Genomic DNA, 50,570 nt, shown 5'->3' on the forward strand with positions numbered 1-50,570 from the left:
CCCGCAGAGGCTCAAAGTCAAGTGACAAGTTGCACGCGCTAGCTTCAAACAAAGTGCTAAAACTTAGAGAGCTATAAACAAGTTTATGTTCCTTTAAAAAATTGTTCAGTTTAGTGTTGACATACCAATTGCAGGTATTGAATGGTCATCTGCAAATAATTTGGATATCCTTAACATGAGTTTTTCGGGTGGAACAAGCTCTCGTACTTTAGAGAGAGCTTTGGATAACGCGTATAATTCAGGAGTCCTACTTGTAGGCGCCGCAGGAAATACAGGATATGATAGAAAGGGAACAATTGGTTATCCAGCTAAATATGATTCCGTAATAGCGGTTGGTGCTGTAAATCAATTTAATGAACGAGCAGCTTTTTCTAGTGTTGGCCGAGAATTAGAAATCATGGCACCAGGAGTGGGCATCCAAAGTACAGTACCAGGCGGATATGCTATGAACAACGGAACATCAATGGCGTCTCCGCATGTAACAGGAGTAGCTTCATTAGTTTTAGAAGCACAACCAGAGTTAAACAATATTCAAATCAGAAGTGCTCTAAATGACACAGCTACCAATTTAGGAGATTCATTTAATTATGGGAATGGGTTAGTGAATGCTCAGTCAGCAGTAAACTTTAATGAAAGTATAGTTACCCAAGGCAAAGGCGGGAACGGAAAAAAGAAATAACATATTCAATCTAATCTTTTGATTAGAAACTAAATACACGCACCCAATTTTAGGTGCGTGTTTTTAATATCGTCACTACTGCTTCACTTGCATTATTTTAGCACTTCCGATTTATCTAATGTCTCTTGTGTTCCACAAGCAGTAAAAACAAATATAAACGTAAATAGTAATACGGGTATTCTTATCATAATTTTTCTCCTTTCTAGTTGCTGATTGATTGGTTCTTGAAGTATTTAAAATAAATTTCATTTGCAATCAGGCTTACCTTAAATACATATGTGAAATTTATAAAATATCTGGTTAGTCTTTTTCTTTAAATGAAATGTGCTCCAATTTAAGTTATTCAAAGTTTACTTCATTAAAAAGCCAAATAACTCGTATTTATGTTCAGTAAAGTGGCAGAATAGAAATGGGTATAGCATATATAAATTCCTTGTTAGACAATCTTTTAAGAGGATGTTCAAAAAGTCACCAAATGATAAGCTACGCATCTCTTTGTTGGCTCGTTCTTCCGGTCCTCATGTAGGGAAAGCCTACACTGCGGTCCTCAGAAGCATCGCCGCCTCGACCTGCTTGCTTCTAATTTGCCGACTTTTTGAACACGCACTTTAAGGAATTAAAAATGATAATAAAAGGAGCTCGTATTATGAATTTAGACCCTATTATCCCTTTTGAACCTATTACTTCCGAAGAAATACCACAGGGTTCGGAATGGATTTCACAAATAAAATGGGATGGGGTTAGAATTCTAACTTACTTTAATGGACAAGATATTAAGCTTTACAATAGAAAACTTAACGAGCGTACAAATACTTATCCAGAATTAAAAAATATTAATTCGCTAACTTCTGCTAAGTCGTTTATCTTTGATGGTGAAGTAATCGCACTTGATCATAAAGGTAAACCATCTTTTCATGAAGTAATGAGACGTGACGGAATACGTCGTATGGAACGAGTAAATGATATTGCTAAAGAAGTTCCAGTTTACTATATGATTTTTGATATTATTTTTTTAAATGATGAATGGATTAACGAATATTCACTAAAGGATAGACTTGATTTACTTTTAAATAGTATAGAACCCAATAAACATGTACAAATTGTACCCTCTAATAGCGATGGCCACAGTTTGTTTGAGGTTGCCAAAAAACACGACCTAGAAGGAATTATCAGTAAAAACCTCAATAGTCGATACATTATAAAAGGTAAAAATTTAGATTGGAGAAAAATAAAGAATTACAAGGATCTTATTGCTGTAATTGGAGGAGTTACTTATCGGGGCGGCATTGTAAATTCAATGTTACTTGGACTTTATGATAACAATAATCAGTTCTTGTACATTGGGCATGTCGGAACAGGTAAGCTTACAAGGACTGAATGGGAAAATTTAACTAAATTAATGGAACCATTAAGAACAAATCATAAACCGTTTGCAAACCATCCTGAAAGAGTAAATAAAGTACAATGGCTTCAACCACTTTTAACAGTAAAAGTACAATATATTGAATGGCCAAAAGATCATTCACTAAGACAACCTAGTATTCAAGCGTTTGTAGACCATGATCCAAAAAATTGCAGACTGAGTGAATCATGAGGATGGATATGTATGCAGGAGGATAAAAATTTAAACAAATTATTCCCTAAAAACAAGAAAAAATACAGAGGTTTGTTCTTTATCTTAGGGTTGGAAACGCAAAACGAGCGTTTTTTGCTAGGTGTTATCAGAAAAAATACGATTGTTCAAATGGGTACTTTTTCTAAAGGACTTAATAAGAGCGAGAAAAAATCCCTAATGGAGGCTATTAGAAAACATGATAATAATACTAGTAACAAAACGATACGAACAGAACCCGGAATCTGTGTAGAAATTTACTTTAAAACAATAGAAGAAAACCAACTAATTGATCCAACATTTCATTCATTTCATTTGAAATTAAATTGGAAGGAATGTACTTGGGATAGATTAATACTAGACAATACCCAAGTTCAAATTACTCATCCAGATAAAATGATATGGGATCATCACAATATTAATAAAGAGAACTTTATTTCATACTTAATTCATATTTCACCTTTTATTTTGCCATTCTTAGAGAATAGAGCCTTAACAACAATACGTTATCCAAATGGAATCTACAATGAATCCTTTTATCAAAAAAACTGCCCAGATTATGCTCCGAATTTCATTAGAACAGCAGAGAAAGACGATATAAATTATATTATTTGTAATGACTTATCAACTTTGCTGTGGTTAGGAAACCAACTAGCAATTGAATATCATGTTCCTTTTCAAACAATCAATCGCGAAAACCCTTTAGAAATAGTTTTTGACTTAGATCCACCTGATAGAGATGCGTTTCATTTAGCGATCAAAGCAGCAACGGAAATGAAAAAAATATTTGATACATTTGAAATAGAAAGTTATCCGAAACTTTCAGGTAATAAAGGTATTCAAATACATATACCTATTAAAGATTCATCATTAACATATGACAAAACGAGAATATTTACGGAGTTCATTGCAAGATATCTAGTAGAAAGACACCCTCAGTATTTCACAATAGAACGACTAAAGAAAAACAGAGGAAATAAACTTTATATTGATTATGTTCAACACGCACAAGGAAAAACAATAATATGTCCATACTCTACTAGAGGCCGAGATAGACCAACTGTAGCTACCCCACTATATTGGGATGAAGTTAACAAAAACTTAAAAGTTGAAAAATATGATATACCCTTTGTTCTTAAACGCCTTACAACTCACGAATGCCCATTTCATGATTTCTTCGAGCAGGATAACTCTAATTTAATTGATATTATTGGTTCTTTAGAAGAAAAAAGCACTAGTTGAGCATGTCATGGCAAAATTTGAACATAGCAGCTTCCAAAATGGGTGCGAGAGCTGAAATATAGCAAAAAGCCAAAACGCACGAAAAATGATTTGGCTTTTTGCTATTCGTTATTGAAACGACATTGCCCAGTTTCCTTGCCGGAAAATCGGCTCTGTTCGTCCATCCTTCGTAATACCATCTATATCTAGGTCTGCCGAACCGACCATAAAGTCTTCGTGAACGAAGCTGTCATTGACACCGTGCTGGTTCATTTCCTCTTCACTCATAGTTGGTCCATTTTTTATATTAGTTGGATACGCTTTTCCAAGTGCTAAGTGACAGGAAGCATTTTCGTCAAATAGTGTATTATAGAAAATAATATTAGACTGAGAAATTGGTGACTCGTGTGGTACTAATGCTACTTCTCCGAGTCTGCGAGCGCCTTCATCAGTGTCTAGCAAGTGCTTGAGTGTTTCCTCTCCCTTTTCAGCTTTGAAGTCAACTACTTTTCCTTCTTTAAAAGTTAAAGTGAAATTTTCAATTAAATTACCGCCATAGTTCAGTGGCTTTGTACTAACCACTGTCCCGTTCACACCATATTTATGAGGCATCGTGAACACTTCTTCGGTTGGCAAATTTGGGTTGAACTCCACTCCTGATTCAGACACCGCTGATCCCCCATGCCAAATGTGGTGATCGGGAAGCTCGATCGTTAAATCTGTTCCAGGCCCTTTATAAACTAGCTTTTTGTATTGTTTTTCGTTTAAATACTCTCTAGCAACACGAAGCGTTTCGTTATGTCTGGCCCATGCTGATACAGGGTCTTCTTGATCCACTCTGGTCGTACTATAAATCTTTTCCCACAGCTTTTGTTTTGCGTCATCTTTATCAAGATCTGGAAAAACTTTTTGAGCCCATGAAGTCTCTGGATAACCGATCACTGACCAGCAAACTTTATCGTTCATCACATAGTTCCGATAGTCACTTAATGCTTGCCCACTAGCTTTGTTGGATGCAGCAACACGCTCTGCAGCAATATCTTTTAACAAGTCAGGGTTCGGTCCATAAATGGAGAGAAGCGCATAACCATCCTTTACCATTTCAACCAATCCATCTGCCTTCCATTTCGGAAAGTTCTTTAAAACATCTAACGGTGCATGCTTCATTTTTAAATAGGTTAATCCCTCATCATTCCACTCTATATGTACATTTTTCGCACCTAACGCATAAGCTTCCTCGGCAATCATTCGAACAAAATCAACCGCTTCGACTGGAGCGTTTATGATTAGTCCTTGATCTTTTTGCAAATTCACACCCATTTGGACAGCTAATTTCGAATATTTTACTAATTGTTCTTTTTGGTTCGTCATTCTACCTTCCCCTTTTCCTTTTCTATATGATTATTTCATAAAAAGACCCGTAAAGTGCGTGTTCACTTGGTTTTCGATCCCGTATGCGTTCTCATCGCCTTGATGCACAGCTTATCATTTGTTTTGTTAAACATCCTCTTAAAGACAGAGAAACAAAACCTATGTTTGGACAGTTATGTTCGGCACTAGCTCGAGCTCAACATTTCCTTGTATTGCACGTGAAATCATACAATTCTTCTCAGCCTTATCAACCAGTAATTTCAATTTTCTCTTGTCTGCATCTGTTGCTCCCTTTTTCAAGGTGATTGTTGGTCGATGAATCAGTTTATTGTATGTAAATACGCCTCTTGTAACATCAACGACCCCTTCTGAATTGAGGTTCATTTCGAGTAAAGGCAAATCTGCTCGTTCGATCATTGCCGCCAACGTGATGATATAGCAGGTAGCAGCAGCTCCAAGCAACATTTCATCTGGGTTTGTACCTTCTCCTGGTCCATCCATTTCTCGCGGAATCGAAATAGTCGTTTGTAAATTGTCAGCATGTATCGTACCTACATTGTTTCTTCCTCCTGGCCATTCCGCTTTTAAATGAAAATGATGTTCGGCCATCTTTTAACCTCCTCGATACGTTCATTATTTCGTAGAAGAGCTTTTATTTCAAACAACTCTTTTTTGGATGACATCTGCTAATCTCTCTTTCGATTAAATTGTACTTGTACGTGATTGTCAACTTTCATTATAAGTGATTATAACGAACAGTACCAATAGTCGCGCTTATTTCCAAGTGCAGAATAATGAAAACCATATCTCACAAATTCCCTAGTTCAAACAAATTAGTAAATCAATTTTCTTAAAGATGCTATAATACAAGACAAATCAGAAAGGGAGGTTGTTCCCATGCCGCACAATGATCAGCAAGCAAGCTGTCAAATTGATTTTGATAAAAAAGATCAGGTAAAAAAGCCCGAGGAAATCAGTAAGGACGGATCCTTTAATCGTCAAAGAAACAGATTCACCACACCGTTTGGAAATAAACCAGAAGAGCTGCCAGTAGAATCGGGACGGTATCGCCTCCTGTGGTCAGCAGCATGTCCATGGGCCCATCGCTCGGTAATTGTGAGAAAAGTGCTTGGATTAGAAGAGGCGATTAGTTTAGGAACAGCTAGTCCGATGCGCCCACGGTTGGAGCACGTTGACTGGGAATTCTCGTTAGATGAGCATGGCGTAGATCCAATATTAGGAAATCGCTATATGAGTGAAATTTACAAAAATGCAGACCCTGAATATACTGGTCGACCAACCGTTCCAGTAATGGTTGACACGGTGAACAAACAAGCGGTAAATAATGACTACTTCAAATTAACAAATTATTTTGAAACGGTTTGGTCACCTTTTCATAAAGAAAATGCTCCAGATTTATACCCAGAGCATTTACGCGATGAGATTGACGCTTTAAGCGAAGTCATTTTTCATGATGTGAACAATGGGGTTTATAAATGTGGGTTTGCACATTCTCAAGAAGCATATGAACAGGCATATGACATATTATTTGCAAGACTAGATGCGTTAGAAGAACGTCTTTCAACGCAACGCTTCTTGTTTGGTGATTATATTACAGACTCCGATGTTCGTTTATATACTACCTTGGCACGCTTTGATGCTGCTTATTACTCAGCGTTTAAAACGAACCGAAATCTAATTCGTCAATTTCCTCATTTGTGGGGCTATGCCCGTGATTTATATCAAACACCAGGGTTTGGCGATACAACTAATTTTGATGCGATCAAAAGACACTATCATTTATCCATAACGATTAATCCTGACAAAGATGAGGTCAAAATCTTGCCTAAAGGACCTGATGTGTCAGACTGGGAAACAGCCCATAATCGACAACATTTAAGCAATAAAGAAGACAAATTTTTGATCCAGGGGTAGATTCAGAATGAACATACGTGATGCAAAGAAAAATGAATTAGACTTCATTCGAGAACAGAGAGTAAACGCTTATAGCGAGTACGCTCAAGTGATAAATACAGAGCATTGGCAAGCATTGAGACAAGCAATTTATTCAGAAGCGGATATTCATCCAGGCGTAGAACGAATGGTTGCTGAGATCGATGGGAAAATCGTAGGTAGTGTTGCTTTGTTTCCTTCTAATTCGGATGCTTATGAAGGGTATGTCGAAGAACTCGATTATCCTGAAATAAGAATGTTGGCTGTAACACCAGAGGCCCGAGGGCAAGGGGTAGCATCTGCCTTAATTGATGAATGTATTCGACGTGCGAAATCAAATGGCTACCATTCTATTGGTTTACACACCGCAGATTTTATGAAAAGCGCGATCAAACTATATGGGCGAATGGGTTTTGAGCGTTTACCACAATATGATTTTGAGCCTGCAAATGATGGTATTATTGTGAAAGCATTTAAACTTTCTTTTTAGATGATGTTAAAAAAGTCACCAAATGATAAGCTGCGCATCTCTTCGTTGAATGATAAAAAGGGTAGAATGACGGAATTCTACCCTTTTTGTTATTGGACTGTTTTCAGTTAGGATCAAGAACTCGATATTAGACACTTTTGTTTATTTTTTGGGTCATGTCTTCTTTTAATTGTTGGAGCAAACTGTTGCTTTCGTCCATGGAACCGCTTGAAACACCAAAGTAACACTTGATCTTTGGTTCTGTACCAGAAGGACGTAAGCAGACCCAGCTATTATTTGTAAGTAAAAATTTCACGACGTTTTCAGTTGGTAATTCTATTTTTTCTTTTGACCCTGTAGCCATTGCTGTTCGCTCGCTTGTTGCGTAATCTTCCACATACACCACAGGCAGGCCACCAATTTGCGTCACTTCATTTTCCCGGATATCTGCCATCATTTTTGCTATTTTTTCGGCGCCATCTTTCCCTTTTAATGTCAGAGATGTCATATCTTCAAGATAATATCCATGCCTCTCATACAATGTGTGAAGTGCTTCGATTAATGTTTTCCCTTTTGCTTTCCAAAAACTCGTCATTTCACATGCAACCATTGCCGCTTGTACTGCATCCTTGTCTCGCACAAAGTCACCGATTAAATAGCCATAGCTTTCCTCATAACCAAATAAGAATTGTTCCTTTGTTGTTTCAAATTCTTTTATTTTTTCTCCAATAAATTTAAAACCTGTCAGAGTATCAATGGTACCAACACCATAATGGGAGGCCACAGCTCGACCCATTTCTGTTGTGACAATTGTCTTAATTAACCTACCATTATCGAGTAGCTCTTGGCTTGATTGTGATAACAAATAATCAAGCATAAGCGTTCCCAATTGGTTACCTGATAGCACTGTATATGCATTTTTTCCATCCTTTACCGCTACACCTAATCGATCTGAATCAGGATCTGTCGCAATCAGTATATCGGCATCCACCCTTTTTCCTTGCTCGATTGCCATTTTAAATGCCTGGTGCTCTTCCGGGTTTGGGGAAGACACCGTAGAAAATTCTGGATCAGGGTTCGCTTGATCCTCCACAACGTGTACATGGTTAAAGCCCAGTTGTGTAAGGCCGTCCATTACTGGGTGAAATGAAGTTCCATGTAATGGTGTGAACACAATCGTTATTGGTTCAAAGCGATTACTACCATGTTGATAACGCGAAATGCTCTTTAACGATTTAAGGTAGGCTTGATCGACCTCTTCCCCGATCCAATTGAGTAAACCATTCTGTTCTACCTTAACCTGCTCGTTTACAGGAACACACAATTCATCTTTGATCGCTTGTACACTCTTAATAATTTGCGCTGCTTCACTTGGTGTAATTTGTCCACCATCCTCATTATATACTTTAAATCCATTGTATTCTGGTGGATTATGACTAGCAGTAATCATCACGCCTGCCACTGCACCTAAATGTCTAACGGCAAAGGATAATATTGGTGTTGGTCTTAATGATTCGAATACATAGGATGTAATACCGAATGCACCTAATACTTTTGCAGTTTCAATCGCAAACTCCTTTGACATATATCTTGAATCGTAGGCTACTGCTATTCCTCGAGTTTCCACATCTTCACTATTTGCCTTCAAATAATTCACAAGTCCATTCACTGCTTTTCGAACAGTGTAAATGTTCATGCGGTTTGTTCCTGGACCAAGTGTACCGCGCATTCCACCGGTTCCAAATGTTAACTCTTTATAGAATGCATCTTCCAACTCGATTTTTGAGGAGCCCATTTCTTCCAACTGTTTTTTTAAAGTTGGATCCATCCCTTGATACGAATCCCATTTCTCATATGTAGTTCTCCACGTCATACTTTATCCTCCTATGTGCCAATTACGCTTCTAGACAGATTCTACCATATTTCTACACGAACTTCTATTTCTACATTTGAAATACACTAAAAATATTGATGGGTTGTACCAGAATGAAGTTTTAGAAGATACTTTGATGGGCATAATGTAAAATAGATTCTAAATACTAGTAGGAAAATCTAGGATAAAATACTATACTAGAAGTAATAGAAAATCATTCAATGTCGGAGGTTGTTTGTTTTGTTTGAAAAACGCTGGTTCCAAACGCTTGTAGCTTTTATATTAGTCTTTTTACTTATTCTATTAATTTCCTATGCAGACTTTGTGTTTGAACCGATCCGTGATTATCTTATTGCTGTTGCAGTTCCGTTTGTTGGAGCAGGGGTTCTTTATTATTTAACGAAGCCTGTTGTTTCACTACTAGAAAAATTTAAATTCCCAAAAATTTTGGCCATTATTTCCGTATTCCTATTAATCTTGTTTGTCCTATATCTTTTCACAGTCTTTATTGTTCCAGTGGCACAATCACAGATTGAAAAGTTAATTGATAATACACCGAAAATGGTAGATACAGTCCAAGATATCATTATTTATTGGCAAAGCGATCAAAATATTCTTCCGGCACAGGTTGAATCTACAATTGAAAATCTAACAAATAATTTACAAACTTATATCGAAGGTTTGACAACTTTTATATTTGACTTTGTCGGCCAATTGTTTGGCTTCCTTTTCGCTGTTGTACTTGTTCCGTTCTTTTTATTTTTTATGCTAAAGGACGGAGAGAAATTTGTTCCTTTTATCACGCAATTTATGAGCCATAACAAATCGGAAAGTTTTCGTAGGTTAATGGGGAATATCAATCATACGCTAACCGCTTATATTCAAGGGCAACTTATTGTTAGCTTCTGTGTAGGGGTTCTACTGTATATAGGTTACCAAATCATTGGGTTAGATTATGTGCTGACCCTATCGTTATTTGCAATGCTTACCAATATTATTCCTTTTATCGGTCCTTTTTTGGCTGTCATTCCTGCCGTTCTTGTCGCTTTCTTCCAGGATCCATTTATGGTTGTTTACGTACTAATCGTTATGGTAGCAGCCCAACAGTTAGAAGGCAACTTGATTTCTCCTAACATTATGGGAAAGGCATTAGAACTTCATCCTTTAACGATTATTACACTCGTACTATCTGCTGGTAGTATTGCAGGCTTTCTCGGTCTATTGTTCGTTATTCCTGCATATGCCGTTATAAAGACAATCATTTCCCACTTCTACCACGAGTGGAAAAAGAAACAACCTGCTGATGAACAGGATCTTATACATTGAGCTACGCCTCACTTCCAGATTTCACAAATAAACGGACAAATCACCATTGTGATTTGTCCGTTTATTTTAAAATGGTTTTAGGGTTTTAGACCCCCACCTCTAAGCGAAGCGTAGGTGGGAACTTCCAATCAGGTGGAGTCGAGACTCCATCTGATTCCCCGATGTTTCAGCTTGCTGAAACGAGTTCGCTTACTCAGTTGCTGCTTTAATTTCTTCTTCTAGTTTGTCTAAAATTTCCCCGTTCACTGTGGAAACTTCTTCTCGATAAAAGTCACGAACAGGAAGCGCTTTTTCTTTAAATGCTTGACGCTGTTCTTCTGTTAATTCAATAACCTCAGTTGGATTTTCTGTATCCTCTTTAATTATTTGTAGATATTTATCGTTTTGTTTTTTCTGTTCTTTAAATACCCAATCCTGCATTTCTGTTACCGTTTCATCGATCATGGACTTCACTTCATCTGATAGCCCGTTGTACCAATCGTTATTAACAGTTGTCATTGCGACATAATTATTATGATTGGAAATGGTCATGTAATCTTGCACCTCATTAAATGACGCATCTCCGATAAAGAAGATTGGATTTTCTTGGCCTTCTACTGTTCCGCGATCTAGTGCAGTATACAGTTCACTCCAGCTCATTGCAGTTGGTTCAGCCCCATATGCTTCATAGGACTTTTTCTGTAGCGGAGAAGTTTGTGTTCTCATTAAGAAATCCTCAAAGTCCGCAGGTGTTTTTAACGGCTTGTTACTCGTCCATTGTGTACCGCCTTCTGTCCAGAATGCAAGCGGCTTAATGCTTTTTTCTTCATACTTTGCAGCTAAATCTTTATTTAGTGCTTCACTTGTATTTAAGATTTCTTGTGTCTTTTTAACACTGTCTGGAAATAGAAACTGTAATGAGAAAATTTGTCCTTCCATTACCATGTTTCCTGTAAAGCCTGGTGACATAACAGCCATTTCCACTCCACCATTTTGCAGCAATTCTACTTGGTCAGATTCGCTTCCTAGACCACCGTATTCATATGGTTCTATGGTAATTTTTCCACCGGATTTTTCATCCATTCGTTTCGCAAACTCTGCGGCGTATTCGTACTGTACTTGTCCCTGAACTTCCTCTGTTACAAAGCGCCAAGTTTGTGCTTCAATACTAGATTCACCTTCTGCGGTTCCTTCTCCACCAGTATCGCCTTCCGTTTCTTCAGGCTCTTCGCCTCCTCCACCACATGCAGCTAGTAGAAAGCTTAATGCGAGTATTGAAATGAAACCAAATAAATGTTTTTTCTTAAAAATAATCATTACCCCCTAGAATTGTTTTTATCAATCTACTCGTTATGGCGTAAAGAACCGATAAGCGAGTGAGATGTCTTCAAATGCAATTAACAATATTGCAATTCCAACTAAAATAATAATGTATGGCGGTGTGCCTCGAATAACGTCCATATAGGACTTCTCAAATACAGCACTCGCCGTAAAGATGTCGACACCAAATGGTGGTGTTGCGGATCCTAGTGCAGCCTGGAACGTGATAATGATTCCAAGGTGGATTGGATCAATTCCTGCGTTGATTGCTACAGGATAAAATATCGGAGTCAATACTAATATGACAACAATTGGATCAACAAACATACATCCAATAAAGAAGAAGATGGTTACCATAATAAGGACAAAAGTAGCACTTGGGTCAGGGCCTAGTACTGCCTCTGTAACAATTTGCGGAATTCTTGCAAAGGAAATGAGCCATGTAAATGCCTGACCGCCAGCAACTAAAACAAATACTGCAGAGGTAACCAGTCCGGTAGACAATGCTATTCTTTGCAAATCTTTTACTTTAATAGAACGGTATATGATCACTTCTAAAATAAATGCATATAGTACAGATATGCCTGCAGCCTCTGTTGGACTGAAAACCCCAGCATAAATACCTCCAATGATAATTACTGGAAAGCCAAGAGGTAAAAGCGCTCGCCCTGTCATCTTAAATCTTTCATTCCATGGAACTCGATCAGCCAAAGGGATTTTCTTCACCCGTGCGTAGATATAACTATATAATGCCAAACTAAAAAAGACGAGCAATCCAGGAATGACACCTGCCATAAACAAATCACCCACGGATGTACCAGATACTAATGCATAGATAATCATACCGATACTTGGCGGAACAAGTAATGCAATATCACTTGCATTGATAATTAAAGCGATCGCACTAGAATCTTTATATCCTACCTTTAAAAGGCGTTCTCTCATCGGTTTTCCGATTGCTACAACTGTTGCTTGTGTAGATCCGGAAATAGCGCCAAATAAAGTACAGGCTGCAGCAGTTGTCACTGCATACCCACCTCGAATATGGCCTACAAATGCACCGATGAAGTCAAGTAAACGATTCGATGTTTTTCCTGTTGACATGATATCTGCAGCGAATATAAATAATGGCACTGCTAGTAGTACATAAGATTCAATCCCTGTTGCTAGTTGCTGCATCATCAACATAGGATCCAAATTGGGGAAGTAAATCAACATAACAATAAATGGTGCCACAATTAATGGTATCATCATCGGAAAGTTCAGCAGTAGTAAGACGACCATAATCGTCATTAACATCGTTACCATATTTTTTTCCTTTCTACTATGTATTTATATTCGTAGTAGTAATAGCACACTTTGTTACACGTGGATTTGTTCTTCAGGATTTTTTTCATCATTGTAATCCTTTAGGTCCGTTCCTAAATAAACTACTTCTTTTTCTTTAATGTTAACCCAGGCATTTCTAATATACTGGATTCCCCCCATGAAAAGTCCAATTGGAATAAAAATGGTCATATAAAAGGCCGGAACTTGTAGAGCAGACGTTACTTTACCACTCTCATAGACCGAATTAACGTACAGTGAAGAGTAATAAGCAAGTGTAAATAAAACAACTGCAGTTACTACAGGAATGAAAATGGCTAATGCTTTTCTTAACTTAAAAGGTGCTAGGTCAAAAAAAGCCGACATACTTATATGCCTCCCCTTTCGTGCAGCATAACTGATACCCATAAAGGTTGCAATGGTCACAGCAAACCTACTCACTTCAGCTGAAAAAGTCCAGCTTGATCCCGTTAATGCACGACTGACTACATTTCCTACTACCATCAATGCAATTAATAAAATGGAGTAGCTTAAAATAAACTCCTCTAGTTTAAGTATAAATTTGTCAACTGCTCCTAAAATTTTCAACCTAACTTCCTCCTCATAGGTCGACCAACAACTATAACTCAGACTACTTTTCATATTACAGATTATTGGCATTATGTTCAAATTCTTTTTAGCGGTATTTTTCATAATAATTTACCAAATAGCTTGCCTCAGCTACTATGATTCAATCATCTTTATTTATATGTCCAAATACTCTAATTTATTAGTCAATACTCCAAATATTCTTATAATATTGCTTGAAACTGAATCTAAAGGCCTATAACTCTTTATTTCCACGTAGGAACGATTCCCTTCCTTGATCCTTTTTTTGTTGTTACAATATGATCTAACACTACTAGTTAGGAGCGATAGGATGACAAAGACAGAAATAGAAGACCGAATTAAGGAATTAAAAATGGACTATATACGGATTCAAAATGACTTAGACAAGCTTGAATCCGTTGGAGGGAATGTAACCAACGCTGAAAAACAACTCAAACAGCTAGAAACCGAGCTATCTGAATTAAATAAGGCATTAGCAAAAACATCAAAATGAATGCTGCATGAGTTCCATTTTTATGGAAAGCAACCGTTTCTTGACCTAATGCATAGGTTTCCGCAACCTATGCATTAATTTCTTATTCTTGTTCATTTCTATTTTTGGACGCATCCTCAGAATCCGTGTCATTATTCCTTTGTTTGACAAGCTTTTCTCTGATCTGTCCGATTTCTTTTCCTGGTGGACTTAGACTCACAATAACATCACCGTTTTCAACACTCCTTTCTCCTTCATCAGTGAAAAATGTTATTTCATCGGACGGCTTTAGAGCGAATAATTGCACCGTATCTGCCTCACGTTTTTGAGTATACTGTTCATAATCATATTTCTCTGTTATATTTGTTTTACGAAACACATAACCGTTGTCAATTTTATCTATTACATCTTCTAATGAATTGTTTTTGGAGAACAGGACTCTTCCACCAATCGTATTCGCAAGATCCTTCACATGATCTACTTCCTCTTCCTCAATACTAATTCGAAACACGTTGTTACGACCGAATTCTGGTACAAATGTCGTACAGACTAATGCATTGTAAGCGTCGAATTCGGTTGCGGCTATTAAGTAGCTGTAAGGTGTAATGTCTAAAAGGTACTCTGTTTGCTCAGATAGTAATTCTCCATGGTGGAATGGAAGACCTGCCCGACGAGGCTTTCTTAATCGATTCCATGACGAATCCGTAATCATTACAGGCACATTTAGGTCTTTTAAAAATGCTGCAAGTGCAAATGTAAAGCGATTACTACCAGCTATTAGTACTCCTGGTCGACTTTCAACTGCCAGATTAAGCCTTTTTGCAAGTGGGCCGATGGAGAAACCGTGTGCAACTACCGTGAAAAAGACTAATGCAAACGTTAATGAAATGACTATTGCTGCATCTTCAAACCCCTCTTCAAGTAAAACAGATGCAAAGTAACTGGAAACAGTAAGTGCCACAATTCCTCTAGGCGCAATCCACCCGACCAGTAATTTTTCGGCTTTTGTTAATTCTGTGTTTATCGTTGACAAAAAGATCGACAATGGTCGAACAATAAATAGCATGAGAATGACGAAACCGATTATTTCAGGTCTAAATATTTGGAATAGTGTAGAGCGATCTAAGGAAGCCGTAAGCATAACAAAAATAGCAGACAGTAAGAGTAACGAAATATTCTCTTTAAAATGCCGCATATCTTCTATTGAGGCAATTTTACTATTAGCCAACGTCATTCCCATTGCGGTCACGGATAAAAGCCCTGTTTCGCGGGCAAGTTCATCTGCTACGGTAAAACAGATTATGACAACCGTAAAGACTACTGGGGATTTTAAAAATTCAGGAACATTACCGTTTTCAAACATCCACCCGATCCCTTTGCCTAATAACAATCCTAAAACTATAGCAAATACGGCTCCCAAAAAGAAAGATAGCAATGCCGAATTATCGAAAGCATCATTTGTGAAAAAAAGGATAAATTCAAATGCAAATACGGCGAGTAACGCTCCAATCGGATCAGCGATAATTCCTTCCCATTTCAAAATCTTTGCTGGACGAGGTTTTAGTTTAGACTGCCTTAATAGAGGAAGTATCACCGTCGGGCCAGTCACGATAAATAACCCGCCAATAACAAATGAAACGACCCATGATAAGCCTGCTACATAGTGGGCAGCTAAGGAGCCTAATAACCAGCTTAAAAAAGCACCAATCGTTACGATACGTAGCACAGGACGACCGAGCCCCCGGATTTCTTTTAAATCTAGGTTCAGACTTCCTTCAAACAAAATGATTGCCACTGCTATTGATATAATGGGTTCATATAATTCGCCAAAATCTTGCTCTGGCTGTATTACCTGTCCTATAGGTCCAGCTAGTAATCCCGCTACTGCCATAACGACAATAGCAGGCATTCGATATCGCCAAGATAGCCACTGAGAACCTATCCCTAATAAACCGATCAACATGATTTCTGACAGTATCGAATCGACCACAATGCTCTCTCCTTTGGCTCACATTTTGTATTAGTGTGGACTAGTTGATTGTTTTTTATGAAGAAGCTGTTTTTTCACAGAGGCGGTCAAAAATCAGCAAACCTATTTTCCCCATTTCATTTTTCCATAAACATGGTACCATTGTAATTAGAACATAAATGTTAGGAGTAATAGCAGGCCATGACCATAAATAAAGCAAAACAATTACTTCAAGAATATTTTGGGTTTGATCAATTTCGACCAGGTCAAGAACAAGTGATTCAGTCCATTTTACAATCGAACCAAACGTTGGCGATTATGCCTACTGGTGGTGGTAAATCCCTTTGTTATCAAATTCCAGGATTAACCTTGGATGGCACTGCTGTCGTCATCTCTCCACTTATTTCCTTGATGAAGGATCAGGTCGATTCCCTTCAATCTTTAGGAATACCTGCAACTTATATAAATAGTTCGTTATCGAATGAAGAGCAACGCGAACGATTAGTTCAACTTAAAAACAACCGCTACAAGTTCATATATGTTGCACCCGAACGATTTGAGTCTCCTCTTTTTTTAGAGGCATTACAGTCGATTAACCTGTCCTTAATCGCCTTTGATGAAGCACATTGCATTTCACAGTGGGGACATGATTTTAGACCGAGTTACCGATCCATTGTCCCGTCATTGTCAAAACTAAAAAATCTACCCGTAATCGTCGCTTTAACTGCCACAGCAACGAAGGACGTCACCCAGGATATCAAAAGGCTTCTTCAAATCAAAGATGATCACGTTGTTAACACTGGATTTGCTCGCGAAAACTTATCCTTTCATGTTGTAAAAGGACAAGATAAGAAAGACTTTGCTTTTGAATATATACGAAAGAGACGCAAGGAGGCCGGAATCATTTACGCGTCAACACGTAAGCAAGTTGACATGCTGCATCATGCAATGGAGCAAAAGGGCTATCCTGTTGCGAAATATCACGCTGGTTTAACAGAGGAAACACGGAAAAATGCACAAAATGCGTTTATTCAGGATGAAAAAACGATTATGATTGCTACAAATGCTTTTGGCATGGGTATTGATAAATCAAACGTTCGATTTGTGATTCATTATGCGATGCCCATGAACATTGAATCGTATTACCAAGAAGCAGGACGTGCTGGGCGAGACGGAGAACCGAGTGATTGCATCTTGCTCTTTTCTGGTCAGGACATCCAACTGCAAAAGTTTTTGATCGAACAATCCAATTTGGATGAACAAAATAAAACAAATGAATACCAGAAACTTCAAGCGATGATTAACTATTGTCACACACACAGTTGCTTACAATCCTTTATTTTGGATTATTTCCATGACGACAGATTAGACAGGGATTGCAATAAATGTAGTAATTGCATGGAAAATGGTGAAAGAGAGGATCGAACAAGAGAAGCACAAATGGTTCTTTCTTGTGTAAAAAGAATGGGGCAGCGCTTTGGTGCTGGATTAACAGCAAAAGTACTGAAAGGTTCAAAAGATAAAAAAGTACGAGAATTTCGTTTTGATCAATTATCGACATATGGCTTAATGTCCTCACATACGGAAAAGGATATTACGAATTTCATTCACTTTTTGGTAGCGGAAAACATTTTATCAACCGGTGAGGATCGCTTTCCAATACTGAAACTAACAGCACGAGCTGGTAAAGTTCTAAAAGGGACAGAGCAAGTATGGATGCAAGTGGGCTCGATCAAACCAGCACAATCAAACGATGAAAACCTAGAATTGTTTGAAGAATTACGATCCCTTCGTAAAAGAATTGCCGACGAGGAGAGTGTTCCACCATACGTCTTATTTTCCGATGCCACTTTAAAAGAAATGTGTCGACTACTTCCGACAACAAAAGAATCCATACTCCAGGTTAAAGGTGTCGGTATGAAAAAATACGAGCAATACGGGGAGGCCTTTCTTAATGTGATTCGAGAATGGAAGCGAGCGAACGATACGGAACCAGTGACATCTGTTCCTATATCAGGCTTCGATTCATCCACTAATGAATCAAGTCATACGATTAGCTATCAGATGTTTCAAGAGGGAAAAACAATAACGGATATAGCGAATACTAGAAGCTTAAACGAGAGAACGATTGAAAACCATTTGTTTAAAGCTTTTCAAGAAGGCCATACAATAAACTGGGATATTTTCTTCAACTCCGAAATAGAAAAACTCGTCCTTCAAGAGAAGGAAAAGATTTCAGAAGAAAAACTCAGACCATTAAAGGAAGCACTCCCAGAGGACATTAGCTACACAACGATAAAGGCCGTTCTTGTTAAAAACGGGCTGCGATCGGTATAGCAATTTGCTCAATAAACGTTGGGGACTATGAGTTAAATGACTGTGCCTTACCAGATCATCCTCTCATTTTAGAGGGTGTTCAAAGGACTTTTTAAACACGCACTTTTAGGGTGAAAAAACAAAACATCCCAGCATCAATCAGTGGGATGTTTTGTTTACTACAACCTATTTAAGCATTAAAATCTAGTGCCCATGAACCATTACGAAAAACAGCTTCTGATTTTCCGTCAACCGTAATACCATCAATATCAAGCTTTTCTGAACCAATCATAAAATCAACGTGGGTTAAACTGTCATTCACACCGTGCTGATCCAATTCTTCTTCATTCATTTTGGATCCGCCATGTAAGTTCGTTGGATATGCCTTACCTAACGCAATATGGCAGGATGCGTTTTCATCGTAAAGAGTGTTATAAAAAATCAGTCCAGATGTAGAAACAGGTGACTCATGTGGAACGAGAGCTACTTCCCCAAGACGTCTTGCTCCTTCATCCGTGTCTAGCAGATGTTTTAGTGTATCGTATCCTTGCTCCGCTGTAAAATCGACGACTTTTCCTTCTTTAAAAGTCAAACTAAAGTTATCAATCAAATTACCACCATAGATTAAAGGTTTTGTACTAGACACAGTTCCATTTACCTGGTATTTATGTGGTAAAGTAAATACTTCTTCTGTCGGCATATTCGGATTGAATTGAATACCTGCTTCCGTATGTGCAGAACCACCCTTCCAGATGTGTCCCTCCGGCAGCTCAATTTCTAATTCTGTTCCAGGTGCTCGATAAACCAATTTTTTGTATTTTTTTTCATTTAAAAATGCACGTGCTTTTTGTAATCCTTTATTATGTTCAACCCATGCCGCTACAGGGTCTTCCTTGTCAACTCGAACGATTTTAAAAATTTGTTCCCAAAGCTGTTCAATCGCTTCTTCCTTGGAACTATTCGGGAATATTTTCTGTGCCCAATCACCTGTTGGAATGGAGATAAGTGACCACGGAATACGATCATTCATTGTATAGGAACGAAACTCTTTCATTGCTTGTGCCCCAGCTTTTGTTGCGGCTGCTACCTTCTTAGGATCCACATCTTTGAGCAAATCTGGATTGGTTGAACGGATCGATAAAAGAGCGGCACCTTCCTCCGCAAAGGATAATTGTTTGTCTATTTGCCATTGCGAGATGTTTGTTAAAACTTCCTCTGATACATGCTGATACCTTAAAAGGGTTAACGTATCGTCCGCCCAATTAATATGTACATCTTTTACTCCAAGTCCATACGCTTGTTTTGCTATCTCCCTTACAAAATCTACACCATCTATTGGTGCGTTAATCACTAACTTTTGGTTTTTCTGCACATTAACTCCTGTCCGCAGTGCTAATTCTGCGTACTTGGCTAACATTCTTTTCTCTGCCATTTTTTTACCTCCTATAGTTAGATACATAAATGATCTCTTTTTCTATTATTTCACAAAAACTAACAATAGACAAAAATTTACTGTTTGAATTCGTTTTCTTTTTCAATTTGCTCCACAATCGAGGCTAGTTCTTCCCATCTTTCCATCTTTTGTTCGAGCTCTTTTTCTAGCTGTTCCTGTTCCTGATACAGTTGTTGAACAAGGTTGATATCACTTCCAGCCTGTTGAATCTTCGTTTGAATTGTCTCAGTTTCTTCCTCAAGATGGTTGATCGAATCCTCTATCCCGTCCCATTCTTTTTGTTCATGGTAGGATAGTTTACGTTTTTTCTTTGGCACGAATGGTTCTTTTTTCTCCTTTGTTTCAGATGTAGCTTTCTTTTCTAATTGCTTTTCTGTTAAGTATTGTGTGTAGTTACCGTAAAAGTGCCTTGTTACCCCATCTCCTTCAAAGGCAATCAAATGGTCCACTACCCGATCTAAAAAATAACGATCGTGCGACACTGTAATAACTACCCCTGGAAACTGATCTAGGTACTCTTCTAAAATACTTAATGTTTCCGTGTCCAAGTCATTTGTAGGCTCATCCAAAAGCAACACATTCGGCTCATCCATTAAAACGCGCAAAAGGTATAATCGTCTCCGTTCACCACCTGACAATCGCTTCACATATGTCCATTGCTGGGGTCGGGGGAATAAAAATCTTTCTAGCATTTGTTCAGCTGTAATTACATCCCCTTTTGCAGTATAAACGACCTCGGCAACTTCCTTAATATAATCGATCACCCGACTGTTCTCATCCATAAACTGATGTTCTTGTGTGTAATAACCTATTTTTACAGTAGGGCCAATCTCAATCACCCCAGTATCAGGCTTTGTTCGATTTGCTATCATGTTAAGAAGGGTTGACTTTCCAGATCCGTTTGGACCGATCATTCCGATTCGATCATTTGGAACGATCAAAAGGCTAAAAGGTTTTAGCAAATGATGATTACCGAAACGTTTGGTAATATCCCTTATTTCGATTACTTTCTTACCAAGTCTAGAAGAACCAACTTGAAATGCAATGGATGCATCATCTGTTGCAAATCTCCTTTCCTTCATATCCTCCACCCGTTGTTTTCTTGCCTTTTGTTTTGTTGTTCTCGCCTTCGCACCACGCCTTAACCATTCAAGTTCACGCCTTAGTGTATTTTGATGCTTTTGCTCTTGTAGTAGTTCCTGCTCTTCTCGCTCTGCTTTTTTCTCTAAAAACATCTCGTAATTTCCATCATATGTATATAATTTACCATTGTCTAATTCGTAAATTCGATTGGTAATTCGGTTCAAAAAATAGCGATCGTGTGTAACTAATAAAAGAGATCCTTTGTATTGAGGCAAATAGGATTCTAGCCATTCAATTGTTTCATTGTCTAAGTGGTTTGTCGGTTCATCCAGAATGAGTAGATCGGCAGGTTGTAGCAATGCCCTTGCAATGGCTACTCGCTTCATTTGGCCGCCAGATAGCTGTGAAATATTTTTAGAAAAAGATGCAACACCTAGTTTTGTTAAAATCGTTTTTGCAATCGTATTCATATCCCATGCCCCAAGTTGATCCATTTTCTGTTGGCGTGCAATCAATTCCTCCTGTAACTGTTCATTATCTGGATTCATTTCTAACTTTGATAAGACTTGCTCATAGTCACGCATTGTTTTGATTATGGGTGAATCCCCTTGAAAAATTTGTTCTAATACCGTTAGATCACCATCTAACATCGGTTCCTGTGGCAAATATTCTACCTTGAAATCATTGGAATGGTTGATCGTTCCGTTGTCTTTTGATTCGATTCCAGCAATCACTTTTAATAGGGTTGATTTACCCGTACCATTTACTCCAATTAAACCTATCCGCTCCTTGCTTTCTATAGTGAAAGATATATGATCAAACAGAATCTTTTCCCCGTATGACTTGTATAGGTTTTCTACAGACAGTATACTCATCAGTTTCACCTTTCCTTTTGAATTCCGTCCTCTATTATACACGACAGCATGCTATGAAGGATACCCTAACATCTACCATTTACGGTTTATCTATTATGTGATAACCTAACTTTATGGGTTACTTTTAGTAAGCATGGGAGTTCCTTATCTCAAAGGACTGTGGTCAATCTTTTTTTTGGACAAAAATCCTTTCCTATTCACATCTGTTAAGCTATAGTAGAGAGTAATTGGGGTGATTCTATGCAAGAATTGTGTCCTCGTTTTGAAAAAGCAATGGAAATATTTAGTAAACGCTGGGTTGGGTTAATTTTATTTGAGTTGCTTGAAGGTGCTAAACGTTTCTCAGAAATAGAATCAGAAATACCCGTTAGCGGCAGATTGCTTTCCGATCGTTTAAAAATGCTCGAGCAAGAAGGCATCATCGAAAGAAATATATATAACCATTTTCCAGTGCGTGTCGAGTATATGTTAACGGATAAAGGAAAAGCACTCGAACCTGTTATTAAAAATATTCAAGACTGGTCTCAACATTGGATTACACACGAAGAAGTAACATAACAATAACCAACCGCTTTTGCCATAATGCAAAAGCGGTTATTTTTTTATATCATCACAAGCATTTAAAAATGCCGTTTTATAATATTGGGGAGATTAAGCGAGAAATCGACTCCTTCATTTTAATCCAACTCGAGCGTTTCCTATAGAGCTTTTCTGTTAGCTGCGAGGATAACAGAATATCTTCTTTGAACCTGTCCGTTAACTGTTGCGCCACTTTATGATCATAAAGGAAAGCATTGACCTCAAAATTAAGCCGAAAGCTGCGGACATCGATATTCGCTGTTCCAACTGATGCAATTTTCCCATCAACGACAAGTGTCTTTGCGTGTAAAAATCCATTTTGATAAATAAAAACAGACGCACCCGCATTAAGAAGCTCTCCTATGTTGGAAAGGGTGGCCCAATATACGAACGGATGATCAGGCTTACTCGGAATCATAATTTTCACATCCACACCTGATAACACTGCAATTTTTATAGCGTCAGCTAAGCTATCATCTGGTATATAATAGGGTGTCTGTATGTAAACATATTCTTTTGCAGATAAGATCATTTTAATATAGCCATTTTTTATCTGTTCCCATTCTGAATCTGGTCCACTTGATACAATTTGAATACCAACATCTCCAGAAGGTTCCGCTTTATAATATCGATCGTCATACAGAATATCGTGTCTTGAAGCTTGATTCCAGTCAAGGATAAACCGGGTTTGCATATGATTTACTGCACCCCCTACAATACGTAAATGCGTATCCCGCCAGTAACCAAACCTTTCATTATATCCTAAGTACTCATCCCCAATATTAAAGCCACCAATATACCCAATCTTACCGTCTATAATCGCCAATTTACGATGATTCCGGTAGTTGATTTTAAGATTAAGCTTAGGGATTCTAGAAGGGAAAAACGCTTCCACCTCACCACCTGCTTGTTGTATGTTCCGCACATATTTGTTACTTAATTTTCTAGAGCCCATATCATCGTATAAAATACGAACTTGGACACCCTCTTTCACTTTTCTTATCAAAATATTAGAGAGCTTTTGTCCGAGCTGGTCATGTCTTATAATATAATAAAGCAAATGAATATGATCCTTTGCGCTTTCTATATCCTCGATTAATGCACGGAACTTTTCTTGTCCATCTGTAAAGATTTCAACATCGTTGTCCTGTGAGAAGATTGCATCGTCATTTCTTAAGTGCATATAGAACAATTCTTTATAAGGTATTAGCTCCTCGTGCTTGAACAAAAAGCTCCCCTCCTCTAACGCACGAAGCTGGGCTTGAACTGCCTTTTTTACACCTAATCGGCTCTTTGTATCCCATGTGAAAATCGTTTTATTGCTAAGTCTTCTTCCAAAGATCAAATACAAAATAAAGCCAACAACAGGCACAAAGGTGAGCACCATTAGCCACGCCCATGTAGAGGTAGCGTCTTTTCTTTCCAAAAATACGATCATTACGGCAAGGAGTATATTTAAAAATAAGATTACCCCTAGTAAATAGGGCACAAAATTCATTGTTTACTCCCCCTTGTGTTCCTTCCAAATATATACTCATATTAAAGCAAAATATGACAATCGACAACTTTCATAATTCTTCTTATCATGCATGGTACTTTTTTTGCACAAAATATATACGAGGAGGGATCGCATGAAAAACAACAATACTACAAATGTTGGAACAGACATTCAAGAAGTAAAAAGAAAAAACGCACAATCCGGCATGTCGTATAACGAGGCTAAGGAATATATCGCAAGGACAACCGGAGGCCACAACACCAAGCAGCTAAGTAATACCGATGTAGCACAAGTCAAACGAGATATTCATGAATAGGTTCATCAAGGGGATTGGGTAGTCTCGTGGCTGCCCATTTTCCATGTATGATCTTTCCGAGTTTCCAAGCGTTTCTTATTGATTTTTTATTTCAATCCATCTAAACTAGTTCTATTGCATATGAGCACATTACTAAAGTTTAACAAAAACTAGTTCTATTGCATATGAGCACATTACTAAAGTTTAACAAAAAGAGGGCTTGATGATGAACATGAGTGAAAATAAACTTGGTATTCTTTATACTACTGCGGCATATCTTTTATGGGGGTTTCTCCCGATCTATTGGAAACTCATTCAATCAGTGCCTGCTGGGGAAATATTAGCGCATCGAATTGTTTGGTCATTTCTGTTTATGATCATCATCCTATTTACCGTAAGAAAATGGCGTGCATTTCTTCAAGAGTGTAAAGTTATTCTTCGGGACAAACGTAAATTAATCGGCATTACGTCAGCTTCTCTCATTATTAGTGTAAACTGGCTCGTATTTATTTGGGCAGTAAATGCGGAATACGTCGTCCAAGCGAGTTTAGGCTATTACATCAACCCACTTATTAGTATACTTTTGGGAATGTTCGTCTTAAAGGAAAGACTTACACGTTGGCAGATTGTATCGTTTGTCTTCGCTAGTATTGGTGTGCTCAATTTAACCATAAACTTTGGCGTGTTCCCTTGGATCTCTATTGTTTTGGCACTAAGCTTTGGGTTATATGGATTGTTAAAGAAAATCGTTGATATTAGTCCCATGTTTGGGCTTACGATTGAAACATTAATCGTCTCACCGATTGCATTGATCTTCCTTGTCGGTAACCAAGTACAAACTGGTAATCTGCCAACTATTTTCACCTCAACAGTAGCCTTACTGATTGGTGCTGGTGTAGCAACAGCGGTTCCATTATTATTATTTGCAAGTGGGGCGAAGCGAATTCCATTATCAATGGTTGGGTTTTTACAGTATCTTGCACCAACGATCATGCTCCTAATTGGTGTCTTTATGTATAATGAGCCCTTCACGAATGTACACCTCGTTTCCTTTGCTTTTATCTGGACTGCTCTAGCGATTTATACGGCGTCTAAATCCAGGTGGTTTAAACAGATGGAAACGAAATCCGAGTACAATAAACAACAAAAGTCTGTATAAAGCGTGGTGCTGTTGTCAAAAGTCGATTGCCATTTTTAGGATTAACAAACGATCCTACATGCTCCATCTATCAAGTGGCAACGGGTATACAAATCGTGAACCTATAGGTTTATAACTTAATTTTAGTGGGGTATAAATCGCAAAGATTTATACCCCACTTTTATGTATAGATCACAACGCTAAAAGTGCAACAGAGAGAAATCCTCTTCATATATTTGAACAAAAGGCATGTTTTCTTTACAATGTATTCGGGAATGGTTTATCACTATACTTATTTAGGTGTGATGTAGATGCGTAAGAAACAGGCAATCAAGATGATCACAGCTAGTCTTTTAACTATTTTTATAATCCTTGTTAGCATCAACTACCTGTCCTCAGGCACAAACATTTCGAATCCAAATACATCCTTACGCACCAAACAAAATACACCTCAAAATGAACAGGAAGCAGAACAAAATGAAACAGACTCTAAGGAGGAACAAACTGAAAACTCTGAGAAACAGTCGTTAACTGACGATATTAAAGACAAAGTTGAAAATATTGTCGATGGCGCTGTTGGCTTCTTTTTGAAAAAAAACCTTGATATTGTTGCGATAGGAGATTCTTTAACACAAGGTGTTGGTGACACAACAAACAATGGTGGGTATGTTGGTATACTAAACAGCCGGTTGTCCACAGAAAAACAAGATGTAAATATAGAAAACCTTGGCAAACGTGGTAATCGCTCTGATCAATTACTAAAGCGATTAGACAAACAAGAGATTGCATCATCGATTAAGGATGCAGAAATTATTCTTGTAACCATTGGTGCAAATGATATTATGAAGGTAGTAAAAGAAAACATATCAGACCTTGAATATGAGCAGTTTGTTAAAGAACAAGTCGACTATAAGCAAAGACTTCGAGAAATAGCAGACAAAATGTTGGCTCTTAATCCCGATGCTTCCATCTACTTTATCGGATTTTACAACCCATTTGCTAATTACTTTAAGGATATTGAAGAACTGGGGCTAATCGTTGATAACTGGAACAAAACAGATCAAAGCGTTGCAGATGAATATGAGCAGGTTACATTTATTCCAACAAGCGACCTTTTTTCATCTTATAATGAAGAAGCAGTATTTTACAAGGATAATTTCCACCCAAATTATGCAGGGTATCAATTGATGGCAAGCAGAATCCTAGAATATATTCGTCCAGAAATTGAAGATAAAAGCGACGGCTAAAATTGGTCGACTTCTTGAAGCACGTACTTAGATATAAAAATAGTGTAGATCAGGCTGGTGTTACTGTATGAAGGACAATCGAAAAAAGTTTACATGGAAGCGACTATTTTATAGTTTAGCTGGATTGAATTTATTTATCGTCACCGTCCTTCTTCTAATGGTTTTTGCACCCTCACCGAAAGTGGAGGATCCAGACAAAGAATTTATCGAAGAAGAGGCAGGCGCAGAGTTTACCGTTAATACAACAAAGGCAAACCTTAATCAATTGATAAATGCCTATATGGAAAAGTTGTTTAAGGGTAAAAGAAAAGATTATTTCGTTACATTAGAAGATGATGTACAAATGTCAGGCTCCATTAAAGCCTTCCAAACAGAGATTCCGATTTCCATCCGATTAGAACCGATAGTAGAAGAAAATGGGGATATGATATTAAAACCAACAAATATTTCACTCGGACTGTTGCAGTTGCCAAACAATAAAGTGTTGGAATACTTAAAAAAGAATTACCCTATGCCTGAATGGATAACAGTCGACCCAAACAAAGAATTAATCTATGTTGCCGTAACCCAAATGGAGATGAAAAGTAATTTCAAGGTAAAGGTCGAACAATTCAATCCTAAAAACGATGCATTCTCTTTTAAAATAAAAGTTCCAAACAAGACATTAGGGCTTTAAGAGAGGATATTCAAAAAGTCACCAAATGAAATTTGGTGACTTTCGAACACATACTAAAATAATTTAAAAATAGTATCGATCACATCCTCCAGTTCTGTTGAATCTTCATCATCGGAATTATTGGACTCGCTATTTTCAGGTGAATCTTCTTCGCTAGCTTCTGCATTTGAACCGGTGTCAGCTCCAGAATCTGTTACTGGTACGTCCTCCACTTCCGTCACAGATTCTCTCTCTAGTTTACCCTCAGTTTCTAATTCAGTTTCTGATTTCGTTTCTGATTCAGTTTCTGGTTTCGTTGCTAATTCAGCTTCTGATCTCGTTTCAGTGTTGCTTATCTCGGCACCATCAATTGTTTGATCATCTTCACTGCTACTTAATCCTGATTTTTCCTGAACTTCATTTGTCACTGTTCCTTTAATAGTAGTTTTGAGGTTGTTCATGTTATCAGTTAATGTTTTTGTTTTTTCTTGTATCGTTTTTTCTTTTGCTTTCAAGCTATTAACCTTTTCTTTTACTTCTTTTGTTTCTTTCTTTAAATTATCAACGTTCTTTTGTATCGTATCTATACTTATTTTTTCCTGTTGATCCGTATTTCCTTTGGCGCTCTCCAATAATGCAGCAGCAATTTTTACCTGTTCCTGTTTCTCTTCACTTTCTGCTAGGTTGTTTTCGGTCAGTTTTGTAATCTCCCCTTCTATAGCCTTCAGATTATCATCAAGGTCTTCTACTAACTGGAAAGCTTGATCTACCAGTTCTGTATATGTTCCTGAGACCATCCCAAATGCCTCAGATTCTTTTTCTAATTTCCCTGTCAAAGAAACTAGCTTATCAAGCCTATCCGTAACACCATCTGTAATATCCTCTTCTATTAAATCCCTAATCTCACCTGTCAGATTCTCTAATTCATCCAACTGCAAGCCACCATTTACTTTTTCATATGTTTTTCTTGCCTTATTTAGGATATCTTCGGCTAGTGCAAGTTTATCCTTTTCACTTTCAAGTTTGTCTTTGAGCTGATTCCGCATGCTCTGCCGCTCTTCCTTTTTAATCAGCAGTTCCTCCAGTTCTTCCTTGGTCATTGGATCATAATCTGGCAAACTGCCGCATTCACTTTTATAGCACACTTCTATTTTGGTATTTGGTAGAGAAATGTTCGAAACAGATTGCTCCGAAACCTTCATGACGACGTCTGTTAAACATACCCATCCAACGTTGCTAGGCTTACAGATTCCCCCAACACTAGGTGGAGCCCCGCCAATTGTTTCTGCATAAAGATTTTTAACTTTAACCGGACCAGGTGATGTGATTCTGATCACGATTGGTTTTTGTCCCTTACCAGTGTCAAGAACCTTTGTAATGGTCAGTCCATATATAATGCCTTCCTTAATTCTTACTTTGCCAAGAAGAGATCCTGCTAAGTCCATTTGCCCATCTACCTTTTCGCTCTCAATAAAGAAACCGCCACTATTATTGTTTTCAGAGTCTTCCTCGCTACTGGCGGTAGCAGTATTGGCAATTGCAGGTGTTATGAAAAGACCAGACACAAGTATGAAAATCAAAGTGAGGAAAGCGTATTTTTTAAATTTTAGTTTGTTTTTCATATATTGATTCCCCTAAATTTCAAACTGACAGTACTTTTTGATCCTAAGTCTGAACCACTTCAACTTCATCATCACGTTTGGAATCCATCATGGTCAGCTCTTTATGTTCCCATCCAATTGAGAGTGAACCACCGATGATTCCCAAAATAGTACCGATCAAAAATCCGCCCAATGCTCCCATAACCGATAAAACAGAAAGAAAGATCGTTATCACACCAAACACCGTTGAAAATGCTGGATAAATAAAATTCAGTACCCCCATAATCACTATTAATCCACCAAATAAAAAGCCAATAAACGCAAAGCTTCCAGGAACGAATGCAATGGAATACAACTGTAATGGTATATACAAAATCATGAATCCAGCCAACAGGGTTAAAATCCCCCCCAAAAAAGGGCGCTGGTTCCGCCATTGCGTAAATCTTCCTGCATTCGATATTTTCCTGTACTTCTTCAGGATTTTTTCTTCCTTTTTCAGTGCTCTGGCTTCTTTCTTGTTCATAACCGAACCCCCTCCTGCCCAGGATTATTAATTGATGTTCGTTCTATCTGGCGAATCAATTTTTTCAACATATATCTTTGCATTGCCAAGACTGACAACACTTTGAAACAGGTAGTCGGTTACTAATTTGGCATTCGTTATCGTAATGGTTTGTGCATTTTGCGACCAATTTTTAGAGAAATCACTTGTATTCTGCTCTTCAATCGCCAACTCATTAAAGCTTAAATTAGCATCAATCAACCTGGCATCCTGAATCAAACCACTTATTTTCGTTGGTCCCAATGCTTTTATATTAATCCTTATCCATTGATCTGTTGGCAATTTAATATCCTTATAAATGTGTAAATTATCTATTTTGACCTCTTCGATCTTGTTACGGATCATTGGCTCAGCATCGGAATTACCAGTCTCACCAATCTTAGGCATCAGCTGAAATCCTTTTCCCTCTAGTTTATCGAATTTCACGTAAAAATCACCAATCCCACCAAGAGGGAGTGCAAATGCAGTACCTGTGAATCCAAACACAGAAATGAGTCCCCCAAGGGCTAAAAACCCAGCTAAAAGAGCTACAAAGAATTTCTTCTTCCAGACGGTACCTACTTTTTCTGTACTTTCATTATCCAAATTCAACACTCCTTTCAAGATACGTTATGCACTTCATCATAGGTAAATAAATACCATAGGGGTTATCACATTTAAATTCCTCCCTCGATTTTACTGAATTGAGCGAAAATTCATTTGTGTTACTATTAGTATAAGATACATAGAATGCTAGTGAAACCCGATAATTATAGGGGATTCACCTAATCAATAAAAACAGGACCAAAGTCACTAGACTTTCATACTTTCTTCTAAATGAAAGGGGGTGAAACGTGTCGTGTCATTAACCCTGAATAATCAAATGGATACGTTATTTCTAAAGGGTCTGCAGATTGTTCAATCCCATCATCAGCCAATACTGTTTGAATGGGAAAACATCCTTTCTTATCTTAAAGAAACAGGAAAAAGGTCAGGCGAAAATGTGGAAGAAACGATTTATTTTTTTTCGGAATATCTCTTTTCCCTAGAATTAGATGAAACGAATAACCTGAACCTAAATATTCATACACTTCAGCGGGCTAAATCATTTCAAACCAATCAGTTTATCATTACACTATTGGAAAATGCGGTTCATAAGGTCATTCAGGCAAAAGAAGAGCATTCACATCAAGATCACCAAGCAGTGCAATATTTATTTTTAACATTAAGTGAAGAACTACTAGCACACCCGAACCATCAATACTTTTCCATTGATTCCTTTTTGAAAAATCTTGTTTCTTCTACACAGATACCGATTGATTGGGCAGCTATCATTATCAAAAGAGACCAATCTTATATTGTAGAGAACTGGTTTAACAGCCTCAGCCAGGATTTATTGTTAGGAAACGATAATTTGAAAGCGGATACAATTTTTAACTTATCTGAGTTACTGCTGAACCAAATGCCTGAAGAGAAGCAACCAAATCACAATGTTTTGTCAATACCCTATGAGGACGTAACGTTATTAATATGTGTCAGCCAACAAGACAATTCCCATATCACACCATTTATCACGTATGCGCTACAAGTTTTTCAGTATGGGAAATACACTTTTAAAGCAAACAAGCAGGAACAACAGTGGAAAGACTCGGTTATTATGTTCAATGAGACAATTATGCGTTCCCATACGTATAATGACGCCGTTGAAAATATATCCGCTGGCTTCGTTCGTTATTTACCATTTGAACGTTGCGCCCTGTTTTCTTATTCGGTTAACGAGCATATGGGATTTGGACTATTTGGACACCACCTTGATAATACAGCGATTCAAAACATTACAGAAGACATCCGTAATTTACCAATCATTCAGGATAACATGCAGATACTTCAGTTGTTTGGCAAAAGCATGCATTATTTGCAACCGATATACATGGCGGATGCGTCCGTCGGATTCCCTGTTCATTATATTGAAAAATTCCAGCTTCATTCTGTCGTGGTCGCACCAATTTATCTATCCTCCAACAGTAGACTTCTGGGTGCGGCAATATTGGATCAAGGACCTAATAAACATTTTATCGTGTCAGAGGATACATTTTCTGCATTGGTTAAATTTGGTCAGAGTGCTGGTGAAATTTTAGGAAAGTACCAAAATAAACAACAGGATGATCTACAGCTCGAAGGATCCTTTCATCTGTCTCCACGAGAACTCGAAATAATGAAGCTCATGGCGAAAGGCGCATCGACAATCGAAGCAGCTCGTGACCTACATTTAAGTGCATATACCGTTCGTGATTATATTTCCGCGATCATTCAGAAAATGGATGCACGAAACCGTACGGAAGCAGTCGCACGTGCAATCCGTGAAGGGATCATCTAATAATACAGATAGGATCTAAAAGGAGCAGTTATTGTAATGCTCCTTTTCTGTTTTTTCATCCGTGCTTAACTGGTATTTCCGTTTGCTCTTGCGAATCGGATGACTCCTCATCTGCATATATCATTTCGATTAGTTGTTTATATTTATTCTCAATCACCTTGACTCTTGTCGATAACTTAGGCGTTAACTCCCCGGATTCAACGGTCCACTCCTCACCAATAATAGCCACCTTTTTCGGCTTTTCAAATTTTGCAAAGGGCTCTGTTTGACGTTCTATTTCGATCTTAAATAAATCCCGGACACTTGGATGTTGACAAATCTCCTCAAGCGACTCTGACTTGACACCATTTCTTTCCGCCCACCATAATAACTTTTCAAAGTTCGGGTTGAGAAGACAGATGATATATTTTCGGTGATCACCGATGAGAACTGACTGCTCTACATAACTGCTTTCATTGATGGCATTCTCAATCAGTTGTGGTGCAACGTTTTTTCCAGTGGACAGCACAATAATACGTTTCTTCCGATCAATGATTTTCAAGTAATGATCTTCATCGAGTTCACCGATATCCCCCGTACATAACCAGTCCCCGTCAAATGTAGCAACTGTTGCTTCCTCATTGTTATAATACCCTTTCATCACACTCGGCCCTCGGACAAGTATTTCCCCATCAACAGCAATGCGAACATCCAAATTAGGCATGACCTTCCCTACAGTCCCAACTTTAGCTCGCACCACTGGATTTGTCGTGATAACCGGAGAAGTTTCAGTAAGTCCGTATCCTTCATAGATCGGCAAATCAATCGCCCAAAAAAATTTTGCTACATCAGGATTTAATGTCCCTCCACCAGAAACCAAGCCACGAATCCTTCCTCCCAGTTCTTTTTTCACTTTTTGATAAACGAGTCGATCAGCAATCCTCCACTTCCTCCGCAAATCTTTTGGCATACCATCGCCTAAGACTAACTTATTGATCGGAGTGTTAAGGTACCGATCATATCGCTCCACGCCTACCTCCACCGCCCAGTTGAAGATTCTCCGCTTAATCGGTAATCCATTATCAATCTCGTCACGAACAGTTGCATATACCTTTTCAAACAATCGTGGCACACTGGTCATCACTGTTGGCCGAATTTCTTTTAAATTTTCCTTAATCGTATCAATACTTTCCGCATAAGCAATCGTCGCTCCTACCGATAAAGGCATATAATACCCTGCCATCCTTTCGAACACGTGCGATAGCGGCAAATACGACAGTGCAATATCATCCGACAACAGTTCAATCAGCCAAAACTGTACTGCTTCCATATTGGAAAGAAAATTTCCATGGGACAACATAACACCATTCGGTTTTCCAGTCGTTCCAGAAGTATGGATAATCGTTGATAGTTGATCCCGATCAATGTCCCGCCACTTTGCCTCCCAGTCCGATATTCGATACTCTTTTCCCACTGCTTCCAATTGGGAAAAGGATACATCTATTTCGGATGGGTAAAAGGTTTCTCCAGGATACATGGTAATAACGTATTCCACATTAGTGTTTCCAGCCAAAACCTTTTGCCGCTGTTCCTCATTTTCAACTACAACTGCCCGTACGTCCGCATTCTTGAGGATATATGCAACTTGCTCAGGCGGTAATGTTGGGTATACAGGAACACTAACTGCCTTCATACTTGCAGTTGCAAAGTCCGTAATTCCCCACATAGGATTACTATTGGAAAGAATAGCAATCTTGTCATTCTCCTTGATACCAAGCCACATTAGCCCTGATGCGAAATGATAAACCCTGCCCCAGAACGCTTGATATGTGATACTCTGGTATTTCCCACTTTCCTTCCACACCAATGCATCCTTCTGCGGAAACTTTTGGACCGTTCTATACAGCATTTCCAATAAATTATTCGGTTTCATCCAAATCCCCCCTGGGTTTTGTCAAGATCCCCCTTACGAACCGCCTGAAAGCTAAACCTGTATACTTTAAATTATAATACCATTCCTAATATTTAGATTATTAATGTAACAAAAATCTTATTCGACGATTCTTACTTCGCTAATCGATACGACGAAAGAATATCCTGCAGTTTCAATGCAAGTGCCATATTCCCTTTTATTTTCAATCGGCCTGACATGAATGCCTTTGTACCATTTAAATTTCCGTCCACCATCTTCTTAAAGTCATCGGTTGACATAGTTATTGTACAGTCAGCTTTCTCTGCCTCACCTTTAGCTGCATAACTTTTTTCACCGTTAAAAACGATATGGTATGTGCCTGAATCGTCACCGTTTACGTTGAACTGATAAACTGCCTCCACCCCTTTTATACGGTTTGGTTTATCACTCACCGCTTCATCAATCTCTTGAAAAATCTCCTGTAATTCTGTCATTTTACATCCTCCTAAAAAATAATTCGTTGGTATGGCTATAGCATAGAATGTAAAGCGGATAAAATATATTCCTTGTTATGTCGGGTTTTTGAAAAAATAAATGCATGAAGTAATAGGCTCTTCACCAACATGCAAAAAATCGAGAGTGATTTCACTCTCGATAACAAGCACGACGTACTATTTACACTATAAACATGAATTTAGGAAAAGTTACCACCCCGTCAAATGAAGGGTATCAAGTATCAATTGAAGTGTTCAATGATAACATCATCTTAGATTTTTACATAAAGAGGATGTTCAAAATGAGCTTGGCGCATTTAGGTGATAAAATTACAAGTTGTATTTTAGTTGGAATATTGGAATATTATTTTACCCATTCGTCCACTAGATCTTGGTTTTCTTCAACCCATTTTCTAGCTCCATCAATTGGTTCTTCCGCTTCATTTACATAAGTCATTAAACTTCCTACCGAATCATCATCCATCTTCCAATTTTTTAACCATTTATTAACTTCTGGAAAGTCCTTAGCAAAACCTTTTCTAGTTGCATGGTGAATCTTTTCCACCCCACCAAATACCTTTTTAGGATCGTCAATAAACTTTAAATCCATTTCTGAAAAAACCCTATGTGGTTTCCAAAGCGGTGCAACGATCGCTTCCTTATTCTTAATTGCTTGTCTTATCTCCGTTAACATCGCTGGCTCAGAACTAGGGATCAAGTCAAAGTTAAGATTATATGCTTCAATTACATCCTCTGTAACTAACATTGTTCCAGCACCTGAGTCAAACCCAGTAATTTCACCTTCAAATTTTTCCTTGTTTGCATTTAAATCTTTAATACTATTAATATCTTTCATATAGGATGGCACAACTAATCCAACTCTTGCGGTATCATACCATGTCTCTTCTGAAAAGTTAACTTGATCTTTATATTCCTTAACGTAACTTGCATCCTGAACTGGCAGCCATATTTCAGGACTTATGTCAAGACCCCCGTTTTTTAATGCCGCCATCTGCGTACCTATGTCTAAAAGCTTCAGTTCTAAATTATATCCTTTATCCTCAAGAATTACTTTCCACATATTTGTAACAGCTATATTCTCTGCCCAATTAATTTGTCCCATTACAACTGTTTTCTTGCTTTCTGCTTCCCCTCCAGCTTGATCACTCTCAGTACGATCGGCACCACATGCAGATAATACTAAAACTAGTAAGCTAGTTATCATAAAAAAAGTCGTTTTTTTGAAAATCATACTTTATGCTCTCCTTTTGGTTTGATATTATTTTTGAAACTCAAACGATTACTATTCTTCTGGCGGATTCTTTGGCAAGAACTCAAAGATCTCCTCACTCCGGATACTAGCTGTTAATCTTTCTAACCACCGATAATATACTTTTGAATTCTCAATCATTTCGTAATGTGCTTTTGCTTCATCACGAATTTCATTTGAGACCGTGTCATCTTCAAAAATTTCAACTAGTTCTACTTCAGCATGCTTGATCGCTTCCATGTTCATCTTTACTTCACGATCCCACATCTGGCAATAGAAAGACATGAACGAATGAAAGAAATCTTTTTCCGCTACATACGTGTGTTTCCTAGAGCCGCGCTGAAATGTCTTTTTAACCATATCTATTTCCTGAAGCTTGCGGACACTTGTACTCATACTTGGTTTACTCATGGACAGTTCTTCGCGCATTTCATCTAAATTCATTTGATCTTTGAAATACATTGTTGCATACAAATTACCAGCAGACGGGGTTACACCATATAGGTCCATTGTTTCCGAAATAGCACTTATAACTTGGTTTTTGGCATTTTCCATTTTTTCTATCGCATGTTCGTCCTTTGATTCATTCATTCATTGTTCCACCTCGTTCGTTAAGAATATTAAATTAATTAAATTTTTTCTTTATAAACTTAATACTAACGTTTCTATTTAAAATGTCAAATTAAAATTGTAAAATTACAATCCCACCTTCCTAAGCTGTCTTTTCATTTTTTTTTGACAAACAAATATCCACATGATAAATTTAATTTGTTAAAAACATTAAATTTTTTCTTAACATAATTAATCAAGTATAACAGGAGGGATTTTATTGACCATCAAAAAAAACTATATTGACGGAAAATGGGTGGATTCCCTGTCAAATAAGACTAGAGAAATCATTAACCCTTTTAACCAAGAAGTAATTGCAGTCGTTACTGAGGGTGACGAAGTAGATGCAAAAAATGCAATTGTTGCAGCAAGAAGCGCATTTGATCATGGCACATGGCCAACAACAACTGCTACGGAGCGTGGGGCAATTGTAAGGAAAATAGCTGAATTAATTGAAAGAGATAAAGAAGAATTAGCTGAATTGGAATCCCTTGATACTGGTAAAACAGTTGAGGAAAGCCGTGGAGATATGGAAGATATCGCTGGTGTTTTCCGCTATTATGCTGAAATTGCTGATAAAGATGGCGGAGAAATCATTGATTCCCCTATTCCAAATTCTATTAGCAAGGTAGTAAAAGAACCTGTTGGAGTATGTGGACAGATCACACCATGGAATTATCCACTATTACAAGCATCATGGAAATTGGCACCTGCTTTAGTAACAGGTAACACGTTAATTATGAAGCCGAGCGAAATCACACCACTTACTTCAATTAAAGTTTTTGAATTGATGGATGAAGCTGGCGTGCCTGCAGGAGTTGCAAACCTTGTACTAGGTGCCGGAAACACTGTTGGTGCTGAACTTTCAATCAATACAGATGTCGATTTAATTTCCTTTACTGGTGGAATCGAAACTGGCAAAAAGATTATGCAGGCTGCAAGCGCAAATGTTAAAAAAATTGCATTAGAATTAGGCGGAAAAAATCCAAATGTTGTATTTGCTGACGCTGATTTTGCAACAGCAGTGGATCAAGCATTGAATGCCGTATTTTTTCACGCAGGACAAATTTGTTCAGCTGGTACTAGATTAATAGTTGAAGAAAGCATCCATGACAAGTTTGTAAATGCGCTTGTTGAAAGAGTAAAGAAAATCAAAATTGGTAGCGGATTTGATGAAGCAACACAAATGGGGCCGCTTATTTCACAGGATCATTTAAACAAAGTGATCCGTTATGTTGAAACCGGTATTCAGGAAGGAGCGACTGTTGCAGTCGGTGCTAAGCGTCCTGAAGATCCTGAATTACAAAATGGCTTTTTCTACTTACCTACTGTTCTAATAAACTGTACAACAGATATGAAAGTGGTCCAAAATGAAGGTTTTGGCCCTGTCATTACCGTTGAAAAATTCTCAACGGAAGAGGAAGCTGTGAAACTAGCAAATGATTCTATTTATGGATTGTCTGGTGGTGTTTGGACAAGAGATATTGCAAAGGCTGAGCGATGTGTTGCAAAAATGCGCATGGGTACGGTATGGATCAACGAGTACAACTTATATTTTCCACACGCTCCTTGGGGTGGATTTAAGCAATCCGGAGTTGGCCGCGAGCTTGGAAAATTAGGTTTAGAAGAATATCAAGAAACCAAACATATTTATCATAATTTGAACCCTGTACCTATTAATTGGTTCTAAAGCGATCTCGTTTCAGCAAGCTGAAACATAGGTGAATCCCCACCTACGCTTCGCTTAAGAGGTGGGGGTCTAAAACCCTAAAACAATTTAAAGATTAAAAACCCTCGCACACCGTCCGCAATAAGACAATGTACGAGGGTTTTCTACCATGTTTCTCTACCACAACTTAGCAAAGAACTCTTCTGCTTGTTTCAGGGATTTATATTGATAACATTGAACGAAACTTCTGTTTAAGATGGCAATTCCTGATTTACTTCATGCATGGGATAACTACGTTTACTGTATTATTTTTTACCTTTTTTACTACTATTATTTTTCTTACCGTTATTATTTTTATTATCTTTGTTGCCTTTATTTCCTTTATTTCCTTTACCATCTCTATTACCTATGTTTTCCATAATGCCTTCATTCAGGGCTAATTTCTTTTGTCTAAATAACAAATAGGCACCTAATAGGATTGCTGCTATGATGGTCCAGAAAGTTGTCCATTGTCCTGCAGTTAAATTGAGGAAATACCTAGGTGAATCCCCTCGTAGGAACTCCAGCATAAATCTTTGGAATGAGTACAAGATAAAATAAATCAGAAAAATCCACCCTTTGGGCAATTTTCTCGCACTTAATATTACAAGAATTGCATAAATAACAAAATTTCCCTGACTTTCCCAAATATCTGCTGGCCATAAAGGTTGTGAGCCATAATAAGAATAAGCTACTGTCCCTTCTGGATAAACCATACCAAAGTTACCACCAGTTGGAGAGCCAAAAACATCACCCGCCAATAGTTCAGCCGCTCTCCCAATAGCTTGTCCAAGAATGAGCGCTGGAGCAAGGTAGTCCGCAAATTCAAAAAAGTTCAATTTGTGTTTGTACGAATAAATGATTAACACGACAAGCCCACCGATGATTGCTCCTAATATGGATATTCCGCCTTTCCATATCATTAAGATTTCACCAGGATTCTGGGAGAAATATGGCCATTGAAAGACAAATACATGCCAGAAACGCGCACCGATAATTGCACCTATTACAGCATAAAATATAAAGCTTTCCATATGTTTCTCATAAACGGTACCTCTCATGCCAACTAGTGCAACACCATACGCCAATAAGATTGCTATTACGGATACGACACCATGCGTTTGTACGGTGTATCCGAAAATTGTAATAAAATCTTTAAACAAGTTTCCCACCTCAGTATTATTTTATTTCCTACTATATCTTAATACACAAACAATCCCAACGCTATAAATATTGATGAATTCGATCGTTTTAATATTGGGTTCGTTCATGGGTTAAAGTGAACAACATACATTTCTTTTTGGATATTGTCTTATTTGATTCTGCATTTTCTATGTTTGCGCAACACTATTTAAATTTATCCTTCACCTTGTACACCTCCCATAAACAATTTCTTATGTAGTGTTCCCTTGATGGTATTATTTAGTATGCTTTACTTTAAACCGCTTACTCTAATGTACAAAAGGGCAACAAAAGTACCCTCCCATTTACGAGACGGCATATACGCCGTCACTTTCTTTAATATAACCACGTTTTTGATCTCTCGAAGTTTACATTTGCAACATTCTTTTTCATTGTCCATAATATCCTACTTCGATTGTGAGACTGTTAGCAAGTATAAATCATAAATATGAAGGAATTGTGTGTTTTCCGAATTATCTTACTTAATTTCTTTTTTTTTATAAAAAAGGGACTAGGATTTCAATGATAATCAGCGTGATAAAGGCAATACAAATGTGAACCAAATGGAAAAAGCGTAGGTGATTTCTCTGTTCATTACCTAACGTAGCCATCCAACAAATATAGTAATTTAATTAAGAAGCGAACTCGTTTCAGCAAGCTGAAAAATCGGTGAATCAGGTGGAGTCTAGACTTCACCTGATTGAAAATTAAACCCTAAAACCATTTAAAGATTAACGTGTTTTCTAAAAACAACCTACATAATATTTGCTTTATGCACAATATATTGGTAGTTTAAATAGGGAATCTAACGATACAATCAGCAAACTAATATATATTGAAGGTGTTATTCTATGGCAAATAAGGTTTCCCCAATACTACTTTACTTTTTTATTCTAGCCTACATCCTACTATTCTTTTTAGCTAGTTTCATTACGAGCAGCCTAACTGGGTTTCCCTTTAGTAAACTGATCGTCCTTACGACTACAGTCATTATTTATTGGTTTATAGCATTGATAATTACGAAATTACTGCAACATGTACATCACTTAAAACAGACATTTGTAAGAATTATTGGAAGTTTACTAGTGATCATGTTCTTTACTTCGATACAACAGTTACTGTTTATCACTGTTCCATTTAGTGTTAGCCTATCATTTTTTACAATCAGTCTTGCTCTGCTCCTCCTCCTACATTCCTTGTCCATTAAATTTATGTACAAATAAGAATGGCACAGCCATTCTTATTTGTTTCTATCATTTGTGTTCATTCATTCATTAAATCGTATTTCACCAGGAACGACAATTTCATATGGTATTTGAATTTCTTCTCCGTTTTCCATAGTGACCTTTATTGTCATATTGACTGTTCCTGCGGCATGTAATAAGTTTCCAGTAAGCTTATATGTTCCTTCATCTACTTTAAAGGCATTATTTTCAATAAACCAATCTGGTGGCATACCTAGTTTAACTCGAACATTGCTAACAGGTACATCTTCAAGCAATTTAATCGTAATCGTACTTAGACCAATCTCAATTGGTGTAACTTTTACATCTAACTCCAAGCTTTGCTCAGGGTTAGGCTCTTTATATAGACCTTGCTCAGCAGCACTTGGATTAGCGGCAACTAAAGTTGAAGCAAATAGGATAATCATCACACCGTATGTTAGCTCTATCCACCCTTTTTTATAAACGGAGCTTGCTAGTTTAGACCCAAGCTTCTTAATCGTCTTACGTTGGAAATATGCGACCGAAATTACAAATAAAAAGAGTGCAACTTTCACAATTAGAGACCTTCCCCATTCACTTTCTATCAAACTTTGAATCGAAAAGGAAGGTAAAAATGCAACAGACATCCAAATTCCGGAAACGGCTATACCGATCATACTAATAAATGCCCACTTTGAAAACGAAGGTCCAGCCTTTTTTAACCAATCCATAGCATTTTCCTGTTTTGGTTTGGCAATGAAAGCAAATAAACAACCGATCCATATTGCTGCACCGAGAATATGGATAGAAGATGCAACCAGGGTGATATACCCTCCATAACGCGGGTAGGTGGCATGACCAATTATGAATGGAGATAAAAGCAACGCCAACCCATACAATAGAAATCGTACCTTTTTAAGCCAAATACCCAGAGTGAGCAAAATGAGCTGCACAATTGGAATCCAACTAAACTTCAACAAGAAAAAGTCTGAAAAAGACAGTTCCGATAGTGCAAGTTTTTGCTCTACTAGTAACAGTGTAATTCCACTAAAACTAATTAAATAAAAAAGTAAATTCATTTTATTCCATCTTGCTAGATACTGATTCTTTATGATAAAAGTATAAAAACATGCGATTCCAAACAACATGGTTAATCCGACAAACATTAACCAATAAGCCAGTTGTTTGCGCTCTAATGTAAAACCATAGGAAGTAGATGGGGCCACATTTAAAACTTCGCCCCCTATACCAAATGGGGTAAACTCTCCAATTGCGAAGTAAAAGACTCCTTGATTTGCAAGTACTTGCTTATCATTGTTAGCCGGGGAACCTATCCATGTTACTTGGTATGTACCAGAAGCAAGTTCTTCTGTAAATGGTATGATAACTTTGTTAGGGTTATCTGGATCGCTTTCCGGTGCTTTGGTGGAGATTGGGGCACGCTTATCATCAAAAATACCCACCACATTGATATTTACTGGCTGATTAAATACTAACTCCATTTGTTTCGGAGATTGCTCGTACACTATCCCATCCTGAAGATTGGACTTAACCAATTCTAATATCCCAAATGATTTATTCTTTATTGCAGTATCCTTTACCGAAAATGTAAACTCCTCATTAATTACATATCCATCCTGGGCAATGGTATTGATTTTAACAGAATATTTGCCAGGCTTTAATTCTTGATCAAGTTTCGCAATAATATGAGTAGAATCTTCTGGATCAACTTCTGTGTTACCAATCGGTACTTTATTACCATCTGTGTCTATTAATTGAAGCGACTCTTTATGTATTTCTACTGGATCTTTAAACCAAACCTCAATTGTAGAAGGGGACTTTTTCAACACTTCACTTCCACTTGGAGTGGTTCCTTTTAAAGCAGAATGTGCCCCTATAGGTTCCGTGAAAATGAAAAAAAATAGAATGAATAAGAGCACATGAAATAGTGTACATGTTTTAACTAATTTCCTACTCATTTTAACCAACCTCCTTTTCAATGTACTACCAATAGAGTAAAAATAGATTAAGTGCAACGAAAAAATAAATAAATCCAAAATAAATATAAACCAATTTACTCCCAGATTTTTTCTTAAGAAAAACGTCTAGCTTGTAACCATATCCTAATATACTAAAAATTAGTAAAGGAAAAAATGTTGCAAAGGCAAATAAAAATGGGATGATAAGTACATAGAATATGGATTTATCTATTATCCATGGTGTATACATCGTATATATTTGGTAGACACCAGAATCTAAGAACAGAGAAAGCACAAACCCAACCGCTAGCCCTTTCCACAGAATAGGCTGACTAGGTTTATTGATCGGGATGCCTTTTTCAAGTAGACGACTCCATTGAAAAAATAGTACTCCTAAGACCAAAAAAAAAGGCGCGCTTGCCATGCTTACTTTTTCCACAATGCCCTCTAACTTATTTCCTTCTAGCCATATAATGAAACCAGTTAACAGATAAACACCGATTAGTTTGCCCAAAAAAAGACCAGTAACCATTTTCCACCAGTCTTTTCTGTGCATCATTTGTTTTGCAATGAACGGAATTGAGCCAATATGTGCAGCCAACTGGCTTGGATACACACTTGCTATTACCCCTAGTAAAATCGTTCCTAACAAAGGCGCGCCAAAATATCCATTGTAAGAACTATTATATAGCCCCCACAATGGATCTGTAATAAAGCTAGCAAAGTCGACTAATTGTTTATAAAGAATTGCATTCATGTACATCCCTCCATTTATGTATGGAAGATCCATGTCACTCCAACGGATTCTGTCTAAATTTGTTTACCGTTTCGACGATAAATTCCTTCTTCATTGGGCCAACGTAATGGTAGCGAATAATTCCCTGTTCATCGATAAAAAATGTTTCTGGTTGCCCTGTCACACCATATGGTGATGCCATTGAATCATTATAGTCAAGGAGATATGTTGACGTAGAATTAAACTCCTCAATAAACTCCTCGACCTTCACTTTTGGTTCAGCCCGATCTAGGATTAACAGCTTTGCCTGATCTCCATATTGTTCCTCAAAAGCTTGTAGTTCTGGTGCTTCTTCCCTACATGGTGGACACCAAGAAGCGAAAAAATTAAGCACCACAAACTCACCTTGATAATCAGATAAGCTGACCATGTTACCATCCATATCTTCTAATGTAAAGTCAGGGGCAGGGTCGTCTACCTCCGCAGCAGTTGAATATTTCCCGAAACTAATCGCTGCATAAATAAACCCAGCGGCAATTGCGACAAGAGAGGTAATCCTAATGATCTTTCGTATCAATGAGCCTTCCCCCTCCCTTTTTTATGAATCATTGCCTTGCCTCGTTTTTCATGTTATCTAGTTGCTGTGAAACTTGCTTTTGCTGTTGAAACAGTCTTCCCATATAAACTAAAATGCCTATCCACATAACGGATACCCCGATGAATAAATAAGTCATTAAAAATCTGTCCTTTCCGACATAGAATGTTGTCTTATTTCTTTTACTTTTTCCCGCTGACTCTCAAGTACGTAACGATATAGAAGCATCGTCGCAAAAAGAACCATAAACGCAAACATGCTGAAAAATAAGGTATTCGCCATCTCTGGTGGCATGTTTGCTCCATTTTCATCGATTACTTTGGGGTGGATCGTTCTCCACCACAGCACCGAAAAGTATACTAATGGAACATCGATAAATCCTATGATTCCGAAAACCGCAGCAAATTTTCGATGTCGTTCTTCCCCTTTGACTGAGGTACGGATTAACAGGTATGCAACGTAAATAAACCACAGGATTAGTGAAGTAACCAATCTCGGGTCATCCCAAACCCACCATGTGTTCCATACAGGCCTAGCCCACATTGAACCTAAAATGAGCACAAAGGTTGTAAAGAGTACACCGATTTCTGCTGATGAAACAGCAAGGTAATCCCATTTTTTATTTTTTGTGATTAAATATAATATACCTGCACCAAAAACGACCCCAAACGCTGCAAAAGCAACGAATGCAGTTGGGACGTGAAAATACATGATTTTTTGAACAATACCCATGTATTTCTCTATGGGAGCAAAAAAGAAAACCATGTATAGTTGAATACCTATCAAGATTGCCGTTATACCAGTTAAAATTAGTTTTATTGGGTCAATAAATCTTTGTATCATATTACACCTCCAACAAGATATCAAATAAAAACAACGGAGCAATTGTAAACAGTATATTATATCCAACTAGTAGTAAAACCCACAAGTCTTGTCCCATAACAATAGAAGGATATAAAGCCATTTCTGTTAGTTGTGAAATAGCTAAAAACAAGGGAACTGCCAGCGGGAAAATCATAATTGGAACGAGCAAGTCGGTGATGCTGCTCGACTGGGCTAGTGTGGTGAAAAACACACCTAAAGCAACAAAGCCCCAGCTTCCTAAAAAAAGCGTGAAGAGCAACAATCCAATCGATTCAGGGAATGGCTGCTTTAAAAATAAGAAAAATACTGGAACAGATATGATTACCACGATAAATACGAATAGAAGATTTCCTAGCAGTTTCCCTAAAAATATCGCCCCTCGATCAACTGGAGCAATTAGTAACCCCGTAAGTGCGTCATTCTCTCTCTCTGCTATTCCATACTTGCTAAAACCTAATAGAGCTGACAGCAGGATAGGAATCCACAGGACACCAGCAGCAATCTTTTTAATTGCTTCTATATTAGCATCAAACACAATTTGTAAAAAAACTTGGAATAGAACTGCAAAAATAATCATCGATAGAAGAAGAGATTTGTTACGAAATTCTATCTTTAAATCTCGCTTTAAAATCAATAACGATTGTTTAAAAAACATCATGCTGTTTCTCCTTTAACCATCCCTGATACTGATTCATAAAGGAGCGATACGTCTTTTCCGTACACGGTGTCTCTAAGACGATTTTGCCGTTATGTAGGAGTACAGCTCGGTCACATAAATCCCAAGCATGTGCACTATCATGACTTACTAAAACATACCCTACTCCCTGTTTATTCTTTTCCTTTAACAACCTTTCAAGTATGGTTTTAGATGCAAGATCAAGTCCATCAAAGGGTTCATCTAATAAAAGGTGTGTTGGCTGGTGGACAAATGCCCTTGCAATTGCAAGACGTTGTTTCATCCCTTTCGAATAGGTTTCCACTCGTTCCTGTTGAACCCTCGATAAATTGACTTGATTAAACACCTGTTCAATTTGTTCATTATCTGTTTTCCCATACAATTTTTGATAAAAAAGAAGATTTTCATATCCTGTTAAACTACTGTACAAAAATGTTTCAGGAAAAACAACGCCAAGTTTACTTTTCCACTTTTGTAATGACATCCCCTCAGGCATCGTTGTTTTGCCAGTAGAAGGATGGAGCAATGTGCTCATCACCTTTAAAAGAGAAGATTTTCCAGCTCCGTTTGCACCTAGCAAGGCGATCGCCTCTCCATGTGCCCAATTCAAATTGATCGAACGCAATACGGGTTTATCTTCTATTGCTAAGCTAACGTTTTTCAGCTGCATTAGCTGATCGACTCCTGATAAAGCTCTGTTTTAATTCGGATCAGCTTTGCCCGAAGTTGTTCTTTCGTTTTTTTGTATGTTTGTTCGGTTAATAATCCTGCTTGATAATCCTTTTCCAATTGAAGGATTTCTTGTAGCAATACTTCGTTTTCCTCTAATAGCCATGATCGATTAATCTTTATCTTTCTACCAGTGGTTTTTTGAAGGTCTCGCTTCAATCCAATTAAAGCTGCTGTTAGAGCAATGATAATAATGATGACTGTAACAGTTGCTTTACCATAGCCGAATCCTTCTCCCCCGATAATTTTAATCCCATCTTCGGTTCTTTTAGCACCAGGTTCCTCCGAACGAATTTGATCCTCTTGTGGTGCAGCGTTTAATAGGCGGAAGGATAAATTCCAAGGCACGTCTGGGTGGGCATCTACACGTGTAAACCGGCGAAATTCCTGGTCGTTCATTTCGAACAATTCAGACTGTGTGACTAAATTACTTGCATTAAAGGATAAAACACCAGGTTGAATCACTACCTGTAACGATTCTGTTACGTAAGATTGTTCAAGGTTCCATTGGGATGTGCCATTAAACATTGGCATTTTGTAGGAAACAACGATCTTCTTTTCTTCTCCTCCCTTTAACCCCGTAACATCTACGATCCCTTTATCTGTTTTTTCCATATTTTCTTCTGTTAGCCCATCACTTAACGACAAATCAGCATAATCCTCTGGAAGATAAATCGGTAGCTCTTGCTCTGTTTGGTCCCCTCTATTATTAAAACTTACACTTTGGACCACTTGAATGGTCGTTTCATCAACTGGAAAAACAACCATTGTTTGGTTCGTAATTCGAACTGGATATTTACCATCAGCCAGTGCTTCCATTGGCTGAAAAAAAAGTGTGAAAATCATAATCAGCATAAGGGAATAGGTAATCTGTTTAATTCTCATGATTGACCTCCTGGCTTGGTACCAATCCGTGTTTTTCAAGATAATCGTTGATTTCGTCATCGACCTGCGACTTCAATTTCTCGATATTCCGTTCCGTTGGTCGAACAAATTGAGCTGCTTTAACGGTTAACTCATTCTTCGTTTCGATAAAATCACTTTCAGCTAGCTTACCCATTTGATAATCATATTCTAGATCTGCTAACTGTGTAAATACACGCTCTTTTTCCTGAATGTCATGATCTTGCTCGATATAGCTCTTCGTTTCAGACTTTTTAGAGAAAAAAGGAGAAAGAAGTGCCAATATAATAACGACACCTATTCCAATAATAACTGTAGTGGACATCCATCCTCTTCCTTTCCTACAAGTGTGCGTTCAATAGTCATCCTCTACAACCAATTCTTTAATTCTTCGTTAATTTTCATCTTATCCTCATCGGTAATGGTCGGCTCTGAGTAATCTTCTGATTCCTGCGGTTTCTTTTTTGACCATTGATAAATAATAAATATTACCAATGCCGCACCTAAAACTACACTTATTCCTGGCGCTATCCAAGGAATCAAATTAAACCCTTCTGTGCTCGGGGAAGCTAAGATTCGATCTCCATATTTTTGGACGAGCGTATCGATGACTTCGTTTTTACTCATGCCTTGTTCAAGTAAACCTCTAATTTCCGAGCGAGTTTCATAGGCAGTCGACAAATTACAGTAGTCTGCAGTCATCGAATCTAAACAGCCTGGTGGATGGATTTCTTTTGCGACGTTTAGAACTTCCCGTCTTGTGACAGATACCTTATCTTCTGCCGCTAATCCTATGCGTGGGACAAGAGTCAAAAACCAAAGAGTTGGCAAGTATAGAAACACCCATTTATATGTTGCTGCCATTTGTTATCGACTCCATTTTTAGCCTTCGAATCTCTCTTGCTCTTCGTGATCTTTCTGGCCATAATGCGATCAAAGTACCTAATATTAACAAGTAGCCACCAAACCAAACCCATGTTATTAATGGAAAGATTTTAACTTGAATAATAGCATTACCATTTTCTTCATCCCATCCATTTAAGGCAACGAATAGATCTTCTTGAACGGAACTCACAACTGCTACTTCTGTCGTCGTTTGCGTACCATTAAGGTAATCTACTTTTTCGGGTCGTATGACACCAAGCTCTTTTCCGTTCTTTTCCACGTAAAATTCTGCAAACACAGACGTTTTTAAATCTGTTGATGTTTCACCAAGACCACGATATTCGAGCGAGTATTTACCGTAACTTATCGTTTCGCCCTTGGTAATATTTTGTTGTAGGTCCACTGAAAACACACTTGCACCTGTTAATCCAATTACGACAAAAACGACGGCTAAGTGTACAATATATCCACCGTATCTTCTTCTGTTTTTTACAAACAGCATAATAAACGAGCGGAAAGGAGATTCCCCTGTTGATTTCACCCTAGCTTGTACACCTTTTGAAAATTCGAGCAAAATCATCATTAGAACAAATAGAGCACTTGTAATCGCTAATATCGCTTTCCAATTACCTACGCCGATCGTGAATAAAGCAACAGCTACGATAACTGCAACCACTATTGGCATAATCAGATTTTTGCGTAAAACACTAAGGCTTGACCGTTTCCATGCTAGAACGGGGCCAATTCCCATCGCAAGTATTAGTGCAATAAAAATTGGAACATTGACCCGATTAAAATATGGGGCTCCAACCATCACCTTGGATCCTGTTACCGCCTCGGATATAACTGGATAAACCGTACCCAAGAATATGGTAAATGCCGAAACAACTAACAAAAGGTTGTTTACTAAGAAACTACTTTCCTTAGAAACGGCTGATTCAAATTGTACATCGGCTTCAAGGATTGTCCACCTGGATGAAATAATCCAAAGTGAAAAAACCAAGATAAACCCAATAAATCCTAAGAAGTATGCTCCAATAGGGCCATTTGCAAAGGCATGTACAGACCATAGGACACCACTACGCGTTAACAATGTGCCAAATATAGTAAGCATGAAAGTTGTAGCTACTAGTGACACATTCCATTTCTTCATCATTCCTTTACGTTCTTGAATCATTGCTGAATGAAGAAATGCGGTTCCCGTTAACCAAGGAAGGAAGGAAGCATTTTCTACAGGGTCCCAAGCCCAGTAACCTCCCCAGCCTAGTTCTACGTATGCCCATTGTGAACCGAAAATAATTCCCATGCTTAAAAAAAGCCAAGATACCAACGTCCAGCGTCTTGTTATTTTTAACCAAGTAGCATCTACCTTTTTCAAAATTAACGCTGCCATTCCATATGCAAAAGGAATTGAAAATCCGATATAGCCTAGATATAAGGTAACTGGGTGAACAGCCATACCTGGATTTTGCAGAAGCGGATTCAATCCATTCCCTTCATTCATCTCCTCTGGATTAAGTGCAAATGGAAATTCAACAATGTTAAGAACAAGTGCAAAGAATAGATTAATAACTAACAAAAATGTAGAGACCCACGGTAAGTATTGATTACTGTCTTTATGTTTTGACCACGTTACTAATGCAGTGTACATGCTAAGAATCCACAGCCAAAGTAAAAGGGATCCTGCATTTCCTCCCCAAAATGCCGAAATCTTGTAGAATAGCGCCATTTCTGAGCTCGAATATTGAGCAACATACGCATAATCAAAGTTACTGGTAACGAGTAAATAGATTAACGATCCTGCAGCTAAAGTCGTGAGTCCAGCTAAAGCCAACACGGATCGTTTTGCACTTATTAGCCATTTACTACTTTTGGTACGGATGGCTATCAAATGTGCAACAATCCCATAACTAATGATCACTAGTGCAAAGATAATAGACCAACGACCAATCTCTCCCATAATTAATAGCCCCCTTCTTGCTGTTCATTGTATTGATCTGCCGGGAGCTCTTCGCCTTCTTCATCCATCGCTTCATATTTAGATGGACATTTTACTAATAGTTCGGTTGCTACTAATTTACCATTAGGACTAAGTTTTCCCGTCACAATTGCTTCCCAGCCATCGTTTAACGTGTCGGGCTTTGCTCCTTCATATTGAATCGGTACACGGAATTCTTTATTTTCCTCTCCTCGCAACTCAAACGTTAATAGAATTTTATCCGAATCAAATTCAATGGAATCGCCGACAATTTTCCCACTAAGCTTAATAGGCTTGCCTGCAATCTGTCCTTGCTCAGCCTTTAATTCATCAACAGTCATATAAAAAGTAGCTGCATTCCCTATGCTCGAATATATCAACGCACCTACTACACCAAAGAATAGAATTGATACGATCATCCATTTTATTCGCTTACTCAAAATAAGCCACCTCAATTTTGTGTTTTTCTCCCAAATGACCACACTTAACATTAATCCACTTGGTAGTATAGACAAGAAATGTGTAGATTTTGTGGGGAAAGAATTTTTTTGTAAAAAAAAGTTGGTACAAGCGCCCATATTATCGCTATGTACTTGTGGACACATTTGCACACACCTGATATTAGGTTATTTTTCAGGATTAAGCTACTGTATACCCAATTAACTTTTTTCTGTTTTTAATTATAACTTTTTTGGTGATCAAGTTCCAGGCTAGACAATGCGAGGAGGACGAACATGAAAAAAACACTTACTTTCCTTGGTAATTTACAGTTTACTTATCGTATTACTACAAGGATGTCATTAAAAAAGGTGTGCATGGACAATACTTAATTGAACTACCCACCACTTACAAAAGAAAGTTCACTTTTGAAGTGGGGGATTCTAATGAAATAGACATACACCGTTTATGTTGTGTATGACCGTATCCCGTTCAACTAGGATACGGTTTTTCCACTTTTCAGCTTGGACAAACTTTTTTGCTCTAAATCTGTGAGAGCACCTAAAGCAAAGATCTCGTTTGTGGTACGAA

Annotated in this window: 45 protein-coding genes; 15 read left to right on the forward strand and 30 right to left on the reverse strand. The window is 37.8% G+C overall.

Annotated features, from left to right (window positions below; translation table 11 throughout):
- Positions 1-127 precede the first annotated feature (127 nt).
- From NC797_RS14620 to ligD, 3 genes are all read left to right on the forward strand, one after another.
- On the forward strand, positions 128-679 hold the full coding sequence (locus NC797_RS14620) for a S8 family serine peptidase (RefSeq protein WP_334313223.1): 552 nt from the start codon (positions 128-130) through the stop codon (positions 677-679).
- Positions 680-1,325: 646 nt separating this feature from the next.
- Positions 1,326-2,273 carry an ATP-dependent DNA ligase gene (locus NC797_RS14625; RefSeq protein ID WP_272437551.1) on the forward strand — a complete coding sequence of 316 codons (948 nt, stop codon included), beginning with the start codon at positions 1,326-1,328 and terminating at the stop codon, positions 2,271-2,273.
- Between the two features lie 12 nt (positions 2,274-2,285).
- Positions 2,286-3,533 carry a DNA ligase D gene (gene ligD, locus NC797_RS14630; protein ID WP_272437552.1) on the forward strand — a complete coding sequence of 416 codons (1,248 nt, stop codon included), beginning with the start codon at positions 2,286-2,288 and terminating at the stop codon, positions 3,531-3,533.
- Between the two features lie 108 nt (positions 3,534-3,641).
- Here the strand turns inward: ligD and NC797_RS14635 are convergent, their stop codons facing one another.
- Both NC797_RS14635 and NC797_RS14640 read right to left on the reverse strand, forming a co-directional pair.
- The gene (locus NC797_RS14635; protein ID WP_272437553.1) at positions 3,642-4,883 is read right to left on the reverse strand and encodes an aminopeptidase; all 1,242 of its coding nucleotides are present in this window, start codon (positions 4,881-4,883) and stop codon (positions 3,642-3,644) included.
- Positions 4,884-5,042: 159 nt separating this feature from the next.
- Positions 5,043-5,492, reverse strand: a complete 450-nt coding sequence (locus tag NC797_RS14640; protein ID WP_272437554.1) for an OsmC family protein — start codon at positions 5,490-5,492, stop codon at positions 5,043-5,045.
- 288 nt (positions 5,493-5,780) lie between these two features.
- Here NC797_RS14640 and NC797_RS14645 point away from each other — a divergent pair, with 288 nt between their 5' ends.
- Positions 5,781-6,818: a glutathione S-transferase family protein gene (locus tag NC797_RS14645; RefSeq protein ID WP_272437555.1), complete on the forward strand. Its 1,038-nt coding sequence runs from the start codon at positions 5,781-5,783 to the stop codon at positions 6,816-6,818.
- Between the two features lie 7 nt (positions 6,819-6,825).
- The gene (locus NC797_RS14650) at positions 6,826-7,326 is read left to right on the forward strand and encodes a GNAT family N-acetyltransferase (RefSeq protein ID WP_272437556.1); all 501 of its coding nucleotides are present in this window, start codon (positions 6,826-6,828) and stop codon (positions 7,324-7,326) included.
- A 127-nt stretch (positions 7,327-7,453) separates the two neighbouring features.
- On the opposite strand, the gene NC797_RS14655 is transcribed toward NC797_RS14650, so the two are convergent.
- A complete protein-coding gene (locus NC797_RS14655; RefSeq protein WP_272437557.1) occupies positions 7,454-9,178 on the reverse strand; it encodes a phospho-sugar mutase in 1,725 nt (574 codons plus the stop codon).
- Between the two features lie 240 nt (positions 9,179-9,418).
- Between NC797_RS14655 and NC797_RS14660 the strand changes: the two genes are divergently transcribed.
- Positions 9,419-10,504 (forward strand): AI-2E family transporter, encoded by a 1,086-nt coding sequence (locus NC797_RS14660; RefSeq protein ID WP_272437558.1) that lies wholly within the window; start codon positions 9,419-9,421, stop codon positions 10,502-10,504.
- A gap of 189 nt (positions 10,505-10,693) precedes the next feature.
- On the opposite strand, the gene NC797_RS14665 is transcribed toward NC797_RS14660, so the two are convergent.
- From NC797_RS14665 to NC797_RS14675, 3 genes are read right to left on the reverse strand one after another with little or no spacing between them, the layout of a single operon-like run.
- Entirely contained in the window at positions 10,694-11,800 is a 1,107-nt protein-coding gene (locus NC797_RS14665; protein ID WP_272437559.1) for a DctP family TRAP transporter solute-binding subunit, read from the reverse strand.
- Between the two features lie 33 nt (positions 11,801-11,833).
- Entirely contained in the window at positions 11,834-13,111 is a 1,278-nt protein-coding gene (locus NC797_RS14670; RefSeq protein WP_272437560.1) for a TRAP transporter large permease, read from the reverse strand.
- A gap of 54 nt (positions 13,112-13,165) precedes the next feature.
- Positions 13,166-13,717, reverse strand: a complete 552-nt coding sequence (locus tag NC797_RS14675; protein WP_272437561.1) for a TRAP transporter small permease — start codon at positions 13,715-13,717, stop codon at positions 13,166-13,168.
- A gap of 331 nt (positions 13,718-14,048) precedes the next feature.
- On the opposite strand from NC797_RS14675, the gene NC797_RS14680 reads away from it, so the two are divergent.
- Positions 14,049-14,231 carry an SE1832 family protein gene (locus tag NC797_RS14680; RefSeq protein ID WP_272437562.1) on the forward strand — a complete coding sequence of 61 codons (183 nt, stop codon included), beginning with the start codon at positions 14,049-14,051 and terminating at the stop codon, positions 14,229-14,231.
- An 82-nt stretch (positions 14,232-14,313) separates the two neighbouring features.
- Here the strand turns inward: NC797_RS14680 and NC797_RS14685 are convergent, their stop codons facing one another.
- Complete coding sequence (locus NC797_RS14685; RefSeq protein WP_272437563.1) at positions 14,314-16,200, reverse strand: cation:proton antiporter; 1,887 nt, start codon at positions 16,198-16,200, stop codon at positions 14,314-14,316.
- Between the two features lie 180 nt (positions 16,201-16,380).
- Between NC797_RS14685 and recQ the strand changes: the two genes are divergently transcribed.
- Complete coding sequence (gene recQ / locus NC797_RS14690; protein ID WP_272437564.1) at positions 16,381-18,516, forward strand: DNA helicase RecQ; 2,136 nt, start codon at positions 16,381-16,383, stop codon at positions 18,514-18,516.
- Between the two features lie 169 nt (positions 18,517-18,685).
- On the opposite strand, the gene NC797_RS14695 is transcribed toward recQ, so the two are convergent.
- Both NC797_RS14695 and NC797_RS14700 read right to left on the reverse strand, forming a co-directional pair.
- Positions 18,686-19,927, reverse strand: a complete 1,242-nt coding sequence (locus NC797_RS14695) for an aminopeptidase (RefSeq protein ID WP_272437565.1) — start codon at positions 19,925-19,927, stop codon at positions 18,686-18,688.
- 77 nt (positions 19,928-20,004) lie between these two features.
- Entirely contained in the window at positions 20,005-21,906 is a 1,902-nt protein-coding gene (locus NC797_RS14700; protein ID WP_272437566.1) for an ABC-F family ATP-binding cassette domain-containing protein, read from the reverse strand.
- A gap of 240 nt (positions 21,907-22,146) precedes the next feature.
- On the opposite strand from NC797_RS14700, the gene NC797_RS14705 reads away from it, so the two are divergent.
- Positions 22,147-22,464, forward strand: coding sequence for a winged helix-turn-helix transcriptional regulator (locus NC797_RS14705; protein WP_272437567.1), 318 nt, complete (start codon positions 22,147-22,149; stop codon positions 22,462-22,464).
- A gap of 76 nt (positions 22,465-22,540) precedes the next feature.
- Here the strand turns inward: NC797_RS14705 and cls are convergent, their stop codons facing one another.
- A complete protein-coding gene (cls, locus tag NC797_RS14710) occupies positions 22,541-23,983 on the reverse strand; it encodes a cardiolipin synthase (RefSeq protein WP_272437568.1) in 1,443 nt (480 codons plus the stop codon).
- A gap of 133 nt (positions 23,984-24,116) precedes the next feature.
- Between cls and NC797_RS14715 the strand changes: the two genes are divergently transcribed.
- The 4 genes from NC797_RS14715 (at position 24,117) to NC797_RS14730 (ending at position 27,339) form a co-directional block, all read left to right on the forward strand.
- Positions 24,117-24,299, forward strand: coding sequence for a gamma-type small acid-soluble spore protein (locus NC797_RS14715; RefSeq protein ID WP_272437569.1), 183 nt, complete (start codon positions 24,117-24,119; stop codon positions 24,297-24,299).
- A gap of 205 nt (positions 24,300-24,504) precedes the next feature.
- Entirely contained in the window at positions 24,505-25,437 is a 933-nt protein-coding gene (gene rarD, locus NC797_RS14720; RefSeq protein ID WP_272437570.1) for an EamA family transporter RarD, read from the forward strand.
- Positions 25,438-25,727: 290 nt separating this feature from the next.
- Entirely contained in the window at positions 25,728-26,663 is a 936-nt protein-coding gene (locus NC797_RS14725) for an SGNH/GDSL hydrolase family protein (protein ID WP_272437571.1), read from the forward strand.
- Positions 26,664-26,730: 67 nt separating this feature from the next.
- The gene (locus NC797_RS14730) at positions 26,731-27,339 is read left to right on the forward strand and encodes a YpmS family protein (protein WP_272437572.1); all 609 of its coding nucleotides are present in this window, start codon (positions 26,731-26,733) and stop codon (positions 27,337-27,339) included.
- A gap of 53 nt (positions 27,340-27,392) precedes the next feature.
- Here NC797_RS14730 and NC797_RS14735 read toward each other — a convergent pair whose 3' ends face one another.
- The 3 genes from NC797_RS14735 to NC797_RS14745 are packed head-to-tail and all read right to left on the reverse strand — an operon-like array spanning position 27,393 to position 30,066.
- Complete coding sequence (locus tag NC797_RS14735; protein WP_272437573.1) at positions 27,393-28,940, reverse strand: coiled-coil domain-containing protein; 1,548 nt, start codon at positions 28,938-28,940, stop codon at positions 27,393-27,395.
- 43 nt (positions 28,941-28,983) lie between these two features.
- Positions 28,984-29,442, reverse strand: coding sequence for a DUF6114 domain-containing protein (locus NC797_RS14740; RefSeq protein ID WP_272437574.1), 459 nt, complete (start codon positions 29,440-29,442; stop codon positions 28,984-28,986).
- Between the two features lie 27 nt (positions 29,443-29,469).
- Positions 29,470-30,066, reverse strand: a complete 597-nt coding sequence (locus NC797_RS14745; protein ID WP_272437575.1) for a DUF6230 family protein — start codon at positions 30,064-30,066, stop codon at positions 29,470-29,472.
- Between the two features lie 253 nt (positions 30,067-30,319).
- Here NC797_RS14745 and NC797_RS14750 point away from each other — a divergent pair, with 253 nt between their 5' ends.
- Positions 30,320-31,837 carry a response regulator transcription factor gene (locus NC797_RS14750; protein ID WP_272437576.1) on the forward strand — a complete coding sequence of 506 codons (1,518 nt, stop codon included), beginning with the start codon at positions 30,320-30,322 and terminating at the stop codon, positions 31,835-31,837.
- Between the two features lie 55 nt (positions 31,838-31,892).
- Here NC797_RS14750 and NC797_RS14755 read toward each other — a convergent pair whose 3' ends face one another.
- The 4 genes from NC797_RS14755 to cudC all read right to left on the reverse strand — a co-directional run bounded on the left by NC797_RS14755 (position 31,893) and on the right by cudC (position 36,083).
- Positions 31,893-33,749, reverse strand: coding sequence for an AMP-dependent synthetase/ligase (locus tag NC797_RS14755; protein ID WP_272437577.1), 1,857 nt, complete (start codon positions 33,747-33,749; stop codon positions 31,893-31,895).
- Positions 33,750-33,880: 131 nt separating this feature from the next.
- Complete coding sequence (locus NC797_RS14760; RefSeq protein ID WP_272437578.1) at positions 33,881-34,222, reverse strand: SCP2 sterol-binding domain-containing protein; 342 nt, start codon at positions 34,220-34,222, stop codon at positions 33,881-33,883.
- A 364-nt stretch (positions 34,223-34,586) separates the two neighbouring features.
- Positions 34,587-35,474: a glycine betaine ABC transporter substrate-binding protein gene (locus tag NC797_RS14765; protein ID WP_272437579.1), complete on the reverse strand. Its 888-nt coding sequence runs from the start codon at positions 35,472-35,474 to the stop codon at positions 34,587-34,589.
- Positions 35,475-35,525: 51 nt separating this feature from the next.
- Positions 35,526-36,083 (reverse strand): choline uptake/conversion transcriptional regulator CudC, encoded by a 558-nt coding sequence (cudC, locus tag NC797_RS14770; protein WP_272437580.1) that lies wholly within the window; start codon positions 36,081-36,083, stop codon positions 35,526-35,528.
- Between the two features lie 238 nt (positions 36,084-36,321).
- Here cudC and betB point away from each other — a divergent pair, with 238 nt between their 5' ends.
- Positions 36,322-37,791, forward strand: coding sequence for a betaine-aldehyde dehydrogenase (betB, locus tag NC797_RS14775; RefSeq protein ID WP_272437581.1), 1,470 nt, complete (start codon positions 36,322-36,324; stop codon positions 37,789-37,791).
- A 284-nt stretch (positions 37,792-38,075) separates the two neighbouring features.
- On the opposite strand, the gene lgt is transcribed toward betB, so the two are convergent.
- From lgt to NC797_RS14840, 13 genes are all read right to left on the reverse strand, one after another.
- The gene (lgt, locus tag NC797_RS14780; RefSeq protein WP_272437582.1) at positions 38,076-38,981 is read right to left on the reverse strand and encodes a prolipoprotein diacylglyceryl transferase; all 906 of its coding nucleotides are present in this window, start codon (positions 38,979-38,981) and stop codon (positions 38,076-38,078) included.
- 1,277 nt (positions 38,982-40,258) lie between these two features.
- The gene (locus tag NC797_RS14785) at positions 40,259-42,175 is read right to left on the reverse strand and encodes a copper resistance protein CopC (RefSeq protein WP_272437583.1); all 1,917 of its coding nucleotides are present in this window, start codon (positions 42,173-42,175) and stop codon (positions 40,259-40,261) included.
- Positions 42,176-42,200: 25 nt separating this feature from the next.
- Positions 42,201-42,932, reverse strand: a complete 732-nt coding sequence (locus NC797_RS14790) for a hypothetical protein (protein WP_272437584.1) — start codon at positions 42,930-42,932, stop codon at positions 42,201-42,203.
- Positions 42,933-42,966: 34 nt separating this feature from the next.
- Entirely contained in the window at positions 42,967-43,488 is a 522-nt protein-coding gene (locus tag NC797_RS14795; protein WP_272437585.1) for a TlpA family protein disulfide reductase, read from the reverse strand.
- A 28-nt stretch (positions 43,489-43,516) separates the two neighbouring features.
- The gene (locus NC797_RS14800) at positions 43,517-43,645 is read right to left on the reverse strand and encodes a CcmD family protein (RefSeq protein WP_272437586.1); all 129 of its coding nucleotides are present in this window, start codon (positions 43,643-43,645) and stop codon (positions 43,517-43,519) included.
- Positions 43,645-44,349 (reverse strand): cytochrome c biogenesis protein, encoded by a 705-nt coding sequence (locus NC797_RS14805; RefSeq protein ID WP_272437587.1) that lies wholly within the window; start codon positions 44,347-44,349, stop codon positions 43,645-43,647. The genes NC797_RS14800 and NC797_RS14805 overlap by 1 nt, the downstream gene beginning before the upstream one ends.
- A gap of 1 nt (position 44,350) precedes the next feature.
- The gene (locus tag NC797_RS14810; RefSeq protein ID WP_272437588.1) at positions 44,351-45,028 is read right to left on the reverse strand and encodes a heme exporter protein CcmB; all 678 of its coding nucleotides are present in this window, start codon (positions 45,026-45,028) and stop codon (positions 44,351-44,353) included.
- On the reverse strand, positions 45,015-45,716 hold the full coding sequence (locus NC797_RS14815; protein WP_272437589.1) for an ABC transporter ATP-binding protein: 702 nt from the start codon (positions 45,714-45,716) through the stop codon (positions 45,015-45,017). The genes NC797_RS14810 and NC797_RS14815 overlap by 14 nt, the downstream gene beginning before the upstream one ends.
- Positions 45,716-46,660, reverse strand: coding sequence for a hypothetical protein (locus NC797_RS14820; RefSeq protein ID WP_272437590.1), 945 nt, complete (start codon positions 46,658-46,660; stop codon positions 45,716-45,718). The genes NC797_RS14815 and NC797_RS14820 overlap by 1 nt, the downstream gene beginning before the upstream one ends.
- On the reverse strand, positions 46,650-47,003 hold the full coding sequence (locus NC797_RS14825; protein ID WP_272437591.1) for a hypothetical protein: 354 nt from the start codon (positions 47,001-47,003) through the stop codon (positions 46,650-46,652). Before NC797_RS14825 ends, NC797_RS14820 begins: the two co-directional genes overlap by 11 nt.
- Positions 47,004-47,047: 44 nt before the next feature.
- On the reverse strand, positions 47,048-47,542 hold the full coding sequence (locus NC797_RS14830) for a cytochrome c-type biogenesis protein (RefSeq protein WP_272437592.1): 495 nt from the start codon (positions 47,540-47,542) through the stop codon (positions 47,048-47,050).
- On the reverse strand, positions 47,526-49,523 hold the full coding sequence (locus NC797_RS14835; protein ID WP_272437593.1) for a heme lyase CcmF/NrfE family subunit: 1,998 nt from the start codon (positions 49,521-49,523) through the stop codon (positions 47,526-47,528). The genes NC797_RS14830 and NC797_RS14835 overlap by 17 nt, the downstream gene beginning before the upstream one ends.
- A 2-nt stretch (positions 49,524-49,525) precedes the next feature.
- Positions 49,526-49,981, reverse strand: a complete 456-nt coding sequence (locus NC797_RS14840; RefSeq protein ID WP_272437594.1) for a cytochrome c maturation protein CcmE — start codon at positions 49,979-49,981, stop codon at positions 49,526-49,528.
- Positions 49,982-50,570: the final 589 nt, after the last annotated feature.

It is taken from the genome of Terrihalobacillus insolitus (assembly GCF_028416575.1).
Taxonomy (GTDB): domain Bacteria; phylum Bacillota; class Bacilli; order Bacillales; family Amphibacillaceae; genus Terrihalobacillus; species Terrihalobacillus insolitus.

What these genes read in the sequence shown, in the direction of transcription:
- NC797_RS14640 (WP_272437554.1), bottom strand. Translation starts at nt 5,492, where the DNA reads ATGGCCGAACATCATTTTCATTTAAAAGCGGAATGGCCAGGAGGAAGA.
- NC797_RS14670 (WP_272437560.1), bottom strand. Translation starts at nt 13,111, where the DNA reads ATGGTAACGATGTTAATGACGATTATGGTCGTCTTACTACTGCTGAAC.
- NC797_RS14650 (WP_272437556.1), top strand. Translation starts at nt 6,826, where the DNA reads ATGAACATACGTGATGCAAAGAAAAATGAATTAGACTTCATTCGAGAA.
- NC797_RS14825 (WP_272437591.1), bottom strand. Translation starts at nt 47,003, where the DNA reads ATGTCCACTACAGTTATTATTGGAATAGGTGTCGTTATTATATTGGCA.
- NC797_RS14800 (WP_272437586.1), bottom strand. Translation starts at nt 43,645, where the DNA reads ATGACTTATTTATTCATCGGGGTATCCGTTATGTGGATAGGCATTTTA.
- NC797_RS14805 (WP_272437587.1), bottom strand. Translation starts at nt 44,349, where the DNA reads ATGATACAAAGATTTATTGACCCAATAAAACTAATTTTAACTGGTATA.
- NC797_RS14790 (WP_272437584.1), bottom strand. Translation starts at nt 42,932, where the DNA reads ATGAATGCAATTCTTTATAAACAATTAGTCGACTTTGCTAGCTTTATT.
- NC797_RS14655 (WP_272437557.1), bottom strand. Translation starts at nt 9,178, where the DNA reads ATGACGTGGAGAACTACATATGAGAAATGGGATTCGTATCAAGGGATG.
- NC797_RS14835 (WP_272437593.1), bottom strand. Translation starts at nt 49,523, where the DNA reads ATGGGAGAGATTGGTCGTTGGTCTATTATCTTTGCACTAGTGATCATT.
- NC797_RS14725 (WP_272437571.1), top strand. Translation starts at nt 25,728, where the DNA reads ATGCGTAAGAAACAGGCAATCAAGATGATCACAGCTAGTCTTTTAACT.
- NC797_RS14705 (WP_272437567.1), top strand. Translation starts at nt 22,147, where the DNA reads ATGCAAGAATTGTGTCCTCGTTTTGAAAAAGCAATGGAAATATTTAGT.
- NC797_RS14760 (WP_272437578.1), bottom strand. Translation starts at nt 34,222, where the DNA reads ATGACAGAATTACAGGAGATTTTTCAAGAGATTGATGAAGCGGTGAGT.
- NC797_RS14820 (WP_272437590.1), bottom strand. Translation starts at nt 46,660, where the DNA reads ATGAGAATTAAACAGATTACCTATTCCCTTATGCTGATTATGATTTTC.
- cudC (WP_272437580.1), bottom strand. Translation starts at nt 36,083, where the DNA reads ATGAATGAATCAAAGGACGAACATGCGATAGAAAAAATGGAAAATGCC.
- NC797_RS14665 (WP_272437559.1), bottom strand. Translation starts at nt 11,800, where the DNA reads ATGATTATTTTTAAGAAAAAACATTTATTTGGTTTCATTTCAATACTC.
- NC797_RS14785 (WP_272437583.1), bottom strand. Translation starts at nt 42,175, where the DNA reads ATGAGTAGGAAATTAGTTAAAACATGTACACTATTTCATGTGCTCTTA.
- NC797_RS14645 (WP_272437555.1), top strand. Translation starts at nt 5,781, where the DNA reads ATGCCGCACAATGATCAGCAAGCAAGCTGTCAAATTGATTTTGATAAA.
- NC797_RS14695 (WP_272437565.1), bottom strand. Translation starts at nt 19,927, where the DNA reads ATGGCAGAGAAAAGAATGTTAGCCAAGTACGCAGAATTAGCACTGCGG.
- NC797_RS14635 (WP_272437553.1), bottom strand. Translation starts at nt 4,883, where the DNA reads ATGACGAACCAAAAAGAACAATTAGTAAAATATTCGAAATTAGCTGTC.
- NC797_RS14755 (WP_272437577.1), bottom strand. Translation starts at nt 33,749, where the DNA reads ATGAAACCGAATAATTTATTGGAAATGCTGTATAGAACGGTCCAAAAG.
- NC797_RS14680 (WP_272437562.1), top strand. Translation starts at nt 14,049, where the DNA reads ATGACAAAGACAGAAATAGAAGACCGAATTAAGGAATTAAAAATGGAC.
- NC797_RS14730 (WP_272437572.1), top strand. Translation starts at nt 26,731, where the DNA reads ATGAAGGACAATCGAAAAAAGTTTACATGGAAGCGACTATTTTATAGT.
- NC797_RS14715 (WP_272437569.1), top strand. Translation starts at nt 24,117, where the DNA reads ATGAAAAACAACAATACTACAAATGTTGGAACAGACATTCAAGAAGTA.
- recQ (WP_272437564.1), top strand. Translation starts at nt 16,381, where the DNA reads ATGACCATAAATAAAGCAAAACAATTACTTCAAGAATATTTTGGGTTT.
- NC797_RS14765 (WP_272437579.1), bottom strand. Translation starts at nt 35,474, where the DNA reads ATGATTTTCAAAAAAACGACTTTTTTTATGATAACTAGCTTACTAGTT.
- NC797_RS14810 (WP_272437588.1), bottom strand. Translation starts at nt 45,028, where the DNA reads ATGATGTTTTTTAAACAATCGTTATTGATTTTAAAGCGAGATTTAAAG.
- NC797_RS14830 (WP_272437592.1), bottom strand. Translation starts at nt 47,542, where the DNA reads ATGGCAGCAACATATAAATGGGTGTTTCTATACTTGCCAACTCTTTGG.
- NC797_RS14700 (WP_272437566.1), bottom strand. Translation starts at nt 21,906, where the DNA reads ATGAGTATACTGTCTGTAGAAAACCTATACAAGTCATACGGGGAAAAG.
- cls (WP_272437568.1), bottom strand. Translation starts at nt 23,983, where the DNA reads ATGAATTTTGTGCCCTATTTACTAGGGGTAATCTTATTTTTAAATATA.
- NC797_RS14740 (WP_272437574.1), bottom strand. Translation starts at nt 29,442, where the DNA reads ATGAACAAGAAAGAAGCCAGAGCACTGAAAAAGGAAGAAAAAATCCTG.
- NC797_RS14735 (WP_272437573.1), bottom strand. Translation starts at nt 28,940, where the DNA reads ATGAAAAACAAACTAAAATTTAAAAAATACGCTTTCCTCACTTTGATT.
- ligD (WP_272437552.1), top strand. Translation starts at nt 2,286, where the DNA reads ATGCAGGAGGATAAAAATTTAAACAAATTATTCCCTAAAAACAAGAAA.
- NC797_RS14625 (WP_272437551.1), top strand. Translation starts at nt 1,326, where the DNA reads ATGAATTTAGACCCTATTATCCCTTTTGAACCTATTACTTCCGAAGAA.
- rarD (WP_272437570.1), top strand. Translation starts at nt 24,505, where the DNA reads ATGAACATGAGTGAAAATAAACTTGGTATTCTTTATACTACTGCGGCA.
- NC797_RS14815 (WP_272437589.1), bottom strand. Translation starts at nt 45,716, where the DNA reads ATGCAGCTGAAAAACGTTAGCTTAGCAATAGAAGATAAACCCGTATTG.